At 71.3% G+C, this 53,282-nt stretch carries 42 protein-coding genes and 1 tRNA gene; 14 read left to right on the top strand and 29 right to left on the bottom strand.

All coding sequences use genetic code 11. The annotated features are described in order from the left end of the window. Positions 1-53: 53 nt before the first annotated feature. The 11 genes from ACWDSL_RS20930 to bldG form a co-directional block, all read right to left on the bottom strand. Positions 54-127 (bottom strand) — tRNA-Thr (locus tag ACWDSL_RS20930). A gap of 107 nt (positions 128-234) precedes the next feature. Beyond that, a complete protein-coding gene (locus tag ACWDSL_RS20925) occupies positions 235-1,776 on the bottom strand; it encodes an alpha/beta hydrolase (RefSeq protein ID WP_450487453.1) in 1,542 nt (513 codons plus the stop codon). A gap of 145 nt (positions 1,777-1,921) precedes the next feature. Beyond that, positions 1,922-3,184: a DNA polymerase III subunit delta' gene (locus ACWDSL_RS20920; protein WP_450487451.1), complete on the bottom strand. Its 1,263-nt coding sequence runs from the start codon at positions 3,182-3,184 to the stop codon at positions 1,922-1,924. Positions 3,185-3,279: 95 nt separating this feature from the next. Then, on the bottom strand, positions 3,280-6,552 hold the full coding sequence (gene tmk, locus ACWDSL_RS20915) for a dTMP kinase (protein WP_450487449.1): 3,273 nt from the start codon (positions 6,550-6,552) through the stop codon (positions 3,280-3,282). Between the two features lie 243 nt (positions 6,553-6,795). Further along, complete coding sequence (gene topA, locus ACWDSL_RS20910; protein WP_450487447.1) at positions 6,796-9,678, bottom strand: type I DNA topoisomerase; 2,883 nt, start codon at positions 9,676-9,678, stop codon at positions 6,796-6,798. 210 nt (positions 9,679-9,888) lie between these two features. Then, a complete protein-coding gene (locus ACWDSL_RS20905; protein WP_089512874.1) occupies positions 9,889-10,086 on the bottom strand; it encodes a hypothetical protein in 198 nt (65 codons plus the stop codon). Between the two features lie 234 nt (positions 10,087-10,320). Next, entirely contained in the window at positions 10,321-11,886 is a 1,566-nt protein-coding gene (locus ACWDSL_RS20900; protein WP_450487445.1) for a DUF7059 domain-containing protein, read from the bottom strand. Positions 11,887-12,055: 169 nt separating this feature from the next. Then, entirely contained in the window at positions 12,056-12,649 is a 594-nt protein-coding gene (locus ACWDSL_RS20895; protein WP_450487443.1) for a small secreted protein, read from the bottom strand. A gap of 329 nt (positions 12,650-12,978) precedes the next feature. Continuing rightward, positions 12,979-15,435, bottom strand: coding sequence for a sodium-translocating pyrophosphatase (locus ACWDSL_RS20890; protein WP_450487441.1), 2,457 nt, complete (start codon positions 15,433-15,435; stop codon positions 12,979-12,981). A 346-nt stretch (positions 15,436-15,781) separates the two neighbouring features. Beyond that, positions 15,782-16,216: an ATP-binding protein gene (locus ACWDSL_RS20885; RefSeq protein WP_089512875.1), complete on the bottom strand. Its 435-nt coding sequence runs from the start codon at positions 16,214-16,216 to the stop codon at positions 15,782-15,784. Between the two features lie 86 nt (positions 16,217-16,302). Beyond that, on the bottom strand, positions 16,303-16,644 hold the full coding sequence (bldG, locus tag ACWDSL_RS20880; RefSeq protein WP_014178436.1) for an anti-sigma factor antagonist BldG: 342 nt from the start codon (positions 16,642-16,644) through the stop codon (positions 16,303-16,305). A 54-nt stretch (positions 16,645-16,698) separates the two neighbouring features. On the opposite strand from bldG, the gene ACWDSL_RS20875 reads away from it, so the two are divergent. Continuing rightward, entirely contained in the window at positions 16,699-19,152 is a 2,454-nt protein-coding gene (locus tag ACWDSL_RS20875) for a DEAD/DEAH box helicase (protein ID WP_450487438.1), read from the top strand. 321 nt (positions 19,153-19,473) lie between these two features. Here ACWDSL_RS20875 and ACWDSL_RS20870 read toward each other — a convergent pair whose 3' ends face one another. The 7 genes from ACWDSL_RS20870 to ssd form a co-directional block, all read right to left on the bottom strand. Continuing rightward, positions 19,474-19,848 (bottom strand): Rv3654c family TadE-like protein, encoded by a 375-nt coding sequence (locus tag ACWDSL_RS20870; protein WP_450487436.1) that lies wholly within the window; start codon positions 19,846-19,848, stop codon positions 19,474-19,476. After that, positions 19,845-20,297, bottom strand: coding sequence for a TadE family type IV pilus minor pilin (locus ACWDSL_RS20865; RefSeq protein WP_450487434.1), 453 nt, complete (start codon positions 20,295-20,297; stop codon positions 19,845-19,847). Before ACWDSL_RS20865 ends, ACWDSL_RS20870 begins: the two co-directional genes overlap by 4 nt. Beyond that, positions 20,284-20,481: a DUF4244 domain-containing protein gene (locus tag ACWDSL_RS20860; protein ID WP_089512767.1), complete on the bottom strand. Its 198-nt coding sequence runs from the start codon at positions 20,479-20,481 to the stop codon at positions 20,284-20,286. Before ACWDSL_RS20860 ends, ACWDSL_RS20865 begins: the two co-directional genes overlap by 14 nt. A gap of 160 nt (positions 20,482-20,641) precedes the next feature. After that, entirely contained in the window at positions 20,642-21,445 is an 804-nt protein-coding gene (locus ACWDSL_RS20855; protein WP_450487432.1) for a type II secretion system F family protein, read from the bottom strand. Further along, the gene (locus ACWDSL_RS20850; RefSeq protein ID WP_450487430.1) at positions 21,435-22,367 is read right to left on the bottom strand and encodes a type II secretion system F family protein; all 933 of its coding nucleotides are present in this window, start codon (positions 22,365-22,367) and stop codon (positions 21,435-21,437) included. Before ACWDSL_RS20850 ends, ACWDSL_RS20855 begins: the two co-directional genes overlap by 11 nt. Then, positions 22,364-23,509: a TadA family conjugal transfer-associated ATPase gene (locus ACWDSL_RS20845; protein WP_450487457.1), complete on the bottom strand. Its 1,146-nt coding sequence runs from the start codon at positions 23,507-23,509 to the stop codon at positions 22,364-22,366. The genes ACWDSL_RS20850 and ACWDSL_RS20845 overlap by 4 nt, the downstream gene beginning before the upstream one ends. Positions 23,510-23,568: 59 nt before the next feature. Then, entirely contained in the window at positions 23,569-24,681 is a 1,113-nt protein-coding gene (ssd, locus tag ACWDSL_RS20840) for a septum site-determining protein Ssd (RefSeq protein WP_450487428.1), read from the bottom strand. Between the two features lie 469 nt (positions 24,682-25,150). On the opposite strand from ssd, the gene ACWDSL_RS20835 reads away from it, so the two are divergent. Further along, entirely contained in the window at positions 25,151-25,987 is an 837-nt protein-coding gene (locus ACWDSL_RS20835) for an HAD family hydrolase (protein ID WP_089512770.1), read from the top strand. A 327-nt stretch (positions 25,988-26,314) separates the two neighbouring features. On the opposite strand, the gene ACWDSL_RS20830 is transcribed toward ACWDSL_RS20835, so the two are convergent. Beyond that, positions 26,315-27,136, bottom strand: a complete 822-nt coding sequence (locus tag ACWDSL_RS20830) for an oxidoreductase (RefSeq protein WP_450487426.1) — start codon at positions 27,134-27,136, stop codon at positions 26,315-26,317. 110 nt (positions 27,137-27,246) lie between these two features. Here ACWDSL_RS20830 and ACWDSL_RS20825 point away from each other — a divergent pair, with 110 nt between their 5' ends. Then, on the top strand, positions 27,247-28,251 hold the full coding sequence (locus tag ACWDSL_RS20825; RefSeq protein WP_450487424.1) for an ATP-binding protein: 1,005 nt from the start codon (positions 27,247-27,249) through the stop codon (positions 28,249-28,251). On the opposite strand, the gene ACWDSL_RS20820 is transcribed toward ACWDSL_RS20825, so the two are convergent. Beyond that, complete coding sequence (locus tag ACWDSL_RS20820) at positions 28,232-29,536, bottom strand: hypothetical protein (protein ID WP_450487422.1); 1,305 nt, start codon at positions 29,534-29,536, stop codon at positions 28,232-28,234. The genes ACWDSL_RS20825 and ACWDSL_RS20820 overlap by 20 nt on opposite strands. Before the next feature lie 294 nt (positions 29,537-29,830). Here ACWDSL_RS20820 and ACWDSL_RS20815 point away from each other — a divergent pair, with 294 nt between their 5' ends. The 6 genes from ACWDSL_RS20815 (at position 29,831) to ACWDSL_RS20790 (ending at position 37,944) form a co-directional block, all read left to right on the top strand. Continuing rightward, entirely contained in the window at positions 29,831-32,332 is a 2,502-nt protein-coding gene (locus tag ACWDSL_RS20815; RefSeq protein WP_450487420.1) for a bifunctional SulP family inorganic anion transporter/carbonic anhydrase, read from the top strand. 105 nt (positions 32,333-32,437) lie between these two features. Further along, entirely contained in the window at positions 32,438-34,399 is a 1,962-nt protein-coding gene (gene acs / locus ACWDSL_RS20810) for an acetate--CoA ligase (protein WP_450487418.1), read from the top strand. A gap of 249 nt (positions 34,400-34,648) precedes the next feature. Further along, positions 34,649-36,040: a Na+/H+ antiporter NhaA gene (gene nhaA, locus ACWDSL_RS20805; RefSeq protein WP_450487416.1), complete on the top strand. Its 1,392-nt coding sequence runs from the start codon at positions 34,649-34,651 to the stop codon at positions 36,038-36,040. 136 nt (positions 36,041-36,176) lie between these two features. After that, entirely contained in the window at positions 36,177-36,638 is a 462-nt protein-coding gene (locus tag ACWDSL_RS20800; RefSeq protein ID WP_450487414.1) for a phage holin family protein, read from the top strand. Next, positions 36,635-37,561 carry an alpha/beta fold hydrolase gene (locus ACWDSL_RS20795; RefSeq protein ID WP_450487412.1) on the top strand — a complete coding sequence of 309 codons (927 nt, stop codon included), beginning with the start codon at positions 36,635-36,637 and terminating at the stop codon, positions 37,559-37,561. The genes ACWDSL_RS20800 and ACWDSL_RS20795 overlap by 4 nt, the downstream gene beginning before the upstream one ends. A 173-nt stretch (positions 37,562-37,734) precedes the next feature. Continuing rightward, positions 37,735-37,944 (top strand): hypothetical protein, encoded by a 210-nt coding sequence (locus ACWDSL_RS20790; RefSeq protein ID WP_450487410.1) that lies wholly within the window; start codon positions 37,735-37,737, stop codon positions 37,942-37,944. A gap of 84 nt (positions 37,945-38,028) precedes the next feature. Here ACWDSL_RS20790 and ACWDSL_RS20785 read toward each other — a convergent pair whose 3' ends face one another. From ACWDSL_RS20785 to nth, 3 genes are read right to left on the bottom strand one after another with little or no spacing between them, the layout of a single operon-like run. Next, on the bottom strand, positions 38,029-39,228 hold the full coding sequence (locus tag ACWDSL_RS20785) for a MarP family serine protease (protein WP_450487408.1): 1,200 nt from the start codon (positions 39,226-39,228) through the stop codon (positions 38,029-38,031). A gap of 12 nt (positions 39,229-39,240) precedes the next feature. After that, on the bottom strand, positions 39,241-39,906 hold the full coding sequence (locus ACWDSL_RS20780) for an NUDIX hydrolase (protein ID WP_450487455.1): 666 nt from the start codon (positions 39,904-39,906) through the stop codon (positions 39,241-39,243). Positions 39,907-39,923: 17 nt separating this feature from the next. Next, entirely contained in the window at positions 39,924-40,928 is a 1,005-nt protein-coding gene (nth, locus tag ACWDSL_RS20775; protein ID WP_450487406.1) for an endonuclease III, read from the bottom strand. A 248-nt stretch (positions 40,929-41,176) separates the two neighbouring features. Between nth and ACWDSL_RS20770 the strand changes: the two genes are divergently transcribed. Next, positions 41,177-41,851, top strand: coding sequence for a Crp/Fnr family transcriptional regulator (locus ACWDSL_RS20770; RefSeq protein ID WP_003981529.1), 675 nt, complete (start codon positions 41,177-41,179; stop codon positions 41,849-41,851). Positions 41,852-41,990: 139 nt separating this feature from the next. Here the strand turns inward: ACWDSL_RS20770 and ACWDSL_RS20765 are convergent, their stop codons facing one another. The 3 genes from ACWDSL_RS20765 to ACWDSL_RS20755 all read right to left on the bottom strand — a co-directional run bounded on the left by ACWDSL_RS20765 (position 41,991) and on the right by ACWDSL_RS20755 (position 45,213). Then, the gene (locus ACWDSL_RS20765; RefSeq protein ID WP_450487404.1) at positions 41,991-42,821 is read right to left on the bottom strand and encodes an MBL fold metallo-hydrolase; all 831 of its coding nucleotides are present in this window, start codon (positions 42,819-42,821) and stop codon (positions 41,991-41,993) included. Continuing rightward, positions 42,821-43,714 (bottom strand): NUDIX hydrolase, encoded by an 894-nt coding sequence (locus ACWDSL_RS20760; protein ID WP_450487402.1) that lies wholly within the window; start codon positions 43,712-43,714, stop codon positions 42,821-42,823. Before ACWDSL_RS20760 ends, ACWDSL_RS20765 begins: the two co-directional genes overlap by 1 nt. 122 nt (positions 43,715-43,836) lie before the next feature. After that, positions 43,837-45,213 (bottom strand): hypothetical protein, encoded by a 1,377-nt coding sequence (locus tag ACWDSL_RS20755; RefSeq protein ID WP_450487400.1) that lies wholly within the window; start codon positions 45,211-45,213, stop codon positions 43,837-43,839. Between the two features lie 458 nt (positions 45,214-45,671). Here ACWDSL_RS20755 and ACWDSL_RS20750 point away from each other — a divergent pair, with 458 nt between their 5' ends. Further along, positions 45,672-46,466 (top strand): VOC family protein, encoded by a 795-nt coding sequence (locus ACWDSL_RS20750; protein ID WP_450487398.1) that lies wholly within the window; start codon positions 45,672-45,674, stop codon positions 46,464-46,466. Positions 46,467-46,644: 178 nt separating this feature from the next. Here the strand turns inward: ACWDSL_RS20750 and ACWDSL_RS20745 are convergent, their stop codons facing one another. Further along, entirely contained in the window at positions 46,645-47,109 is a 465-nt protein-coding gene (locus ACWDSL_RS20745) for a RidA family protein (protein ID WP_385626767.1), read from the bottom strand. Continuing rightward, complete coding sequence (locus ACWDSL_RS20740; RefSeq protein ID WP_014178397.1) at positions 47,106-47,267, bottom strand: DUF4177 domain-containing protein; 162 nt, start codon at positions 47,265-47,267, stop codon at positions 47,106-47,108. The genes ACWDSL_RS20745 and ACWDSL_RS20740 overlap by 4 nt, the downstream gene beginning before the upstream one ends. A gap of 72 nt (positions 47,268-47,339) precedes the next feature. Between ACWDSL_RS20740 and ACWDSL_RS20735 the strand changes: the two genes are divergently transcribed. Both ACWDSL_RS20735 and ACWDSL_RS20730 read left to right on the top strand, forming a co-directional pair. Then, positions 47,340-48,317, top strand: a complete 978-nt coding sequence (locus tag ACWDSL_RS20735; protein ID WP_450487396.1) for an ArsA family ATPase — start codon at positions 47,340-47,342, stop codon at positions 48,315-48,317. A 133-nt stretch (positions 48,318-48,450) separates the two neighbouring features. Continuing rightward, positions 48,451-49,905: an ArsA family ATPase gene (locus ACWDSL_RS20730; protein ID WP_450487394.1), complete on the top strand. Its 1,455-nt coding sequence runs from the start codon at positions 48,451-48,453 to the stop codon at positions 49,903-49,905. 272 nt (positions 49,906-50,177) lie between these two features. Here ACWDSL_RS20730 and ACWDSL_RS20725 read toward each other — a convergent pair whose 3' ends face one another. Then, complete coding sequence (locus tag ACWDSL_RS20725) at positions 50,178-50,513, bottom strand: WhiB family transcriptional regulator (protein ID WP_089512787.1); 336 nt, start codon at positions 50,511-50,513, stop codon at positions 50,178-50,180. Between the two features lie 385 nt (positions 50,514-50,898). On the opposite strand from ACWDSL_RS20725, the gene ACWDSL_RS20720 reads away from it, so the two are divergent. Beyond that, on the top strand, positions 50,899-53,169 hold the full coding sequence (locus tag ACWDSL_RS20720) for a transglycosylase domain-containing protein (protein ID WP_450487392.1): 2,271 nt from the start codon (positions 50,899-50,901) through the stop codon (positions 53,167-53,169). Positions 53,170-53,282: the final 113 nt, after the last annotated feature.

Below are 53,282 nucleotides of genomic sequence, written 5' to 3'. Positions count from 1 at the left end.
GCAGGAGACCCACCGGGCAGTGACGCGAACGGCCTGTGACCAGGCATTTTCTGAGCCGCCTAAGGGAATCGAACCCTTGACCTACGCATTACGAGTGCGTCGCTCTGGCCAACTGAGCTAAGGCGGCATACTGCCTGGCCAGACTGGCATCAGCAGCGCAGACAAGTCTACACAGTTTCGAGGGGTGCTCCGTACGAGGTTGATCACGGCCCGGGTGCATAGCGTTGGCGCAGGTCAGGTGCAGCGTTTACCAGAAGGGGGCGGGGTGCCGGTCAGGAGGTAGGTGTCGATGGCGGTGTCGATGCAGGCGCTGCCGCGCCCGTAGGCGGTGTGGCCGTCGCCGTTGTAGGTGAGGAGGGTGGCGGAGGTGAGCTGGGAGGCCAGGGAGCGGGCCCAGGTGTAGGGGGTGGCGGGGTCGCGGGTGGTGCCGACGACGACGATGGGGGCGGCGCCCTTGGCGTGCAGGGGGTGGGGGGTGCCGGTGGGGTGCACGGGCCAGTAGGCGCAGTTCAGGGCGGACCAGGCGAGGGCCTTGCCGAAGACGGGGGATGCCTTCTGGAAGGCGGGGAGGGACTTGCGGACATCGGCGGGGGTGCGGAAGGCGGGTGGGAGGTCGAGGCAGTTGACGGCGGGGTTGGCGTACATGAGGTTGGCGTACGAGCCGTCGCCGTCGCGCTCGTAGTAGAGGTCGGCGAGGGTGAGCAGGCCGCTGCCGTCGCCGCGCATCGCCGAGCGGAGGGCGGTGCGCAGCTGGGGCCAGGCGCCCTCGTCGTAGAGGGCGGCGAGGACGCCGGTGGTGGCCAGGGACTCGCCGAGGCGGCGGGACTCGTTGGTGGGCACGGGGTGGGTGTCCAGGCGGGTGAAGAAGGCCGCGAGCCGTTCGCGGGCCTGGGGGACGTCCCGGGTGCCCAGGGGGCAGCTCGCCCGGCGCACGCAGTCCTTGGCGAAGGCGGTGAAGGCGGTCTCGAAGCCGGCGGTCTGGTCGCGGTTGATCTGTTCGGAGGTCAGCGCCGGGTCGAGTGCGCCGTCGAGGACGAGGCGGCCGACGCGGCGCGGGAAGAGGTCGGCGTAGGTCGCGCCGAGGAAGGTGCCGTACGAGGCGCCGACGTAGGTGAGCTTCCGGTCGCCCAGGACCTCCCGCAGCAGATCCATGTCGCGCGCCGCCTCCACGGTCGAGACATGGCCGAGGATTTCGCCCGAGCGGGCCGCGCAGCCGCGCGCGAACTTCTGGTACGAGGCGACGAGGCTGCGGGTCTCGGCGGGGGCGTCGGGGGTCTGGTCGGTCTGGGTGAAGGCGTCCATCTGCTTGTCGCCCAGACAGGTGATGGGCTCGCTGGCGGCCACCCCGCGCGGGTCCATGGCCACCAGGTCGTAGCGGGCGCGGACCCGGGCCGGATAGCCGATGCCCACGTAGCTCTGCAGATAGTCGATGGCGGAGCCGCCCGGGCCGCCGGGGTTGACCATGAGGGAGCCGAGCCGCTTGCCGGGGCCGCTGGCCTTCTTGCGGGACACCGCGAGCTTCAGGTCGTGGCCGTCGTCCGGCCGGGCGTAGTCCAGCGGGGCCTTCAGCGTGGCGCACTCGAAGCCCGCGCCCCCGCGGCATGCGTGCCAGCTCAGCTTCTGCTCGTAGTACGCCGCGAGGGCGGCCCGGGTCGCCGCTTTGGTCGACGATGGGGTACGCGGCGAGGCTGCGCCGGAGGTGCAGCCGGCGAGCAGCAGGGCGACGGCCACGAAGGCGGCACTGATGGCGCGGAGCGCGCTGCGGCTGATGTCCATCGGCAGTCCTCGGTTCGGTCGGATATCCGGAGCGTAGCCGCATCGACGCGTTCCGTGCTCATTTGCAGACACGCCTGTGGATGACGCCTGTGGACAAAGGCACATTCGTAGGACAGTCGTACGGGTGAGCGCGGGTGCCGCGGGCTCAGCCCGCGCGCAGCGCCATGGTCATCGCCTCGACCGCCAGCAGCGGCGCCACATTGCGGTCCAGCGCCTCACGGCAGGCCCTGACCGCCTCTATCCGGCGCAGTGTCCGCTCCGGCTTGGAGCCGGCCGCGATCCGCTCCAGCGCGTCCTGAACGTCGGTGTTGGCGAGGGCCGTACGCGAGCCGAACTGGAGCGCGAGCACATCCCGGTAGAAGCCCGCGAGGTCGGTGAGGGCGAGGTCGAGGCTGTCGCGCTGGGTGCGGGTCGCGCGGCGCTTCTGGCGGTCCTGGAGGTCCTTCATGGCTCCGGCGGTGCCGCGCGGCAGCCGTCCGCCCGTCCCGGCGGCGGCCCCCAGGGCGGCGCGCAGTTCCTCGGTCTCCTTGGCGTCGGTCTCCTCCGCGACCTGCTTGGCGTCCTCGGTCGCCGCGTCGATCAGCTCCTGGGCGGCCTTCAGACAGCCGCCCACGTCGTCGACCCGCAGGGGCAGCTTGAGCACCGAGGCACGGCGGGCCCGCGCCCGCTCGTCGGTGGCCAGCCGGTGGGCCCGGTCGATATGGCCCTGGGTGGCCCGGGCGACGGAGGCGGCGAGCCCGGGCTCGATGCCGTCCCGGCGGACGAGGAGGTCCGCGACGGCGTCCACCGGCGGCGTACGGAGGGTCAGCAGCCGGCAGCGGGAGCGGATCGTGGGCAGCACGTCCTCCAGGGACGGCGCGCACAGCAGCCACACCGTACGGGGCGCGGGCTCCTCGACGGCCTTCAGCAGAACGTTTCCCGCGCCCTCGGTCAGGCGGTCGGCGTCCTCCAGCACGATCACCTGCCACCGGCCGCCGGCCGGTGAGAGCTGGGCACGGCGGACGAGGGAGCGGGTCTCCTTCACACCGATGCTCAGCTGGTCCGTACGCACCACCTCGACGTCGGCGTGCGTGCCGACCAGCGCGGTGTGGCAGCCGTCACAGAAGCCGCAGCCGGGGGCGCCGCCGAGCGCCCGGTCGGGGCTGACGCACTGCAGCGCGGCGGCGAAGGCGCGGGCGGCGGCGGCACGGCCGGAGCCGGGCGGGCCGGTGAACAGCCAGGCGTGGGTCATCTTCGACGCGGCGGGGGGCGCCTCGGGCGAGGCGGGCGGCTCGCTCCCGGCGCCGGGCGACCTGCCTTCGGAGGCGGCGGACGCGGCGGACGTGACCAGCGCGTCCGCGTCACGCGCGGCAGCGGTCAGCTGGCTCGCCACCCGGTCCTGTCCGACCAGGTCGTCCCACACCGCCATGCCCGCCTCCGCCGCTCGTCCCTACGGCATCCCATTGTGGGCCACTCCACCGACAGGCACTGACAAGGACTGACAGCGCGGGTGGCCCCACCAGGTCAGCGGCGGCGCCCGTCCTCGTCGTCACGCGGGCCCAGCAGTTCGTCGGCCAGCGTCGGCAGGTCGTCCAGCGGGGTCTCCTCCGCCCACTCCGGGCGGCGGCGCTGCCGGGGGCGGCTCGACGACTCGGCCTGGCGGGGCGGCTGCCCCTCGCCGAACTGCGGGAGCTCGCGGGTGCGCTCGTTCCCCTGCTCACCGCCCTGTCCGCCCTGGCCGCCCTGCCGCTCCTCCGACCGGAACAGCCACGGCGGCACCCGGTCGGCCGGATCGCCGGACCGGGACTCGGTGGTTCGGGACTCGGCCGTTCCGGAATCCGCCGGCCGGTCGTCCCGTACGGGCGGCAGCACGGCCGTCTCATCCGCCGCGCCCGTCGGCGGAGCGGGCGGCGCGGACGGGGAGGGCGGCATCGGCAGTACGGCCGTCTCCTCCGCGTCCGAGCCGCCCTGCGGCCGTACGGGCGGCAGCACGGCGGTCGCGTCGGCGTCCGCGGCCCCTTCGCCGGGGCGGGCGCTCCGGGGGTCGACGCGCGGCGTCTGAACGGTGTCCGTCGTATCCGCGTCGTCGGCCGGGGCGGGGGCCGGCGGCGGGACCGCGGCCGGGGTCTCGACGGTCGGCGCGTCAGCCCTGGCCGTCGGGGAAGCACCCGCGGAAGCGCCCTCTGATGGGGAAGCGGACGGCGTGCTCGCGGACCGGGACCGGTCCGCCTCCGCCGCCAGCCGCGCCTGCTCGGCCCGCAGCAGCGCCTCCTCCGCCTTGCGCTGCTCCTCCAGGCGGCGCTCCTCCGCCTCGGCCCGCACCCTGGCCTCCTCCTCGGCCTCGATGCGGCGCCGCTCCTCCTCGGCGGCGCGGGCCCGGTCCTCGGCCTCGATGCGCTTGCGCTCCTCCTCGGCGCGCCGACGGGCGTCCTCGGCCCGCTTACGGGCCTCCTCCGCCTGCCGCTCGGCCTCGCGCTGCCGGGCCTCCTCCAGCTCGCGGCGCTTGCGCTCCTCTTCCTCGGCGCGTGCCTTGGCGAGGGCTTCCTGCCGCTCGCGCTCCAGCCGCTCCTCCTCCGCCTTGCGGCGGGCCTCCTCCTCGGCCTTGCGGCGCGCTTCTTCCTCGGCCTTGCGCCGGGCTTCCTCCTGGGCCTTCACCTCCGCCTCGGACAGCGGCAGCACCAGGTCCAGGCGGTGGCGTACGACCGCGGTGACGACCTCGGGCAGCTGGCCGGCGTCGACGACGAGGTAGCGGGCCGGGTCGGCGGCCGCGAGGGTCAGGAATCCGTTCCGTACCCGCTGGTGGAACTCGGCGGGCTCGGACTCGAGCCGGTCCGGGGCCTCGGTGAAACGCTCCCGCGCGGTCTCCGGCGCGACGTCGAGCAGCACGGTCAGATGCGGTACGAGGCCGTTGGTCGCCCAGCGCGAGATGCGGGCGATCTCGGTCGGGGCGAGGTCGCGGCCCGCGCCCTGGTAGGCGACGGACGAGTCGATGTAGCGGTCCGAGATGACGACCGCGCCGCGCTCCAGCGCCGGGCGGACCACGGAGTCGACGTGCTCGGCGCGGTCGGCCGCGTACAGCAGCGCCTCCGCCCGGTGCGAGATCCCGGCCGAGGAGACGTCGAGCAGGATCGAGCGCAGTCGCTTGCCGATGGCGGTCGCGCCCGGCTCGCGGGTCACCACGACCTCGTGGCCCTTGCCCCTTATCCACTCCGCGAGCGCTTCGACCTGGGTGGTCTTGCCCGCTCCGTCGCCGCCCTCGACGACGATGAAGAAGCCGGTCCCGGTCGGTGCCTCCACGGGGTCGGCGCCGCGCAGCGCCTCGCGCAGATCGTGCCGCAGCGGTACGCCCTGGCGGTCGTCGGTCTTGCCGAGGACGAGGGCGGCGACGGGCAGCAGCAGCGCGCCGACGAGCATGAGGGTGAAGGCCGCGCCGCCGTGGGCGAAGACGAAGTCGCCGCTGCCCAGCCGGTGCGGTCCGATCGCGGCGGCCAGCAGCGGGGCGGCGACTGCACCGAGCCCGACGAAGACGCGGACGACGGCATGCAGGTGCTCGGTCGTACGGGCCCGGCGGGACTCCTCGGACTCCTGGTCGAGCAGGGTGTGGCCGATGTTGGCGGCGATTCCCGCCGAGACCCCGGCGACCACGACGATCAGCACCACGGTCGTGGTGTCGTGGACCAGGCCCGCGACCAGCAGCGACAGCCCGGTCAGCGCGATCGCCAGCGCGAGCAGGCGGCGCCGGGACAGGCCGGGCAGAACCTTGGGGGCCCAGCGGATGCCGACGGCCGGGCCGCCGCTGAGAGCCAGGACGAGCAGCGAGAAGCCGGCCGGCCCGCCGCCGAGGTCGACCGCCTGCAGCGCGGCCACGCCCACGGCGGCCGCCACCGCGGCCGCGACGGCGGCGCAGGCGAGGACCAGCAGCGGGATGGCGCCGGTGCGGCCCTTGTCGGGGCCGGAGCCGGACGCGGCGCGCGGACGGCGCAGCCCCTCCAGGGGGGAGCGCGCGCGGGGGGTCTGCACGCCGGGCAGCTCGACGAAGTACAGGATCGACACGGAGGCGGAGAACAGCCCGGCGCCGACATACGAGCCCAGGGCCGCCTGGTGGCCGTCGAACCACACGACGCCGGTGGCCAGCAGCCTGGCGACGAGCGTGGCGACGAGCAGCGCGGCGGCGGCGATGGGCAGCGTGACGAAGTTCGTACGGAGCCACAGCCGGCGCAGCGCGTCGAGGTGGTCCGGCAGCGGGCGGACGGCCGCGCCCTCGGCGGGCGGGGCCGGGAGCAGCCCGGGCGCCGCGCCGTCCTTGGCCACGGTCCACAGCCGCTCGGCGACGCCGATGACGAAGGTGGTGATGAGCAGCCAGGCGACGGCGTCGTCAGGGGTCCAGTCGATCCACAGCGGGGCGACGACGAGCAGCGCCATCCGCACCGCGTCCGCGCCGATCATGGTCCAGCGGCGGTCCAGCGGGCCCGACGGCCCGACCAGCGCGGACAGCGGACCGAGCAGCACCGCCCCGAACAGCACCGTCGCCAGCAGCCGCACGCCCAGGACCGCCGCGACGGCAAAGGCCGCGCCGCGGTAGCCGTCGCCGAAGGCGCCCGTGGCGACGGATGCCTGCAGCGAAAGCAGGACGAGCACCAGTACGGCCAGCCCGTCCGCCGTGCCACCGACGAGCTGGGCGCTCCACAGGCGGCGCAGCGGCGGATGGCGCAGCAGGGCTCGTACGGCACGCTCGCGGGAATCCGCCGCAAGGGCGCCGGATGTGGTGGTCACGTCCGTTGGCTGCTCTCGCGTCATCCCGCAAGCCTATCCGGATCACGTGAATAGACGGCCACCCGCCCGAACAGACGGGCGGGCGTCCGCGTGATCCGCCGGTTTCGGCCGCCTTCGGCCACCGGGTCCGGCGGGCCTCGGCCGCCGAATCCCGCGAGCCTCGGCCGCCAGGTCCGGTGAGCCTCGGCCACCTGGTCCAGCCGGCCTCAGCAGACCCGAACAGCCGACCTCAGCCGACCCGGACCAGCCGGCCTCGGCCGACCCTGGTCAGTCGGCCTTGGCCGCCGGCTTCGTGGCCGCCTTGGCCGCCGTCGCCGTCTTCTTCGCCGCGGTCTTCTTGGCCGCGGTCGTCTTCTTGGCGGCGGTCTTCTTGGCGGTGGTCGTCTTCTTCGCCGCCGTCTTCTTGGCTGGCGTCGTCTTCTTGGCCGCCGCCTTCTTGGCGGTCTTCTTGGCCGGACCCTTGGCGCGCTTCTCGGCCAGCAGCTCGTAGCCGCGCTCCGGGGTGATCGTCTCGACGTCGTCGTCGCGGCGCAGCGTCGCGTTGGTCTCACCGTCGGTGACGTACGGGCCGAAGCGGCCGTCCTTGACGACGACCGGCCGCTCGCTGACCGGGTCGGTGCCCAGCTCCTTCAGCGGCGGCTTGGCCGCGGCCCGGCCGCGCTGCTTGGGCTGCGCGTAGATCGCGAGCGCCTGGTCGAGGGTGATCGTGAAGAGCTGCTCCTCGCCTTCGAGCGAACGCGAGTCGGTGCCCTTCTTCAGATACGGGCCGTAGCGGCCGTTCTGCGCGGTGATCTCGACGCCCTCGGCGTCGGTGCCCACCACGCGCGGCAGCGACATGAGCCGCAGCGCGTCCTCGAGGGTCACCGTGTCCAGGGACATCGACTTGAAGAGCGAGGCGGTGCGCGGCTTGACCGCGTTCTTGCCGGTCTTCGGGGTGTCCTCGGGCAGCACCTCGGTGACGTACGGGCCGTAGCGGCCGTCCCTGGCGACGATCTTGCGGCCGCTCTGCGGGTCGGTGCCGAGCTCGAAGTCGCCGCTCGGCTTGGCGAGCAGCTCCTCCGCGTACTGAACGGTCAGCTCGTCCGGCGGCAAGTCGTCGGGGACGTCGGCGCGCTGCCCGGTCGCGCCCTCGGTCTCGGTCGGCCGCTCGACGTACGGGCCGTAGCGGCCGACCCGCAGCACGATGCCGTCGCCCACGGGGAAGGAGGAGATCTCGCGGGCGTCGATCGCACCGAGGTCGGTGACCAGGTCCTTCAGGCCGCCGAGGTGGTCGCCGTCGCCGTTTCCGGCATCGGCAGCGCCGCCCACGGCCCCCGGTGCGGCGCCGCTCTCGGCCCCGGGCGCGGTGGCGCTCTCGCCGAAGTAGAAGCGCTTGAGCCACGGCACGGCTTGGGCCTCGCCCCGCGCGATGCGGTCGAGATCGTCCTCCATCCTGGCGGTGAAGTCGTAGTCGACCAGTCGGCCGAAGTGCTTCTCCAGCAGGTTGACCACGGCGAAGCTCAGGAAGGACGGGACCAGTGCGGTGCCCTTCTTGAAGACATAGCCACGGTCCAGGATGGTCCCGATGATCGAGGCGTAGGTCGAGGGGCGGCCGATCTCGCGCTCTTCGAGCTCCTTGACCAGCGAGGCCTCGGTGTAGCGGGCCGGGGGCTTGGTGGCGTGGCCGTCGGCGGTGATCTCCTGGGCGGCCAGCCGGTCGCCCTCGGCGACCTGCGGCAGGCGCCGCTCGCGGTCGTCGAGCTCGGCGTTCGGGTCGTCCGCGCCCTCCACATAGGCCTTCATAAAGCCATGGAAGGTGATCGTCTTACCGGAGGCGGAGAACTCGGCGTCACGGCCGTCGCTCGCCCGGCCGCCGATCTTGACGGTGACGGAGTTGCCGACCGCGTCCTTCATCTGGGAGGCGACGGTCCGCTTCCAGATCAGCTCGTACAGCCGGAACTGGTCGCCCCTGAGGCCGGTCTCCGCCGGGGTGCGGAAGCGGTCGCCCGAGGGGCGGATGGCCTCGTGGGCCTCCTGGGCGTTCTTGACCTTGCCCGCGTAGGTGCGCGGCTTGTCCGGCAGGAAATTGGCGCCGTACAGCTGGGTGACCTGCGCCCGGGCCGCCGCCACCGCCGTCTCGGACAGGGTGGTGGAGTCCGTACGCATATAGGTGATGAAGCCGTTCTCGTACAGCTTCTGCGCCACCTGCATGGTCGCCTTGGCGCCGAAGCCCAGCTTGCGGCTGGCCTCCTGCTGCAGGGTGGTGGTACGGAACGGGGCGTACGGCGAGCGGCGGTACGGCTTGGACTCGACGGAACGCACCGTGAAGGCGGTGTCCGCGAGGGCCGTGACCAGCCCGCGGGCCCCCGCCTCGTCCAGATGCAGGACCTGGGCGCCGCCCTTGAGCTGCCCGGTCGAGGTGAAGTCGCGGCCCTGGGCGACACGGCGGCCGTCAACGGCGGTCAGCCGGGCGCCGAAGGTGCCGGGGTCGCTGGTGTCACCGGTCCGGCCGGTCGCGAAAACGCCGGTCAGATCCCAGTACTCGGCGGAGCGGAAGGCGATGCGGTCGCGCTCGCGCTCGACGACCAGGCGGGTGGCGACCGACTGGACGCGGCCCGCGGACAGGCCGCGCATGACCTTCTTCCACAGGACCGGCGAGACCTCGTAGCCGTAGAGGCGGTCGAGGATACGGCGGGTCTCCTGGGCGTCGACCAGCCGCTGGTTCAGCTCGCGCGGATTGGCGACGGCGGCGCGGATCGCGTCCTTGGTGATCTCGTGGAAGACCATCCGGCGGACCGGCACCTTGGGCTTGAGCACCTGCTGGAGGTGCCAGGCGATGGCCTCGCCCTCGCGGTCCTCATCGGTGGCCAGGAAGAGCTCGTCCGAGTCGGCGAGCAGTTCTTTGAGCTTCCTGACCTGGCTTTTCTTGTCAGCGTTGACGACATATACGGGCTGGAAGTCGTGTTCGACGTCCACACCGAGGCGGCGGACCTCCCCGGTGTACTGGTCGGGCACCTCGGCCGCACCGTTCGGCAGGTCCCTGATGTGCCCGACGCTGGCTTCGACGACGTAGCCCGGGCCGAGATAGCCCTTGATCGTCTTCGCCTTGGCAGGCGACTCGACGATGACGAGTCGGCGGCCGCCCTGTGCGGTCTCGCTGGTCGGGGACAACTTCGCTCTTCTCTCCGGTCGACGCTCGGTGAACGGGCACTACTCACGGGTTACGCGTACTCGTACACCACTACGGTGACGCTGCGGAGTGTGACGGTACCTCCCGGCCCCGTGTCAAACGGAAAAAGCCCGCAACGCCACTCGAACGGTAACCCGACAAGCGTCCTGTCTGCCGCCCGGACCGGCACTCGGCGCCCCGCAAGGGCCCTGTCAGGCGTAAACCAGGCACCAGATCCCGCCGCCCAGCGCGGCGGTGCCGAAGAGAACGGAGAGGACCGCGGAAGCGACAGGGCTCACACCGTGCGCGACCGGCGCACGCAGCCGCGTGCGCGCCGCTGTCCACAGCAGCAGCGCGGCGCCGAACACGACAAATGCCGTACCGGCGAAGATCGCGGGTCCCCTCTCCATGGGCAGAGGGTGGCACCCACGGAAGGCGTACGCGCGAACCACGGGTGAACAGCGCACGACCCGCCTTTCCGGCCCTTCCGGCCATGATCACGCCTCCGAGTGGCAACTTCTTGCCATCCGGGCGGCTCCCGGAGCGTCGTACGCGCTCCGGCGCACTACCCCCCGCTCCCCCGTCCGTCCACTGGCTCGTCCATCGGCTGCTCCCCTCCGTCCGTCGCGTCGGCTCGTCCGCGACTAATCCGCTGCCCCGTCCACCGGCTCGTCCACCGGATGCAGGAACCCCTGCTCGACCAGAAGGCGGATCGAGTCGGGCGTACGGTCGCGCAGCACCACCGGGTCCTCCCCGAGCAGTTGGGCGATCGCGTCCAGGATCCGGCCCGCGCTGAGCGTGCCGTCGCACACCCCCGCGAACCCCGCGCCGACCGTGTCCACCTTCGTCGCCCGCCGCATGCCACGGTTCTGACGGAGCACCACATGCTCGGGGTCCTCCGCCCCGGGCAGCCCCACCTGCTCCTGGACGACCTCGTCGGCCAGCCGGAAGCGGGCGGCCAGCAGCGCCGCGTCGTCGTGCGTACGAAGGAAGTCCTGCCGCGCGAAGTGGCCCACGACCGCGTCCCCCAGCGGCTGCTCCACGGGGTGCGGCCACTCCTCCGCGGTCACGGCGGGGCGCTCGGCCCCGGACTTGTGCAGGGTGATCCAACCGAACCCGACGGCCCTGGTCCTACGGGCCTCGAACTCCTCCAGCCAGGCGTCGTACCGCGCGGCGTACTCGGCGGGGCCGGCGAGATGCGCGCCGGCGTCCCGCAGCCACAACTCGGCGTACTGCGTGATGTCCTGCACCTCGCGCTGCACGATCCACGCATCGCATCCGCTGGGCACCCAGGAGGCGATCCGCTCGCGCCAGTCCTCCCCCTCCACGTGCTGCCAGTTGGCCAGCAGCTGGCACCAACCGCCGTCGGTGAGGTGGTCGGCGGACCGCTGGACCAGGGTGCGGCACAGATCGTCGCCGGACATCCCGCCGTCCCGGTAGACCAGCCGGTCCCGCCCGGAGGAAGGCGGCGAGATCACAAAGGGCGGATTGGAGACGATCAGGTCGTACGTCTCGTCGGCGACCGGCTCGAAGAGCGAGCCCTCCCGCAGATCGGGCTCCGCCGCGCCGGACAGGGCGAGGGTCAGCCGCGCGATGCGCAGGGCGCGCGGATTGGTGTCCGTGGCGGTCACGGAGGCGGCGTGGCGGGAGGCGTGCAGCGCCTGGATGCCCGAGCCGGTGCCCAGGTCGAGGGCCCGGGCCACCGGGGCGCGGACGGTGAGACCGGCGAGGGTCGTGGACGCCCCGCCGACCCCGAGGACGAGCCCGGAGCGGTCCACGCCGCCCGGCGCGCCGCCGGGCCCGCCGATGCCTCCCGCGCCGCCCACCGCGCAGCCCAGGTCGGAGACGATCCACCAGTCCTCGCCCTGCGGGCCGCCGTACGGGCGCACGTCCACCGTCGCCCGCACCTCGTCGCCGTCGCGCACCAGCCAGCCGTCGGCGAGGCAGTCCTCGGCGGGCAGGGCGGCGGCCGCCCGCCCGTACGCCACCGGGCGCTGCAGCAGAAAGAGCCGCACCAGCGTCTCCAGCGGGCTGTCGCCCCGCGTGGCGCGCAGGGCGGGGACTGTCTCGCTGCGCGCCAGGGCGGCGTAGGCGGGCGCGCCGAGCAGGTCCAGCAGGCCGTCGGCGGTGAAGGCGGCGGCCAGCAGCGCGCCGCGCAGGCGGGGGATGCGCTGGGGGTCGGCGGGGCTGGGGAGACGGTGCGTACTCACGCCCCCATTGTCGGGGGCACCACTGACAGCGGGCGACGCCGGGCCGGGGCAGTTGGGCGGTGGCGCCTGCTGGTTGGCGGGCGGCGGCGGGCGGCGCGATGGTGAGGGCGCGCCGCCCGTGCGGTGACGTCGGTTACGACGACTGCGTCGATTACGTCGGCTGCGTCGGTCAGGACGGCGACGCGGTGCTGGTGCCCTTGGGCTTCTGGCAGCCGGGCTGCTTGGCCATCGCCTTGCCGACCTCACCCTCCTGCAGCTTCTGCAGGGCCTTGTCACCCGAATTGCTGAGCGTCTTGAGGTCGTCGGCGATGCTGTTGAGGCCCGCGGCGAACTTCGCCTTGTCCGAGGTGTCGAGCTTGTCGACGGCCGTCTGGAGGTCCTTGTACGCCTTGGAGGTGCTGTTCAGCTCCTTGACCGCCTGCTTCTGGGTCTGCTCACCGCCCTCGACGGGCGGAGGGCCCGCGTTCTGCACCGCCTTGCCGAGCGCCGCGTACGCCTCGGAGATATCGCCGAATGCCTGGGAGTCGGTCTGTTGAAGCTTCTTGGAGTCCGGTTCATCGGACGCGCCTTGGATCGCGGCGTTGGCGCTCTGGATCTTCTTCAGCTGCGGCTGCACCTCGTCGCAGACCGTCTTGGCCCAGTCGTTGGCCTTCTTGTTGCTCTCGCCCCCGCCGCCTCCGCAGCCGGTCAGCGCCACGACGAGTGCCGCACCGCCGGACAGTGCCGCCACAAGCTTCTTGTTCACCGGATTGGTCCCTTCCATGGCTCTTCTCGGCCCCGGAACATACACGGCCGAGCGGCCGGGGCCCTGGGATGAGCGTCCCTTATGAGACCTTCTGAAGCCATTTGAACCAAGCCAGGTGTGCTTTCCGCCTCACCTTGGGGCCAAACCCTGGGACCGGATCCTGAGCCCAGATCCTGTGCCCGGAAGCCTGTTTACGCCCCGAGCCTGAGCCCGGACGCTCTCGCCCGGGGCCGGACCCGCTCGCCCCGGGGCCGGACGCGGAAACGGGCGGACAGCGTGCCGACGCACGCTGTCCGCCCGCCTGTCGCAGGGCTCTCCCCCGCCGGCCCACGGCCCGCTCCCCCGGGTCAGGACACCACCGCGGCGTCGGCTGACTTCCCCACCCGCTCGGAGTTGCCCTCGTCACCCACCGCGATACCGCGCCGCTTCGACATGTACACGGCTGCGATGATGATCAACAAGGCCAGCGTCGCGATCCCGGCCCGGAGGCCCGGGCTGGCGTTGTCGCCGTAGGAGAATTTCACGACCGCCGGGGCGATCAGCAGCGCCACCAGGTTCATGACCTTCAGCAGCGGGTTGATCGCGGGGCCGGCCGTGTCCTTGAACGGGTCGCCGACCGTGTCGCCGATCACCGTCGCCGCATGCGCCTCGCTGCCCTTGCCGCCGTGGTGGCCGTCCTCCACCAGCTTCTTCGCGTTGTCCCACGCGCCGCCGGAGTTCGCCAGGAACACCGCCATCAGCGTCCCGGTGCCGATCGCGCCCGCCAGGAACGAGCCGAGCGCGCCGACCCCGAAGGTGAAGCCGACCGCGATCGGCGCCAGCACGGCCAGCAGGCCGGGCGTGGTGAGCTCGCGCAGCGCGTCCTTGGTGCAGATGTCCACGACCCGCCCGTACTCGGGCGTCTCGCTGTAGTCCATGATCCCGGGCTTCTCGCGGAACTGCCGCCGCACCTCGAAGACCACGGCACCGGCGGACCGCGACACCGCGTTGATCGCCAGCCCCGAGAAGAGGAAGACGACGGCGGCGCCGAGGACGAGCCCGACGAGGTTGTTCGGCTGCGAGATGTCCAGGCTCAGGTTCATCTTCCCGGCCACGGTCGTATGCGTCTCGGCGATCGCCTCCGCGATGGCGTCGCGGTACGAGCCGAAGAGCGCGGCGGCGGCGAGCACCGCCGTGGCGATGGCGATGCCCTTGGTGATCGCCTTGGTGGTGTTGCCGACCGCGTCGAGGTCGGTGAGCACCTGCGCGCCCGCGCCCTCGACATCGCCGGACATCTCGGCGATGCCCTGGGCGTTGTCGGAGACCGGGCCGAAGGTGTCCATGGCGACGATGACGCCCACGGTGGTGAGCAGGCCCGTGCCGGCCAGCGCGACCGCGAACAGCGCCAGCATGATCGAGGTGCCGCCGAGCAGGAACGCGCCGTAGACGCTGAGGCCGATCAGCACCGCCGAGTACACCGCGGACTCCAGCCCGAGCGAGATCCCGGAGAGCACGACCGTGGCGGGACCGGTCAGGGACGTCTTGCCGATGTCCCGTACCGGCCGCCGGGTGGTCTCGGTGAAGTAGCCGGTGAGCTGCTGGATGAGCGCGGCGAGCACGATGCCGATGGCGACGGCGACGAGCGCGAGCACCCGCGGGTCCCCGCCGTGGCCGAGGATCGCGCGGTCGGTGACGCCGTCCAGGTCCGCGTAGCTGGACGGCAGATAGGCGAAGACCGCGACCGCCACCAGCGCCAGCGAGATCACCGCGGAGATGAAGAAGCCGCGGTTGATGGCGCTCATGCCGCTGCGGTCGGAGCGCCGCGGGGCCACGGCGAAGATGCCGATCATGGCGGTGACCACGCCGATGGCCGGGACCAGCAGCGGGAACGCCAGGCCCGAGTCGCCGAAGGCGGCCTTGCCGAGGATCAGCGCGGCGACCAGGGTCACTGCGTACGACTCGAACAGGTCAGCCGCCATGCCCGCGCAGTCCCCGACGTTGTCGCCGACGTTGTCCGCGATGGTCGCGGCATTGCGCGGGTCGTCCTCCGGGATGCCCTTTTCGACCTTGCCGACGAGGTCGGCACCGACGTCGGCGGCCTTGGTGAAGATGCCGCCGCCGACACGCATGAACATCGCGATCAGGGCCGCGCCCAGGCCGAAGCCTTCGAGCACCTTGGGTGCGTCGGCCGCGTAGACCAGCACCACGCAGGAGGCGCCGAGCAGGCCGAGACCGACGGTGAACATGCCGACCACGCCGCCCGTGCGGAATGCGATCTTCATCGCCTTGTGCGAGACGGCCGTCAGATCGACACCCGATTCGCCCGCGGAAGGGGGCGTGGAAGAGGGAGAACTCCCATTGACGGGAGGAGCCGCCCCGGACGGCTTCTCCGGTGTCGCCTCACGGGCGGCGGCCGCGACCCGCACATTGCTGCGCACCGCGAGCCACATCCCGATATAGCCAGTGGCCGCCGAGAATCCGGCGCCGATCAGAAAGAACACCGATCGCCCGATGCGCTGCTTCCAGTCGTCCGCCGGCAACAGCATGAGCAGGAAGAACACCACGACGGCGAATACGCCGAGAGTGCGCAGCTGCCGGGCCAGATAGGCATTCGCGCCTTCCTGGACCGCCGCGGCGATCTTCTTCATGGTCTCGGTGCCCTCGCCGGCCGCGAGCACTTGTCGTACCAGCGTCACCGCGACCGCGAGTGCCGCCACCGCGACCGCGGCGATCACCAGCACGATCACTCTGTTGTCATCGGTCAGTTCTGCGGCGGCCAGGGTTGGGGGAAGGTCCAGCGGATGAGGGGTGAGTTGCCCCGCCATTCGTCCTCCTTGACGTTTGGCACATGGGCGCGCAGCAGTTCTGCGACCGCAGAAGAGCCGCCACGCTCAGGCGTCCTGAGCTCAAGATGTGGACGGATTGTAGGGAGCGGCACCAGATCAAAACAGGGCGCCGGAATAGGAATTCGCCTGCACCAGCGAAGATCAATAGGTTTCGGCCTCAGTAATTCCCTCGGATGAAGGAAGGCACCTAATTCGCTGACGCATAGATAATGATCTCTATAAACGATCTCAGTGTCATATAAAAAGCCCTGCTCAGCGCATGGCCAGAGCAGGGCGGAGCACCCTGCGCCGACGTCCGCTATGGACCCCGGCGCGAGCTGTGGAGCTACGGCAGAAGGGACTGGGGAGCGGTGGGCCAGCTCATCCGAATACGGCCGCCGGTCTCGCTCGTCGTCACCTCGACGTCGTCGACCAGCCCGCTGATGACCGCGAGCCCCATCTCGTCCTCTCCCTCGGCCGCCGGCTCCTCGTCCACGTCGGGATGGGAGCCGGGCGTCAGCCCGGCGGATGTCGGCGACTCGTCGCCGACCTCGATGGAGAACTTCTTCTCCTCGTCGGTCAGGACCACCCGCACCGGGGCCTCCACCCCATTGCTCAGGTGGAGCCCGACCGCGCGCGTGCATGCCTCGCCGACCGCAAGCCGCACCTCGTCGAGCACGGCCTCGTCCACCCCGGCCCGACGCGCCACGGCCGCCGCCACCAGGCGTGCGGTTCTGACGTGCTCGGGCAGGGCACTGAAGCGGAGTTCGACGGTGGCCATGCCATCCCCCTCGGGCGTATGGGCGTGCATCTCAGGGGGCCGGGCGGAGCCGCCCGGTACCCCCTCGTTCTTCCGGTGGTGGCTGATCAGTCGGTCGCCGCGACGGCGTCATCGACCGAGGTGTGAATCGGGAACACCTTGGTCAGACCGGTGATACGGAAGATCTTGAGAATGCGCTCCTGGTTGCAGACGAGGCGTAGCGAGCCCTCATGGGCCCGCACTCGCTTGAGCCCGCCGACGAGCACGCCGAGTCCGGTGGAGTCGAGGAAGTCGACGCCCTCCATGTCGACGACCAAGTGGTAATTGCCGTCGTTGACAAGCTCGACCAGCTGCTCGCGCAGCTTGGGCGCGGTGTATACATCAATCTCGCCACCGACCTCGACGACCGTGCGGTCGCCAACGGTCCGGGTCGACAGGGACAGGTCCACGGATCCTCCAGCACCTTGCATCGAGCGGTCGCCCCCCATGGATCGGCAGCCGCGATGGCATTCAATCACTTACCAGCAGGCGCGCACGACGCCTTGAGCCCATTGTCCGTCAGACCAGTGACAGACTCGGTGTCGATGGCCCACAACCAACTCCCGCGGCAGGCGGGCATACGCACCTCACCCCGGACCGTCCTCGGTCGGCTCACCACCGGGGCGAGCCGGGCTGCGCGCATCACTCATACGGAGCACTTGCCCCCGCGTATCGGGACCCATGCCGATTGGCCTCGCCAGATCCGGCCGGAAGTCGTCGATGCCGTCCAGGCCGCCGGAATCGAGCGCCCGTGGGCCCACCAGGCGCGTACGGCCGAGCACGCGCTGCGAGGCGAATCCGTGGTCGTCGCCACGGGCACCGCGTCGGGGAAGTCCCTGGCCTATCTGGCCCCCGTGCTCAGCGCCCTCCTGGACGGCTCGGAGGCGCCCAGCGGACGCGGCACCACCGCCCTGTACCTGGCGCCCACCAAGGCCCTGGCCGCCGACCAGCGGCGCGCCGTGGCCGATCTCGCCGCCCCGCTGGGCACCGGCATCCGCGCCGCGGTGTACGACGGGGACACCCCGGTCGAGGAGCGCGAGTGGGTCCGCCAGTACGCGAACTACGTGCTCACCAACCCCGACATGCTGCACCGCGGCATCCTGCCCGGGCACCCCAGATGGTCCTCCTTCCTGCGCGCACTGCGCTATGTCGTCATCGACGAGTGCCACACCTACCGGGGCGTCTTCGGCTCCCACGTGGCCCAGGTGCTGCGCCGACTGCGCCGCGTCTGCGCCCGCTACGGCTCCTCTCCCGTCTTCCTGCTCGCCTCCGCGACCGCCGCCGACCCGGCCGTCGCGGCGACCCGGCTGACCGGCCTTCCTGTGGTGGAGATCACCGACGACTCCTCACCCCGAGGCGAGGTGGTCTTCGCCCTGTGGGAGCCGCCGCTGACCGAGCTGCACGGCGAACAGGGCGCCCCGATCCGCCGCACAGCCACGGCGGAATCCGCGGACCTGCTCACCGACCTGGCCGTCCAGGGCGTCCGTACGGTCGCCTTCGTACGCTCCCGGCGCGGCGCCGAGCTCATCGCCCTGATCGCCCAGGAACGGCTCGCCGAGGTCGACCGGTCCCTGGCGGACCGGGTCGCCGCCTACCGCGGCGGCTATCTCCCCGAGGAGCGCCGCGCCCTGGAGCGCGCCCTGCACTCCGGGGACCTCCTCGGACTCGCCGCCACCACCGCCCTGGAGCTGGGCATGGACGTGGCCGGGCTGGACGCCGTCGTCCTCGCCGGATACCCGGGCACCCGCGCCTCCCTGTGGCAGCAGGCGGGGCGCGCCGGGCGCGCCGGCCAGGGCGCGCTGGCGATCCTCGTGGCCCGGGACGACCCGCTGGACACCTATCTCGTCCACCACCCGGAAGCCCTCTTCCGGCAGCCGGTCGAATCCACCGTGCTGGACCCGGACAACCCGTACGTCCTCGCGCCCCACCTCTGCGCGGCCGCCGCCGAGCTGCCGCTCACCGAGGCGGACCTCGAACTCTTCGGTCCTGCCACCGAGGAGCTGATGCCACAGCTGGAGCAGCGCCGGCTGCTCCGCCGCCGGGCGACCGCCTGGCACTGGACCCGCCGCGAGCGCGCCGCCGACCTCACCGACATCCGCGGCGAAGGCGGCCGGCCGGTGCAGATCGTGGAGGCCACGACGGGGCGGCTGCTGGGCACCGTGGACGCCTCAGCCGCCCACGCCACCGTCCACGAAGGCGCCGTCCACCTCCACCAGGGCCGGAGCTACCTCGTCAAACAGCTCGACCTCGAAGACTCGGTCGCGCTCGTGGAGGAGGCCTCCCCGCCGTATTCGACCACCGCCCGCGACACCACGGCGATCTCCATCCTGGAGACCACCACCGAGGTCCCGTGGGGCGACGCACGGCTGTGCTTCGGCTCGGTCGAGGTCACCAACCAGGTCGTCTCCTTTCTGCGTCGCAAGCTGATCAGCGGCGAGGTCCTCGGCGAGTCCAGGCTCGACCTCCCGCCCCGTACGCTGCGCACCCGGGCCGTGTGGTGGACGGTCACCGACGACCAGCTCGAGGATGCCCGGGTCGCCCCCGAAGCCCTCGGCGGCGCCCTGCACGCCGCCGAGCACGCCTCCATCGGCATGCTGCCGCTGTTCGCGACCTGCGATCGCTGGGACATCGGCGGGGTCTCCATCCCGCTCCACCCCGACACCCTCCTGCCGACCGTGTTCGTCTACGACGGGCACCCCGGCGGCGCGGGCTTCGCCGAACGCGCCTTCCACACCGCCGCCCGCTGGCTCACGGCCACCCGCGAGGCGATCGCGGCCTGCGAGTGCGAATCCGGCTGTCCGTCCTGCATCCAGTCCCCCAAGTGCGGCAACGGCAACGACCCGCTCGACAAGAAGGCCGCCATCCGCCTCCTGACCACCCTCCTCACCAAGGCCCCACCCCAGCCGACCGACACCTGACACCTGGCACCTGACGCCGGACAGCCGGCGACGGCGTCCGACAGCTCGGGCCGAGCCTCTGGCGCCTGACGCGGGGCGCCGGGCAGCCGGTAGCCGGTAGCCGGTAGCCGGTAGCCGGTAGCCGGTAGCCGGTAGCCGGTAGCCGGTAGCCGACGGTGGGGTGTCCGGCACCCGATGCCGGGCGGCTCGCACTCTGACGTGCCGGTGTCGGGGTCCGCGCCCGGTTCGCGGACGTACGACCCGAGCCCATGCCGACCCCGGCGCCCGGCCGCCGGTCGGGTCCCGCCACCATCCCGCCCCCGCGGCCTCCCGGTCGGCGCCTCACCAGGGCGCGTGTCGCTCGGCCTGGGGCTCGGGCCGCTCCGCGGGGCCGGCGCGGGACCGGACTTGGGGGGCGAACGGACCGGCGCGTGCCTCCACCCGGAGATCGGCGATCGCACCGTGCAGGGCGCACTTCACCACGCGGGCGCCCTGTGCGGCGGCTACCCGCCGGGCGAGTCCGCAGGCGACTTCGGGTCCCTCCAGCCCGAGGTCCGCCGCCGCGAGCGCCGCCAGGTCCGCGGCGGCGCCGGCCCGGTGGCGGGCCACCATGACCTGTCCGGCCGCCAGCACGACCGCGAAGACCGCGCACAGCGCCGTGGCGGTCAGGGCGGCCCACACCGTCGCCGACCCACGGTCTCCCCAATCCCTCCTCACGGCCCCGCCTCGCCCGCCGGTGCCGCGGCCGATCCCGGCGCCTCCTCGGCCCGCCCCACCGACTCCTCGGCGAAGGCGACCGCCTCACCGCGCAGGCGCACCGCCAGTGGGCCGGGGCCGGGCGCGCGGGCCTCGACCCGCACCCGTACCAGGTCGCCCTCCCGCCGCAGCTCGACCCGGGCCCCGCGAGGCGCGGCGGACCGGGCGGCGGCCAACGCGGCCGCGCGCGGCTCCGATCGCGCGGCGGCGCGCGCACCGGCCCGCGCCGCGTCCACACACCGCATCTGCCCGGACGCGGCCATCAGGCCCCAGATCAGCATCAGTGCGAACAGCCCCAGCACCGGCAGCGCGACGGCCGCCTCCGCCGTGACAAACCCCCGATCGCCCGGTCCGGCCACGCCGCGCCGACTGCCTGGATTGGATCGGCCGGTCGCATCAGAACTGTCCATCGAGCGCCTTCCCGATCACCGACCGCAGCGCTTCGTCGACCGCTCCGCCGGTCACAATCTTGTACAAAACCGCGGCAAAGGCGCATGCCGCGAGTGTCCCCATCGCATACTCGGCGGTCGCCATCCCCGCGTCGGCTCGTGCCTTCGCTGCCGCATACCGCCGCAGACACCACCGCATCACCATGTCGGCCTCCCCGTTCTGTACTGAATCCCGTACGTCTGATTCGCGTAGTTCTGACTCGTGTCCTGTGACCGCCGGACTTCCGGCCGCCGCGCTTCCGTTTCCGTGCGTGTTCCGTGCGTGCCTGCGACGTCCGCGCTCGTTCTGCCGGACGACCCCCTCCTCAGCCACCGCCCACCAGGGCGCCCGCGAGCCCGAGCATCACCGGCGCCACCCCGATCAGCAGGAACGCGGGCAGGTAGCACGCCCCCAGCGGCGCGGTGGCCAGCACGGTTGCGCGCTCCACCCGTTTGTCCGCCTGTCTTCCCTGCTCGGCCCGGCAGTCGGCGGCCAGCCGGGACATCGGCTCCACGGCCGGCGCGCCCGTCGTACCGGCGCGCTCCAGAGCGCGCGCCAGCCCGTGCGCACCAGACAGAGCCCCCATGCGCCCCCAGGCGGCGGACGGTTCACCTCCGAGCCTCAGCTCCGCCGCGGCCTGGGCGAGCCGTTCACCGATCGGGCCGCCGAGCGACCGCCCCACCGCCTCTGCCGCCTTTTGCGGACCGGCTCCGGCCTCCAGGCAGGCGGTGAGCAGATCGGCGGCCAGCGGAAGCTGACGCACCGCGCCGTCCTTGGCGCGCTTGCCGGACCTCCCGCCGGTGGCCTGGCGCTGGCGCCGCCACCTTCTCGCTCCGTATCCGGCGGCGAGGCCCAGCACACAGCCCAGCGGGCCGCCGACCAGGACGAGGCAGCCGAGCAGGGCACCGGCGGCCCAAGCCCAGTCCCGTATCGCATCGGCCGCTCCGTCGGTACGCCATCTCTCCCGCAGCCCCGGTCGCCGCTCCGGGTGGGCCTCCGGCAGCAGCACCGCGAGCCGACGCCGGGCGGTCCGCACTCGGCGGGCCTCGGTCACCGCTCCCACGACGGACACGGTGGCGGCGGCGAAGGCCGTCGTGATCCACAGGCTGTGGATGACGTCAGCTCTCATCGCTCTGGGGTCCTTCCTGGCCGGCCGCCGTCCGGATCACCCGCGAGGTCCAGGCGAACCCGGCCCACTCCAGCAGCCCGCCCACCAGCAGGCAGGCAAGACCGGCCGGGGTGTGGAGCAGCACATGCAGGGGGTCCACTCCCAGTGCGGTGCCCAACAGCAGCCCGAGGACGGGCAGCAGCGCCAGCACGACGGCCGTGGCCCGGGCGCCCGCCAGCCGGGAGCGCAGGCTCTGCCGCTGGTCCCGCTCGGCCCGCAGCGCCGCCGCGACCCGGTCGAGACCGGCCGCGAGGCCCGCCCCCTCGTCGACCGCGACCTGCCAGCAGGCCGCGACCCCGATGAGCCCTTCCGCACCCGGCGAACGGGCCGCCCTGCGCAGGGCCTCCGCCACATCACCGCCGAACCGCGCCGCCGCAGAAACCAGGGCCCACCGCTCCCCGATGTGTCCTGGGGGCGTGGCCAACAGCGCCTCGACCGGTTGCCGTCCGGCACGCAGCTCGCCCGCCACGGCCCCGCACAGCTCGATCACCGCCGCGGCGCGCCGATCCCGCCATCTGTCGCGCTTACGCGCCCGGCGCCACCGGCCGACGAGCGGCACGGCTGCCGCCCCGGCCAGCAGCGGCAACACCGACGCACTGACCAGCGCGAGCACACATCCCGTCGGCAGACACAGCAGCTCGCGCCCCAGCCGCCCGCCGTATGCGGTCCGCCACCGCTCCCGCAGCCAGGCGACCGTCTCGGTCAGCCGGCGCTGTGGATCCGCCCCGGCGGGCCCGACGGCTCCGCCGCCCGCGAACAGCAGCCTGGCCCGCCGCAGATCCCTGTCCCGCCCGGAGAGCAGCCACGCCGCCGCGCCCGCGCACAGCACGGCCGCACACAGCGGCAGCGCCTCTGGGGCCACTCCACCGCCCACGCCCGTCATGCCGCACCCCCGCCGCGTACACACAGCCGCTGGAGCCGGTCCCAGCCCGCCGCCCTCCCGAAACCCTCGGGGGTCCACACCGCGGCCGGGACGGTCGTGACATAGCCCGCCCGGTCCCGGTCCAGGACATGGAGCTCGGCGATCTTGCGCTGCCCGCCGCGGTCCCGCACCAGATGGATCACCACCGACAGGGCGGCCGCCAACTGGCTGTGCAGCGCCGCCCGGTCGAGACCGGCCGTCGATCCCAGCGCCTCCAGCCGGGCCGGGACATCCGCCGCGGTGTTGGCGTGCACCGTGCCGCAACCGCCTTCGTGCCCGGTGTTGAGAGCGCCCAGCAGATCGGTGACCTCGGGACCGCGCACCTCTCCGACCACCAGCCGGTCCGGACGCATCCGCAGCGCCTGGCGCACCAGGTCCCGGAGGGTGACCTGGCCCCGGCCCTCCTGGTTGGCGGGCCGGGTCTCCAGCCGGACCACATGCGGATGGTCCGGCCTGAGCTCGGCCGAGTCCTCGGCAAGGACGATCCGCTCGTCCGGTCCGACCAGCCCCAGCAGCGTGCTGAGCAAAGTCGTCTTGCCGGAGCCTGTGCCACCGCTGATCAGGTACGACAGCCGGGCGTCCAGCATCGCCCGCAGCAGTTCCTGACCGCCGGGCGGCACGGTGCCCGCCGCCACCAGCTCCTCCAGGGAGAACGCCCGCGGCCGCACCACGCGCAGCGACAGGCAAGTCGACCCGACGGCCACCGGAGGGAGCACCGCATGCAGCCGTGTGCCGTCCGGCAGCCGGGCGTCCACCCACGGCCTGGCGTCGTCCAGCCGACGGCCGGCCACGGCGGCGAGACGCTGGGCGAGTCTCCGCACCGCGGCCGCGTCGGTGAATGCCACGTCCGTCCGCTCCAATCCGGCTCCCCGGTCCACCCACACCTCGTCGGGGGCGGTCACCAGGACATCCGTGACATCGGGGGCGGCGAGCAGCGGCTCCAGCGGCCCGGTGCCGACCAGCTCCGAGCGCAGGGCCGCGACGACACCCAGGACTTCTGTGTCGCCGAGCAGCCTCCCCTCCTCGCGCAGGGCCGCCGCCACCCGCGCGGGCGTCGGCTCCGCCCCGCTTTGCGCCAGCCGCAGCCGCACCGCGTCCAGCAGCTCCGGCGACTCCACACCCGCACCACCGCGCTCGCGCCAGGTGACGCTCGTCCTGACGCTCATGCCCCGCCCCCTTGCTGCTCCGCGTCTGCCAGGACCCGCCCCCAGAACTCCGAGCAGAACCGGGCGAGCGGCCCGCGGGCGCTGCCGCCCGGCGGCTCACCGCCGTCCCACGCATCCGACAACCCGGGCTCCGGCGGCAGCTCACCGGCCAGCGGCAGGTCCAGAAGCCGGGCGATCTCCTCGTCGTCGAGCCCTGGTCCGCATGGCCCGCGCACCACCGCGCGCAAATCCCGCAACACCATGCCGACCGTCGATGCCACGCGGTGGGCGGCGGCGACCGCGCGCAGCTCGGCGGGCACGACCAGCAGACCCAGATCCAGCTGGTCGAGGGCTTCGGCCACCGTGTCGTCCACCCGCCGAGGCAGGTCCACCACCACGACCCCGCCGCGCCGACGCGCGGCCGCGAGCACCGCCCTCATCGCGGACGGCGCGATGGCCACCGATTGGCCGCGGTCCCAGCTGAGCACGCGCAAGGAGTGCAGTTCGGGGAGCGATTCCTCCAGCGCGCTCCCGGCGACCCGGCCGCGAGATTCGGCGAAGGCGGGCCACCTCAGCCCCTCCGCGCCCTCGCCGCCGAGCAGCACATCCAGACCGCCGCCCAGCGGGTCTCCGTCGATGAGCATGGTGCGCCGCCCCGCGCGGGCGGCGGTGACCGCCAGGGCGCAGGCGAGGGTGCTGGCCCCCGCACCGCCGCGCCCGCCGACGACTCCGATGGTGAAGGCCTGGCGGCCGACGCCCTCGGCCACGTCGGCGATGCGGTCCACCAGCCAGGTCTCGGCATCGGGCAGAAATGCCACATTGTCCGCGCCGAGGGCGACAGCTCTCTGCCAGATGCCGTGGTCGTCGAGGTCCCGTCCGATGAGCAGCACCCCCTCCCTGCGGGTGCCACCGCGCAGCCGGGCCGCGGCGTCGTCACCGACCAGAATGAGCGGGGCGCCCTCCCAACTCCCGCGGCGCGAGGGCAAGCCATGCACTACTTCGGGCTCGGCCCCCGCCGCCGCGCACAGCCGTAACAAGTCGTCGAGAAGCTCCTCGTCCTCCGTGACGATCAGCGGTCTGCGCTGTCGTCCATCCGCCGCCGGTCGATTTGGTGTGATGGATCCAGCCACGATCCCCTCCCCTTCTCCTTACGCGCCCATCTCGTTACGCGCTCTCACTTCCGCGAACGATGAGCGCGAACGCCGCGGAGAATCAGCGTCCGGCGATCCAGGAAATCTTGGGGATCTTGGTCCAAAACTGTGGACAACTCATCAGTTGTGAATATCCCAGTCACCTAAACAAGTGACTTCCGGAGAGCAGCCTTGCGATTACGCACAGTCACGGATCAGGCTGGTGGGGCGGCAGTGGCCGGCCGAGGCCCGGAAGGGGGAAATGATCAGGTGAGAAGACCGCAAATGCGTCCGGACATGCGACGACCCCCGCCGGGGGGGAGAGCGGGGGTCGTCCCCACGGCCGACTCGGGGGGGGAGGAGTCGGACCGGGTTAGCACGGTCGCGAACGATCCGTGACTTCCATGGTGTACCCGAGAGCCTTCTCAGGCAAACCCACGCGCCCAGCTTACGCCGAATGGTGGGCCCTATGCTCGGCGTCGTGGAAAACCACTCGTTGCCTCGGACAGCCGCCTTCTTTGACCTGGACAAGACGGTCATTGCGAAGTCGAGCACGCTCACCTTCAGCAAGTCCTTCTACCAAGGTGGGCTGATCAACCGCCGCGCCGTACTGCGTACCGCATATGCGCAGTTCGTCTTCCTCGCAGGCGGGGCGGATCACGAGCAGATGGAACGGATGCGGGAGTATCTCTCGGCGCTGTGTCGTGGATGGAATGTCGAGCAGGTGCGGGAGATCGTCGCCGAGACCCTGCATGACCTCATCGACCCGATCATCTATGACGAGGCCGCCTCCCTCATTGAGGAACACCACACCGCCGGCCGCGATGTGGTCATCGTCAGCACCTCGGGCGCCGAGGTCGTCGAGCCGATCGGCGAGCTGCTGGGCGCGGACCGCGTGGTGGCCACCCGTATGGTCGTGGAGAACGGGGTGTTCACCGGCGAGGTGGAGTACTACGCCTATGGGCCGACCAAAGCGGAAGCCATCGCCGAGCTGGCCGAGTCCGAGGGCTATGACCTCTCCCGCTGCTACGCATACAGCGACTCGGCCACCGACCTGCCGATGCTGGAGTCCGTCGGCCATCCCCACGCGGTGAACCCGAGCCGCGCGCTGCGCCGCGAGGCCGCCGCCCGCGGCTGGCCGGTCCTCTCCTTCAACAAGCCGGTGCGGCTGAAGCAGCGCGTGCCCTCGCTGTCCATGCCGCCGCGTCCGGTACTTGCCGTGGCGGCGGCGGTGGGCGCGGCCGCAGCCACTGCCGGGCTGATGTGGTACGCCAGTCGGCGCCGCGCACCGTATGCCCGCATTTGAAGCCAATCACAAAGATCTGCGATGAGAGCTTCCGCTTGGGCTGACACAGGAGTAGAAAGGAATCGAAGGCCCGCGAGACCAGGGGCATCCGGAGGATTCCCCCAGACGCACCAAGGCCCACGGACCTAGCATGAATACTGGGCACCCACGCGACGCCGACCCGTCGATTACGGGCCAGCCGCACCAGGTGACGGGCGAAGATCCCGACCTGATGGGCAAATTCTCGTGCACGCATGGTAACCCGGTGGCCGTGCCAGCGGCGGTACCGAACTCGGTGCCGCCGCAACCATGTCCGAGCCCACCGCAGCGCCGCCGTCCTGCGGTGACTCAGGCGGCGCCGCGCTGCAGGGCCTCGCAGACCGCCGTGCTCTCACGAGCCCCCAACTCCACCGCACGCCCGCACTGTGCGATCCACGCCGCCATGCCCTCAGGCGTCCCCGAGACATAGCCCTTCAACGCCTCGATGTATGCCGCAGCGCCCAATTCCGCGTGTCCGACCTCGGCCGCACAAATGGACTTCGGGTCAAGACCGCTGCCCACCAGCACGATCCGCTCCGCCGCGCGGGCCACCAGGCCGTTGTACGACCCAAAGGGCCGCAGGGCCAGCAGTTCGCCGTGCACCACCGCGGCCGTCACCAGCGCCGGGGCCTGGCTCCCCGCGAGCAGCAGCCGCGCCAGCCCATCCAACCGCCCGGCCACCTCGTCGGCGTCCGGCAGCGTCAGTTCGATCAGTGGCTCCTCGACCGGCTCACCCGCCAGCCGCGGCCGCCCCACCGTGTCGGCAACCTCCGTGCCCCCCGCCGCGACGAGATGCAGCCGGGCCAGCACCCGCAGCGGCGACTGCCGCCATACGCTCAACAGTTGTCCGGCCTCGGCGGTCAGCCGCAGCGCCGCGCCCACCGTGCGCGGTTCGCCCTCCGGTCCGAAGTCGCTGCGGCGGCGCACCTCCTCCAGCGCCCAGTCGGCCCCGGCCAGGGCGGCGGAGCCGCGCGCCCCGCGCAGGGCCGCCTCGGATGTGACCTCATTGCTGCGGCGGCGCATCACCCGGTGGCCATAGACCCGGTCCACCGCCTCGCGCACGGCGTCCACGGAGTCGGCGACGCCGGGAAGCGCGGCCAGGGCGGCGAGCGGATCTGCTGTCGTACTCATGAGTACGACCCTACGCACCTACCGGCGCCCACCGCCGCCACCCCTCATTGGAGTGGTCTTCTTCGCCGTATCCGCCTCCCGGGACGATCACTCACCTACGCTAGGTGAACATGAAGATCGCTTTCGTGGGCAAGGGCGGCAGCGGCAAGACGACGCTGTCCTCGCTGTTCATCCGCCACCTCGCCGCCACCGGCGCCCCCGTCATGGCCGTAGACGCGGACATCAACCAGCACCTCGGTGTGGCCCTCGGTCTGGACGAGCCGGAAGCCGCCGCACTGCCCGCCATGGGCGCCCACCTCCCCTTGATCAAGGACTACTTGCGCGGCACCAACCCCCGTATCTCCGGCGCCGACACGATGATCAAGACGACTCCGCCGGGCGAAGGCTCACGGCTCCTGCGGATCGACGAGGACAACCCGGTGTACGAGGCATGCGCCCGTACGGTCGGTCTCGACAGCGGGCAGGTCCGCCTGATGGTGACCGGCCCGTTCACCGAGTCCGATCTCGGCGTCGCCTGCTACCACTCCAAGGTCGGCGCGATCGAGCTGTGCCTGAACCATCTGGTGGACAGCCGCGACGAGTTCGTCGTCGTCGACATGACCGCCGGCAGCGACTCCTTCGCCTCCGGCCTCTTCACCCGCTTCGACATGACGTTCCTGGTCGCCGAGCCCACACGCAAGGGCGTGGCGGTCTATCGCCAGTACAAGGAGTACGCCGCCGACTTCGACGTGGCGCTGCGCGTGGTCGGCAACAAGGTGCAGGGTCCGGAGGACCTGGCCTTTCTGCGCGCGGAGGTGGGCGAGGACCTGCTGGTCACGGTCGGCCACTCGGACTGGGTGCGGGCCATGGAAAGGGGCCGCCCGCCGCGCTTCGAGGAGCTCGAGGAGGTCAACCGCCGCGCCCTGCGGACGCTGTACGAGGCGGCGGACGCGTCGTACGAGCGGCGGGACTGGCGGCGTTACACCCGCCAGATGGTGCACTTCCATCTGAGGAACGCGGAGAGCTGGGGCAACGAGAAGACGGGCGCCGACCTGGCCGCCCAGATCGACCCCGCCTTCATGCTGGGCGAATCCGTCCTGGCCGGGCGGCCGGCGGCTACTTCCGCTTCCGTTTGACCGGCAGCGCGGAGTGCGTGGAGGCCGGCTCGGCGGCGAAGAAGCCCGCCCAGCCGCCCTTCGGCCGCTTCCCGACGTCCAGTTTGCGCAGTCGGCGCAGGACTCCGGGGTCCTGCGCGTCCAGCCAGTCGGCCAGCTGCTTGAAGGAGAGGCAACGCACGCCCTTCTTCGGGCAGACCTTCTTGATGGTGTCCTCGACGGCGTTCATATACGTTCCGCCGTTCCAGGATTCGAAGTGGTTGCCGATGAACAGCGGTGCCCGATTGCCCTTGTAGGCCCGGCGGAAGGCGGCACCCAGTCCTTCGCGCATCTGCTTGCCCCAGGCGGCGCGCTTGGCGGGATCGCCCTTGGTGGTGCCGGACTGGTTGGCGAGGAAGTTGTAGTCCATCGACAGGGTTTCGAAGGAATGGCCGGGCACGGGGATCTCCTGCAGCGGAAAGTCCCAGATTCCGTGGATCTTCTTCGGCCAGACCTGGCGGCCGCCCACGGAGCTGGCGTCGTAGCGGAATCCCATCTTCTTGCCCGCCTTGATCAGGTTCTTCTGCCCCTCCAGGCAGGGGGCGCGGCCGCCCACGAGCTCCTTGCCGTAGTCGAAGGGCAGTGGTTCGCCGTCCCGCAGGCCGGTGTTGGTCTTCCAGTGTTTGACGAACGACACGGCCTGCCGGGTCTCGTCGATCCACTCTTTGGGGCTCCAGGTGCCCACCCCGTCGTCCGGGCCGCAGAAGTGGCCGTTGAAGTGGGTGCCGATCTCGTTGCCTTCGAGCCAGGCGGCGCCGAGTTGCTCGACGGTGTCCTTCACGCCCTTGATATCGTTGAAGCCGATGGCCGAGGAGCCGCGCGAATGTCGCGGCGGATCGTAGAGGTCCTGCTTCTTGGTAGGCAGCATGTAGACGCCGCTGAGGAAGTACGTCATCGTCGCGTCGTACTTCTTGGCGACGGCGCGGAAGCGGGAGAAGAGCTTCTGGCCGTCCTGGCCCGCGCCGTCCCACGAGAAGACGACGAACTGCGGTGGCTTGTCGCCCGGTTTGAGGCGCCGGGGGCTGAGCTGCCCCGGCTGCGGTCCGGTGTAGGAGGTCGATCCGTCACCGATGAGCCGGCCCTGTTTCCCGCCCCGCTTGGGGTGCTTGGGCGCCGCCGGCCCGTTCCGCTGCGCGTCGCGGTCCGTCCGCGGCTGGCCTGGGTTTCCCGAGCGCTGCGAGTCGTGCGAGCTCCCCGTGCAGTTGGCCAACGCGGCCAGCACGGCCATGACGGCCAACCCTGCAGTGACGTTTCTTCTGGCCCTCATGCCGCCACCTCGCCTCTCTCGTCGTTCCGCGTCGTGGGAGCGCGGAACGAGAGCCAAGCTCGCACGGAACGGAGAAAAGACAGAGCATGACAAGCCATTTCAAATGATTATTCACCCGTAAGGTGGAATATAGACCTGTTCTACCCGAAAAGACTTCCTGCCGACTTTACTCAGCATTACGATTCATTTACCAATGCTTGGGGGTCGATGCCGGGCTTGGGAATCAGACCGCAGTACGCCGTGACCCACGGCCGCGCTCTCATGCGCGGCCGCGAAGCCCCGGAGGAGACGGGAATGTCGCAGCTCTTGAACCGGATCGGCGGGGTCTCCTGCCGACGGGACCTTTCCGCCTCGATCGTCATCTTTCTGATCGCGATCCCGCTCTCCCTCGGGCTCGCGCTGGCCACAGGCGCCCCACTGCAGGCCGGTTTGGTCTCCGCCGTCGTGGGCGGAATCGTGGCCGGGCTGCTCGGGGGCGCCCCTCTCCAGGTGAGCGGCGCCGCGACCGGCCTGGTCGTGGTCACCGCCGATCTCGTGCAGCGCTACGGCTGGCGCACCACCTGCGCGATCACTGTGCTCGCCGGCGCGGCGCAACTGGTCTTCGGCGCCCTGCGGGTGGCGCGGGCCGCGCTCGCGATCAGCCCAGCCATCGTCCATGGGATGCTCGCGGGCATCGGTGTCGTCATCGCGGTCGGCCAGCTGCATGTGGTGCTCGGCGACAGCCCCGACAGCTCAGTGATCGACAACATCACCGCGCTGCCCACGGAGTTGAGACATCCGCACCCGGCCGCCCTTCTGGTGGGTGCGATCACCGCCGCGGTGCTCGTGCTGTGGCCCTGGCTGCCGGGGAAGGCCGGGCGGGTCGCACGTACCGTGCCGGCGGCACTCGTCGCCGTCGTCGCGGCCACCGCGGTGAGCGCGGGCATGACGGTGCCGCGCGTCGATCTGCCGTCCTGGGAGGTCCCGGCGCTACCCGGGCTTCCGGAGGGGCCAGTGCTCGGGCTGGTCGCCGCCGTGCTGACGGTCACTTTGGTCGCGAGCATGGAATCGCTGCTGTCCGCCGTCGCCGTCGACCGGCTGCAGACCGCGGGACCCGGCCCGCGGACGGAGGCGCCGGGCGTGGCTCCGCACCCGGCGCCGGAAAAGCAGCCGACCCGGCTGGACCGTGAGCTGGTCGGGCAGGGCACGGCCAACATGGTCTCCGGGCTCCTGGGCGGGCTGCCGATCGCGGGAGGCGCGATCCGCGGCTCGGCGAACGTCCGGGCCGGTGCCGTGACCCGCCGGTCCACGGTGCTCCATGGCGTATGGGTGGCGCTGTGCGCGGGGCTGCTCGCCGGGGTGCTCGAGCTGATTCCGCTCGCGGCGCTCGCCGCGCTGGTCATGGTCGTCGGCGTGAAGATGGTCAGCTTCGCGCACATCAAGAACGTGCAGCGGAACCGGGAGTTCCCGGTGTACGCGGCGACGCTGGGCGCGGTCGTCCTGCTGGGCGTATTGCAGGGGGTGGTGGTCGGGATCGTGGTCGCGGTCGTGACGGCGCTGCGCCGGCTGGCCCACACCCGGATCACCCTGGCCGAGGAGGCCGGGCTGCACCGGGTGCGGGTGAGCGGGCAGCTGACGTTTCTGGCGGTGCCCCGGCTCAGCCGGGCCCTGGCGCAGCTGCCGGCCGGGGCGAGCGTGGTGGTGGAGCTGGGCGGCTGGTTCATGGACCACGCCGCGTATGACGCGCTGCAGTCCTGGGCCGAGGGGCATCGGGCGCGCGGCGGCTGGGTCAGGCTCGGCGGCCGGTCGGGGCGGCCGATCGCCGAGCCGGCCAGCGCTCATGCCTGCCGGCCGTGGACACCCTGGCGCAACCATCACTGCACCCGTCCTGCCCCGACGGCCGTGCAGAACGGCGGAGGGCAGCTGCTCGGCGGGGTGAGCGCCTTCCAGCGGCACACCGCGCCGCTGGTGCGGGAGGAGTTGGCGCGGCTCGCGCGGGAGGGGCAGCGGCCCACTCAGCTCTTCTTGACCTGCGCCGACTCCCGGCTGGTGACCAGCATGATCACCTCGAGTGGGCCCGGCGATCTGTTCACCGTGCGCAATGTGGGCAATCTGGTGCCACCGCCCGGCTCCGGGGATGCCTGTGACTCGGTGGGCGCGGCCCTCGAATACGCGGTGGAGGTGCTGAAGGTCGGCAGCATCACGGTGTGCGGACACTCTGGATGCGGGGCGATGCAGGCGCTGCTCGGCCCGGCGGTGCCCGCACCGTCCGGCAAGCAGACGCCGCACGGCAGGCAGTCGCCGTCCGGGACGCAGACACCACCTGGGGCGCAGACACCATCGGGCAGGCAGATGCCGCCCGTGGCACAGACACCATCCAGCAGGCAGACGCCGCATGGGACGCACGTGCCGGCCGTCGCACAGACGCCGCTTGCGCGATGGCTGCGCCATGGGCGCCCGAGCCTGGCCCGTATGGAGCGGATCGGGCGGCTGGGGCGCGGGGAGGTGGCGCTCGGGGACAGGCCCGTGGCCGATGAGCTGGAGCGGCTGGCGTTGGTCAATGTGGTGCAGCAGCTCGACCATCTGATGGCGCACGGTTGTGTGGCCCGCCGGGTGGCGGAGGGCGGGCTGGTGCTTCAGGGGATGTACTTCCACGTGGGGGAGGCTCAGGCGTATGTGCTGGAGGCCGGGGGAGCGGGCAGATTCTCGGCTGTGCGGCCGGATCATGGCGCCGCAGCGGGTGCCTGTGCGAGCGGCGGGGCCGCGGCGGCAGGCTTGGGCGGCGGTTCCCTGGCCGGGGGCGTGGGACTCATGTGATTACAGGTCTAAACCAATTTTTGCCGACGACCCTTGTCAGGGTGCACCGCGGGCTGATGAGCTATGGCCTGGGACACAACGGTCACCCTGGGAAAGGGAGATGTCGTGAGCAACGAAAGCCTGGCCAACCTTCTTCGGGAGGAGCGTCGCTTCGCTCCACCCGCCGACCTGGCCGCCAACGCCAATGTCACGGCGGAGGCGTATGAGCGGGCGAAGGCTGACCGCCTGGGCTTCTGGGCCGAGCAGGCCCGTCGGCTGACCTGGGCCGTCGAGCCGACCGAGACGCTGGACTGGTCGAACCCGCCGTTCGCGAAGTGGTTCGCCGACGGCAAGCTCAATGTGGCGTACAACTGCGTCGACCGCCATGTGGAGAACGGGCTGGGCGACCGGGTGGCCATCCACTTCGAGGGCGAGCCCGGTGACACCCGCTCCGTCACGTACGCCGAGTTGCAGCGCGAGGTCTCCAAGGCGGCGCATGCCCTGACCGAGCTCGGGGTCCGGACCGGTGACCGGGTCGCGATCTATCTGCCGATGATCCCGGAGACCGTCGTCGCGATGCTGGCCTGTGCTCGCATCGGCGCCCCCCACTCCGTGGTCTTCGGCGGCTTCTCGGCCGACGCTCTCGCCACCCGCATCGAGGACGCCGACGCCCGGGTCGTGATCACAGCGGACGGCGGCTACCGCCGCGGCAAGCCCTCCGCGCTCAAGCCCGCCGTCGACGAGGCCCTGACCCGTCCGGGCACCGAGAACGTGCGCAATGTGCTGGTGGTCCGCCGCACCGGCCAGGAGGTGGCCTGGGCCGAGGGCCGCGATGTGTGGTGGCATGAGCTCGTCGACCGCCAGCCGGAGCAGCACACCCCCGAGGCGTTCGAGGCCGAGCACCCGCTCTTCATCCTCTACACCTCGGGCACCACCGGTAAGCCCAAGGGCATCCTGCACACCACCGGCGGCTACCTCACCCAGGTCTCCTACACCCACCACTCCGTCTTCGACCTCAAGCCGGAGTCGGATGTGTACTGGTGCACGGCCGACGTCGGCTGGGTCACCGGCCACTCGTACATCGTCTACGGACCGCTGTCCAACGGTGCGACCGAGGTGCTCTACGAGGGCACCCCGGACACCCCGCATCAGGGCCGTTGGTGGGAGATCGTCCAGAAGTACGGCGTCACGGTCTTCTACACCGCCCCGACCGCGATCCGCGCCTGCATGAAGTGGGGCGACGACATCCCGGCCAAGTTCGACCTGTCCTCGCTGCGCATCCTCGGCTCGGTCGGCGAGCCGATCAACCCCGAGGCATGGGTCTGGTACCGCAAGCACATCGGCGCGGACAAGACGCCCGTGGTCGACACCTGGTGGCAGACCGAGACCGGCGGGATGATGATCAGCCCGCTGCCGGGCGTCACCGAGACCAAGCCCGGTTCGGCTCAGGTCCCGCTCCCCGGCATCTCCGCCACCGTCGTCGACGACGATGCCAACGAGGTGCCGGACGGCTCCGGCGGCTACCTCGTCCTCACCGAGCCCTGGCCGTCCATGCTCCGCACCATCTGGGGCGACGACCAGCGCTATCTGGACACCTACTGGTCGCGCTTCGCCAACCGCTACTTCGCGGGCGACGGCGCCAAGAAGGACGACGACGGCGATATCTGGCTGCTCGGCCGGGTCGACGACGTCATGCTGGTCTCCGGCCACAACATCTCCACGACCGAGGTGGAGTCGGCGCTCGTCTCACACCCCAAGGTCGCCGAGGCCGCGGTCGTCGGGGCCACCGACCCCCAGACCACCCAGGCCATCTGCGCCTTCGTCATTCTGCGCGGCGGCGCCGCGGAGGGGGACGGTCTGGTCGAGGAGTTGCGGGCCCACGTCTCCAAGCACCTCGGCCCGATCGCCAAGCCCAAGCGGATTCTGCCGGTGGCCGAGCTGCCCAAGACCCGCTCCGGCAAGATCATGCGCCGGCTGCTGCGCGATGTCGCCGAGAACCGCACCCTCGGGGATGTCACCACCCTCACCGACTCATCCGTCATGGAGCTCATCCAGAGCAAGCTGCCGTCCGCCGCCAGCGAGGACTGACCCGGTCCCCCGCGCGGTCCAGCACAGCGGCCGCGCGGCAGAGCCGTATATCGGCACATACGTATACAGGAAACGGAGGGCGCCCGGCCTGGCGGGGCGCCCTCCGGGCATTCCGGCTAGGGTGGAAAGCCATCGCGTCAAGAACGCGATAAGAACAAGTTTTCGAGGGCGCGCCGGGAAGTCTGGTCGGCACACACCACACGTGTATCCACACGCGTGCATATGTCCGTCCGCCCCAGGAGGCTCCCCGTGGCCGCGCCCATCCGCCGCAAGTTCCTCGGACGTCTGTCGCTGCCCGAGCGGACCTTCGTCACCGACGCCCTGCGCACGGAAACCGTCGGCGGCATCATCCTGCTGGTCGCCGCCATCGCCGCGCTGTTCCTCGCCAACACCCCGCTCAGCGGCCTCTACCAGGACGTCAGAGACTTCTCCTTCGGCCCCGACGCGCTGCATCTGCGGCTGTCGATCGGCTCCTGGGCCGCGGACGGCCTGCTCACCATCTTCTTCTTCGTGGCCGGCATCGAGCTCAAGCGTGAGCTGATCGCGGGCGAACTGCGCGACGCCAAGGCGGCCGCGCTCCCCGTCGTGGCAGCGATATGCGGCATGGCCATGCCCGCCCTCGTCTATGTGGTCGTGGGCGCGGCCGGGGGCGGAAACCTCAGGGGATGGGCGGTGCCCACCGCCACCGATATCGCCTTCGCCCTCGCCGTGCTCGCCGTCATCGGCACCGCCCTGCCCGCCGCCCTGCGCGCGTTTCTGCTCACCCTCGCGGTCGTGGACGACCTCGGCGCGATCCTGATCATCGCGATCTTCTATACGACGCATATCGACTTCGTCGCCCTCGGCCTGGCCTTCGCCGGTCTCGTCGTGTTCTGGACGCTGCACCGCAAGGGCATACGCGGCGCATACATCTATGTCCCGCTGGCCTTCGTCATCTGGGCGCTGATGCATGCGAGCGGGGTGCACGCCACGATCGCCGGCGTCGCCATGGGCCTGATGCTGCGCTGCACCGTGCGCGAGGGCGAGGAACGCTCCCCCGCCGAGCGCATCGAGCATCGGGTGCGCCCGCTGTCGGCCGGACTCGCCGTCCCGCTGTTCGCCCTCTTCGCCGCCGGGGTCCCGGTCTCCGGCGAAGCCATCGGGCAGGTCTTCTCCCGTCCCGAGACGCTCGGCGTCGTCCTCGGCCTCGTCGTGGGCAAGACCATCGGCGTCTTCGGCGGCTCCTGGCTCGCCGCCCGCTTCACCAAGGCGGAGCTGAACGAGGACCTGGCCTGGGCGGATGTGTTCGCGATCGCCTCGCTCGCCGGAATCGGCTTCACCGTCTCCCTGCTCATCGGCGAGCTGGCCTTCCCCGCCGACCCCACACTCGCCGCCGAGGTGAAGGCAGCAGTGCTCATCGGCTCGCTGCTCGCCGCGGTCGTCTCGGGCGTCCTGCTGAAGATGCGTAACAACACCTACCGGAAGCTGTGCGAGGAAGAGGAGCGGGACGAGGACCAGGACGGCATCCCCGATATCTACGAACTCGACAGCCCGGCGTACCACCTTCGGATGGCCGCGATCCACGAGGCCAAGGCCGCCGAGCACCGTCGACTTGCCGAAGTGGCTGCCGCATCCGACTCCGGTGACGATGGTCCGGCATGATCTGAGAGGCTTGACGACCGCGGAGCGGCGCAGAAGACGTGGCAGACGCGCAAGACGAGAGCAAGACGACGAGTAAGACGAACAAGACGACGCGTACGACGGCGCGTAAGACGTGCGAGAGCAGAGGGAGATGGCGATGAGCGCAGCCGACGACGGCGGCAACCGCAGCCTCGGCCAGCTGGTGGCCACGGCGACCACCGAACTGTCCGCGCTGGTGCACGACGAGATCGCGCTGGCCAAGGCCGAATTCCGGGACAGCGCCCGGCGCACCCTGTTCGGCAGCGGCGCGGCCATCGTGGCGGGGGTGCTGCTGCTGTTCTCGCTGCCGGTGCTGAGCTTCGCCCTCGCCTACGGCCTGCGCGCCTGGACCGGCCTCGGCCTCGCCTGGTGCTTCCTGATCGTGGGTGGCATCTATTGGCTGATCGCCGGGATCCTCGGCGGCTTCGCGCTCGCCAAGTTCAAGCGGGTCAAGGCGCCGAAGAAGTCCATGGCCTCGGCCAAGGAGACGGCGTCCGTGCTGGGCAGCGTCAAGCCACACCCGCGCGCCGCGGCCAATGGCGGCCGCCCGGCACGGGATGTGACACGCTCGACCGCATGACGGCCCCTGACACCTCCGCCTCGGTCGTACGGCTCGACGGACCCTGGACCCATCGGGACGTCGCGGCCAACGGCGCGCGCTTCCATATCGCCGAGCTGGGTGACGGCCCGCTGGTCCTGCTGCTGCACGGCTTTCCGCAGTTCTGGTGGGCCTGGCGGCACCAGCTGACCGCCCTGGCCGAGGCCGGCTTCCGGGCGGTGGCGATGGATCTGCGCGGGGTGGGCGGCAGCGACCGTACGCCCCGGGGCTACGACCCGGCCAACCTCGCCCTCGACATCACCGGGGTGGTCCGCTCGCTCGGCGAGCCCGACGCCGCACTCGTCGGCCATGACCTGGGCGGATATCTCGCCTGGACGGCCGCGGTGATGCGGCCGAAGCTGGTCAGGCGGCTCGCGGTGGCCTCCATGCCGCATCCGCGGCGCTGGCGCTCGGCCATGCTGCGGGACGTCAAGCAGAGCGCGGCCAGCTCTTACGTATGGGGCTTCCAGCGGCCCTGGCTGCCCGAGCGGCAGCTGACCGCGGACGACGGGGCGCTGGTGGGGCGGTTGATCCGGGACTGGTCGGGGCCGCGGCTGCCCGAGGACCAGGCCGTGGAGATCTACCGGCGGGCGATGACCATCCCGTCGACGGCACACTGCTCGATCGAGCCGTACCGCTGGATGGTGCGGTCGCTGGCGCGGCCGGACGGTTTCCAGTTCAACCGGCGGATGCGGCGGCCGGTGCAGGTGCCCACGCTGCATCTGCACGGGTCACTCGACCCGGTGATGCGCACCCGCAGCGCGGCGGGTTCCGGGGAGTACGTGGAGGCGCCCTACCGCTGGCGGCTCTTCGACGGCCTCGGGCACTTCCCGCACGAGGAGGATCCGGTCGCCTTCTCCACCGAGCTGATCAACTGGCTCAAGGATCCCGAGCCCGACCGCTGAGGCCACGGATCGCCCGTTCCGCGTACAAGCCGCCGACTCGGTGTCCGCATGCTGTCCGCTGTCGGCACATTGAGCGAACACCTGTTTTTCGAACAGCCACTTGCCTGGAGCATAGGCCAATTGCCGCAGCCAGCGGCGATTACGGACCTTGGGCCCCGGGCAGAGACCCAGGTATGGGCTGGACGCACGACTACCGTGACGCACCAAGCGACCGCGGCTCTGACGCCGCCGCTGCTGCTGCCAATACCGCGCTGAGCGTTTCCGAGCGGGGCGGTCCCGGGCCTTCCGGAGGCCATGACCCCGATATGGGGATCCCGCGCATCATCCGCCGCAGGGCCCGCTGGGTCTCGGCTCGGCTGCGCCATCCACGCGGCCGTCAGTAGCGGCCGTTCACACAGCGCGACATAACACGCACTGTGGCCGCGAGGCTTCTCCCGGCCACAGGGGAACGATCAGCGGGGTCGGCGTTACAGCGCGCAGCCCTTGGTGTCCACCGGGGCCTGTGCCGTACGGCCCTGCTCGGCGTCCTGGCGCACCTCGTCCGCGGTCAGCGCGTACCCGGTGTCCGCGTTGTCGAGGGACTTGGCGAAGACCACGCCGTACACCCGGCCCTGCGGGGTGAGCAGCGGGCCGCCGGAGTTGCCCTGCCGCACGGTCGCGAACAGTGAGTAGACGTCGCGCTGCACATTGCCGTCGTGGTAAATATCCGGGCCCTTGGCCTCGATACGGTCGCGGACGCGGGCCGCGCGCACGTCAAACGCGCCGTTCTCGGGGAATCCGGCGACGATCGCGCCGTCGCCGCTGCGCGCGTCGCCCTCGGCGAACTTCAGCGCGGGCGCGTTCAACGAGGGCACGTCCAGGACGGCGATATCGCGCTTCCAGTCGTAGAGCACGACCCTCGCCTCGTAGAGCCGGCCCTCGCCGCCTATCTGCACGGTCGGGTGGTCGACCCCGCCGACGACATGGGCGTTGGTCATCACCCGATGCCGCGCGAAGACGAAACCGGAGCCCTCCAGGACCTTGCCGCAGCTGGGGGCGGTGCCGACGACCTTGACGATGCTCTGCTTGGCGTCGGTGGCCACCGGGCTCGAGGCGAGCGCCGGGTCCGGCGCCGGTACGGAGGTGATGGGCTCGTTCGAGAAGGGCGAGAAGACCTGCGGGAAGCCGTTCTGCGCGAGCACCGAGCGGAAGTCGGAGAACCAGGTGGTCGCCTCGTCCGGGACCACCCGGGAGACCCCGAACAGCACCTTGGAGTTATTGACCTCCTTGCTCACGGTGGGCAGCGAGGAGCCGGCCAGGTAGTAGCCGATCAGCCAGGCGACCAGAAGCATCGCCATCACGTTGACCAGCGCGCCGCCGGTCGCGTCCAGGGCGCGCGCCGGTGACCAGGTGATGTGACGGCGCAGCTTGTTGCCCAGGTGGGTGGTGGCGGCCTGGCCGACCGAGGCGAACACGATCACCAGCACGACCGCCATGACCGCGCCGAAGGTGCCCGGGGACGCCTGATCGGTGGTGCCGTCCCAGATCACCGGCAGCAGGTAGACCGCGGCGAGGCCACCACCGATGAAGCCGATCACCGACAGAACGCCGACGACGAAGCCCTGGCGGTAACCGACGACCGCGAACCACACGGCGGCGAGCAGCAGCAGGATGTCCAGCACATTCACCGGGACACCGTCTCATGCACGCCAGTCGAGCGGGACGCGGTTGTCACGGTTCCAAGGTCTTTCCCAGCCCGCGTAGTGCAAGATCCGGTCAATCACTCCGGCCGTGAATCCCCAGACCAAAGCCCCTTCGACGAGGAAGCAGGGGCCGGTGTGACCGCTCGGGTGGACGGTGGTCGCCCGATGCGCCGGATCCGTGAGATCCGCCACGGGCACGGTGAAGACCCGGGCCGTCTCGGCGGGGTCGACGGGCCGGATCGGGCTGGGCTTGCGCCACCAGCCGAGCACCGGGGTCACCACGAAGCCGCTCACCGGGATGTAGAGCCGCGGCAGCACCGCGAAGAGCTGCACTCCGGCCGGGTCCAGGCCCGTCTCCTCCTCGGCCTCGCGCAGCGCCGCGCGCACCGGACCGACCCCTTCCGGATCGCCGTCCTCCGGGTCTAGCGCGCCCCCAGGGAAGGACGGCTGGCCCGCATGCGAGCGCAGCGAGCTCGCACGCTCCAGAAGCAGCAGCTCGGGCCCGCGCTCGCCCTCCCCGAACAGCACCAGGACGGCGGAGGGGCGGCCGCCGCCCCGCGCGGGCGGCAGAAACCGGCTCAGCTGCCGGGCCTCCACCGTCTCCGCGGCGCGGGCCACGGGCATCAGCCATTCGGGCAGCCCATCACTGGTCACACCGGCCATACCGCCGTACGTGCTCGTCACTCGGCGGCCTCCACGGGAGCGGCCGATCCGGCCGACCCCAGGGAAGCGGCCGTCTCCAGAGGAGCGGCGGCTTCCAGTGAGGCGGTGGCCCCCAGAGGGGCGGCGGCCCGGCCCGGATAGTCGGTCGGCGGCCGCAGGCGCTGCCCCGGCTGGCCGCCCAGCTCGTACTTCAGCAGCTTCTTCGCCTTGTCCGGATCCGTCTCCCCCTCCCCGTACGACGGGCACAGCGGGGCGATCGGGCAGGCGCCGCAGGCGGGCTTGCGGGCATGGCAGACACGGCGGCCGTGGAAGATGATCCGGTGCGAGAGCATCGTCCACTCGCTCTTCGGGAAGAGCGCGGCGATCTCCGCCTCGACCTTCTCCGGGTCCTCCTGACCGGTCCATTTCCAGCGCCGCACCAGCCGCCCGAAGTGAGTGTCCACGGTCAGTCCCGGCACCCCGAAGGCGTTTCCGAGGACCACATTGGCCGTCTTGCGCCCGACGCCCGGCAGCGTCACCAGGTCCTCCAGGCGGCCGGGCACCTCGCCGTCGAAGCGGTCCCGCAGCGCGGCGGACAGCCCCAGCAGGGACTTCGCCTTGGCCCGAAAGAAGCCCGTCGGCCGGATCAGCTGCTCCAGGCCCTCGGGGTCGGCGGCGGCCATGTCCTCGGGCGTCGGATAGGCGGCGAACAGGGCGGGGGTGGTCTGGTTGACCCGCAGGTCGGTGGTCTGGGCGGACAGGACCGTGGCGACCAGCAGCTGGAAGGGGTTCTCGAAGTCCAGCTCGGGGTGCGCGTACGGATACAGGTCGGCGAGCTCGCGATTGATCCGGCGGGCCCGGCGGACGAGTGCGAGCCGGGATTCGGGGCGGGCGACGGCGGTCTTCCGCGCTCCGGTCACGCCAGCGCCCTTATCGCCTTTGGCACCTTTGTTGTCTTTGGTGGCTTCAGTGGCTTTTGTTCGCTTGATTGTTTTGTGTGGATTTGCCGTTTCCGCCGGCTCGGCCGACTCTTGTTCGCCCACAGCGGAATTACGAGGTGCGCTCACCCGTCCGGCCCCCTTGCCCCGTGCTTTCACCGGCCTATTGGACACCCAGCCAGCCTAAGCCCCGGCACTGACATACGCTCCGACCACAGGAAAGAGCCGCTCAATCGGACCCCTGCCGTACAGTGCCGCAGGCAGGTGCGTCAAACTTGTGATTGATCGCACTGTTTTACCGTCCGGCATCATGGGGACGACGGTCCCCTGTGCATGTCGACAAGGAGAGTCTCGTGGACGACGTTCTGCGGCGCGCCCCGCTTTTCGCGGCGCTCGATGACGAGCAGGCCGCTGAGCTGCGCGCCTCCATGGGAGAGGTGACCCTCGCACGAGGTGACGCCCTCTTCCACGAAGGGGACCCGGGCGACCGCCTGTACGTGGTCACCGAAGGCAAAGTGAAGCTCCACCGCACCTCTCCCGACGGCCGCGAGAACATGCTGGCCGTACTCGGGCCCGGCGAGCTGATCGGCGAGCTGTCGCTCTTCGACCCCGGTCCGCGCACCGCCACCGCCACCGCCCTCACCGAGGTCAAGCTGCTCGGCCTCGGCCACGGCGACCTGCAGCCGTGGCTGAACGCCCGGCCCGAGGTCGCCACGGCGCTGCTGCGCGCGGTCGCCCGGCGCCTGCGCAAGACCAATGACCAGATGTCCGACCTGGTCTTCTCGGATGTCCCCGGGCGTGTCGCCCGCGCGCTCCTCGACCTCTCGCGCCGCTTCGGCGTGCAGTCGGAGGAGGGCATCCACGTCGTCCACGACCTCACACAGGAAGAGCTGGCCCAGCTGGTCGGCGCCTCGCGTGAGACGGTCAACAAGGCGCTCGCCGACTTCGCGGGCCGCGGCTGGCTGCGGCTGGAGGCGCGCGCGGTGATCCTGCTGGACGTCGAGCGGCTCGCCAAGCGGTCCCGCTGACGCGTTACGAGGAGGGCCCTCGCCGGCTGCGATAGCCACGCGGCGGTAGCCGCATATCGATTGCAGTCGGCGAGGGCCCTCCTCGTATTTCCGCGCGTGGCGCGCCAAAAGCCCGGCACCAGGCACCAGGCACCCAGCTTCAGATCAGGCCGTGCTCGCCCAGATACTCCAGCTGGGCGCGGACCGACAGCTCCGCCGCCGGCCACAGCGACCGGTCCACATCCGCGTACACATGCGCCACGACCTCCGAGGGCGTGCGGTAGCCGCTCTCCACGGCCGTCTCCACCTGCGCCAGCCGGTTGGCCCGGTGCGCGAGGTAGTACTCCACCGCGCCGCGTGCGTCGTTCAGCACCGGCCCGTGCCCCGGCAGCACGGTGCTCACCCCGTCGTCCACCGTCAGCGAGCGCAGCCGCCGCAGCGAGTCCAGATAGTCGCCGAGCCGCCCGTCCGGATGCGCCACCACCGTCGTACCGCGCCCCAGCACCGTGTCACCGGTCAGGACCGCGGCGTCCGCCGGAAGGTGGAAGGAGAGCGAGTCGGCGGTGTGGCCGGGCGTGGGCACCACCCGCAGCTCCAGCCCGCCGGTGGTTATGACGTCGCCTGCCCCCAGCCCCTCCTCCCCCAGCCGCAGCGCCGGGTCCAGGGCCCGTACGCGTGTACGCGTCAGCTCGGCGAAGCGCGCCGCGCCCTCCGCGTGGTCCGGGTGGCCGTGGGTGAGCAACGTCAGCGCGACCCGCTTGCCCGCCTGCTCCGCCGTGGCCAGGACGTCCTTGAGGTGGGCGTCGTCGAGCGGGCCCGGGTCGATGACGACGGCCAGGCCGGAGTCCGGCTCGGAGACGATCCAGGTGTTGGTGCCGTCGAGCGTCATCAGGGAGGGGTTCGGCGCCAGGACGCACACCGCCCGGTCGGTGGCCGGGCCGCCGATGGCACCGCCTCTCGGCTGGCCGGGCAAGGATGCCGCGTACGTCATCAGGTCGCTCCCCCCATGGGTCCGGGTCCCGTGGGAATGTGCTTGGTGAACTCGTCATGCCCCGGCCAGCTCAGTACGACCTGGCCCTCCTCCAGCCGCGCCCGCGCCAGTACGGGCGTGAGGTCCCGGTCCGGGGCCGCCGCCAGGACGTCCGCGACCGCGCCGTACGGCTCCAGATCGCGCAGGGTCGCGATGGTCGGCGGCATCATCAGCAACTCGCCCCGGTCATACCCCGCGGCCGCCTCGGCGGGCCGGATCCAGACGGTGTGGTCCGCCTCGGTCGAGGCGTTACGGGTGCGCTGCCCGTGCGGCATGGCGGCCACGAAGAACCAGGTGTCGTAGCGGCGCGGCTCGAACTCCGGGGTGATCCAGCGGGCCCAGCACCCGAGCAGGTCCGAACGGAGCACGAGCCCGCGGCGGTCCAGGAAATCGGCGAACGACAGCTCCCGGGCGACCAGCGCCGCGCGGTCCGCGTCCCACTCCTCGCCCGTCGTATCCGCGACGACCGTATGCGGCGTCGGGCCCGCGAGCAGCACGCCCGCCTCCTCGAAGGTCTCCCGGACCGCCGCGCACACGATGGCCTGGGCCGCCGTCCCGTCGTCGGCCGAGAGGCCCAGCCGCCGCGCCCACTCCCGGCGCGAGGGCCCGGCCCAGGCCACCCCGCGCTCGTCACGCGGGTCCACCGAGCCGCCCGGATACGCGTACGCCCCGGCGGCGAAGGCCATGGAGGTCCGTCTGCGCAGCATGTGCACGGCGGGGCCCTCGGCCCCGTCGCGCAGCAGCAGCACGGTGGCCGCACGGCGCGGGGCCACCGGGGTGAGCTCGCCGGCCGCCAGCCGCCGGATGCGCTCCGGCCAGTCGGGCGGATACCACTGACCATTCGTAGTGGACATGGCCGGATGCTATGCGCTGGCGCGCGGATGTTCGAGGGGCCCGGGGGCGGCGCGCCGCCTCACGGCTCGACGAAGCCGCCTCAGGGCACGACGAAGCCGCTTCAGGGCGCCGTGAAGCCGCCTCAGGACGCGGTGAAACGGAACGCCTGGTTCGCCTCGCCGGTGCAGGTGTTCTGAATCGCCTCGGCGCCCTCCGTACGGGGCGGCAGGATCCCGATGCACAGCCCGCTGTGGACCGGGCGCAGCCGGAAGCCGCCATGGGAGGGCTCCAGCCGGAACTTCATGTTGTCCGCGTTTGTGCAGTCGCGCGGGGCGAGCAGGGCGCCCGACCCCATCGCGTTATTGTCGACGGCCAGGCAGCCGAGGCCCTTGCCCTCACCGGGGTGGTACCACTGGATGCGGTAGACGCCGTCGCCGACCGCGTCCAGGGACACGCGGGGCAGCGGGACGTCGGCGCACGGCATCTGAGCCGCGATCTCCTTCCTCCCGGTCTTGCGTTCCCGGCCCTCGGTGAGGCAGAGGCCGGGGGCCGAGAGGGGATGGATCCGCGTCGGGCCCGCGGCGGGCAGCCGGGGCTTGGAGGCGGCGCCCGTGGCCGTCGGCTCGGGCTTCGACGAGGAAGCGTCGCGGGTCGGCGACGTGGTCGGGGTGTCGTCGGCGACGGGCTTCTTGGTGTCCGGCGTCTCCGAGTTGTCCGAGGTATCCGGGGTCTTCGATGTGTCCGAGATATCCGAAGGCGCGTCGGCGTCCTTGGACGACCCGCCGCCTGACGAACTGGAGCCGGCTCCTGACCGGGCGTCGGGGTCGCCGCCGTCGGAGCCGGAGAACGGCCCGTAAGCCAGCAGCAGCACCCCGATGGCGGCGGCAAGACCGACCGCGAGCGTGGGCAGATACCGCCTTCTCCACGCCGAGCCGGACTCGGGCTTCTCGGGTCCCGGGCCGGGCCCCTCGCCGGAGGCAAGCACCTCGGTCACCTCGGCCGGAGGGCCGATCTCGTGGCTCCGCTCGTTCGGGTCGGGCGGCGTAGGGCCGCCGGGCCGGGTCTCGGCGGTGTGGGCGGGTACGGGTCCGGGTGCGGGCGTTGGCGCGTGCCCGGCTGTGGCGTCGGTGGCGTCGGCTGCGTCGGGTTCCGGCGCGGCCTCAGAGAGGGCTACGGAGGCACCGTCGGAGGCGGGCGCGGAGGAGGCGGCGGGCTCGTCCGGGGCCGAGGCGGCCCCGGGACCGGCTATGGACAGCCGCCGACGGGCCGCCAGCCATACGGCCACCGTCTCCTCGTCCCCGCCACACGCCCGTACGAACGCGCCGAGAAGCTGCTCCCGGGGCAGGTCGTCCCGGCTGAGCGCGCCCGAGATGGTGGCGCGCGGCAGCACGTCCCCGGCGGCCTCCGCGTTCCGCTCCAGCTGGCGGTAGCTCAGATCGGCCCAGCTGCGCAACTGCCGCATCGCGACAACGAACTCGGCCGCAGTACGTGCCGCCTTCGGGTCAGGCCCCGTCTCCATGACCGCTCCTATGCGTTCAGGCTGTCCAAGCAGCCTAATGCGCATACGAGTTGGCCAGGGCATGTCTACGGACGACGTGTTCACGGTGAGGCGCTTCCCCTCGTCTCAGGATCCGGTATGGCGGTAGGCGACGACCTGCGAGGACGGGGCCCGACCGACCGCGGCCGCTCTGTCATCACGACCTCCTTCATGGGCCTCGCGATGGGCCCATGAAGGAGCGTTTTCTGTGCCGTGCCGTCCGGCAAGGTCTCCTGGCGTCCCGGACAGTCCGGGACTGTCCCACCTGGTCAGAGGCGCGCCCTGGACCGCTCAGCCCGCCCGGCGGCCTCCGGTGCAGGCGTCGGAGGGCGGATGTCAGTGGCGGGTGTCACCCTGACTGCATATGGACCTACGCGGGTCGGAAATCCGACGGAGAAGGAAAGCGGCCGCCAAGGGGACCGGTCGGGAAGGGAAGCGCCATGATCACCACTGACTATGTGCCCGGCTCCCCGTGCTGGGTCGACCTCGGGGCGCCCGATGTCGCCGCCGCGGCCCGCTTCTACGGCTCGGTCTTCGGCTGGCAGCTCGACCCGCCGGAGCTGGCGGCCGACGGATACGGCGTCTTCCGACTGGACGGAAAGAGCGTCGGCGGTCTGGGCCGGCTCACCCAGGAGGGGGCCCGTTCGGCCTGGATGATCTACTTCCAGACGCCCGATGCCGAGGCCACGACCGCGGCGGTCGAGCGGACCGGCGGCTCCATACGGGTCGCTCCGTTCGCCCAGGACGGCGAAGGCCGGATGGCGCAGCTGACCGATCCGCAGGGCGGCCAGTTCGCCGTCTGGCAGCCGGGGACGATGCGGGGCCTGGAGGCGGTGGACGTGCCGGGCTCCCTCTGCTGGATCGAGCTGTACACGACGGACGCGGCCGCCGCGAAGGAGTTCTACGGCTCCCTCTTCGGCTGGCAGACCCAGGACATGCCGCTGCCGGGCGACGGCGGGGCGTACACGCTGATCGCCCCGGCCGACCTGGGCCCCGAGCGCGCGCAGGGCGGCATCATGGGGCTCCCGGCGGACCATCTGGCGCTCACCGGCGGTCGGCCGTACTGGCACCCGGTGTTCGCGGTCGCGGACTGCGACGCCACCGTCGCCAAGGTCACCGCGGGCGGCGGCAGCGTGCAGATGGGCCCGGTGGACATGCCGGACGTGGGGCGGCTGGCCGTCTGCCTCGATCCGTCCAGCGCGGACTTCGTGGTGCTCGCCCCGGCGCCCGGCTGAGCCCGCGAAAACCGCACGCGAGGCCGCGTACGAAGCCGCGTACGAGAGCGGCCCACGAACGAGCCCATACCGACCGCCCACGACGACCGCACGGGCCTACCGCCCACGACGACTGCACGGGCCTACCGAGCATGCCCACTGTCCGGGCGGGCGGACCCGCTTCGGGCCCTGTCCGGACCTAGTCCGCGACCTCGACCTGGATCTCGACCTCGACCGGCGCGTCCAGCGGCAGCACCGCCACGCCCACGGCGCTGCGGGCGTGCACCCCCGCCTCGCCCAGCGCCTCGCCGAGCAGCTCGCTCGCGCCGTTGACGACGCCCGGCTGCCCGGTGAAGTCCGGGGCCGAGGCGACGAAGCCCACGACCTTCACGACCCGTACGACCTTGTCCAGGTCGCCGATGGCCGACTTGACCGCGGCCAGGGCGTTCAGCGCGCAGATCCGCGCCAGCTCCTTGGCCTCTTCCGGCGTCACCTCGGCGCCGACCTTGCCGGTCACGCCGAGCTTGCCGTCGACCATGGGCAGCTGGCCCGAGGTGTACACATACGCCCCGGAGCGGAGCGAGGGCACGTACGAGGCGAGCGGAGCCGCGACCTCCGGCAGGGTCAGGCCCAGCTCGGCGAGCTTGTCCTCGACCGCGCTCATGCGGCCTTCTCCCGCTTGAGATAGGCCACCAGCTGCTCGGGGTTGTTCGGCCCCGGCACGACCTGGACGAGCTCCCAGCCGTCCTCGCCCCAGGTGTCCAGGATCTGCTTTGTGGCGTGTACGAGCAGCGGCACGGTCGCGTATTCCCACTTGGTCATAGAGGCGACTGTAATGCCTGTCTGCCGGGGCCTGGTGCGTAGCCCGGACGACGACTGGTTAGGCTCCCCAGTGTGAGCAGGCTCCATGTCGTCAGTGGCAAGGGCGGAACCGGCAAGACCACGGTCGCCGCGGCACTCGCGCTGGCCCTCGCGGCCGACGGCAGGCGAACCCTGCTGGTCGAGGTCGAAGGCCGCCAGGGCATCGCACAACTCTTCGAGACCGAGGCGCTGCCCTACGAGGAGCGGAAGATCGCGAGCGCGCCGGGCGGCGGTGAGGTGCACGCGCTCGCCATCGACCCCGAGTTCGCGCTCCTCGACTACCTCCACATGTTCTACAAGCTGGGTTCGGCCGGACGGGCGCTGAAGAAGCTCGGCGCGATCGACTTCGCGACCACCATCGCCCCCGGGCTGCGGGACGTCCTGCTGACCGGCAAGGCGTGCGAGGCGGTGCGCCGTAAGGGCAAGGACGGCCGCTTCGTCTACGACTACGTCGTGATGGACGCGCCGCCGACCGGCCGGATCACCCGCTTTCTGAACGTCAACCACGAGGTGGCGGGGCTGGCCAGGACCGGCCCGATACACAATCAGGCGCAGGCCGTGATGCGCGTGCTGAAGTCCCCCGAAACGGCGGTCCATATGGTCACGCTGCTGGAGGAGATGCCGGTCCAGGAGACCGCGGACGGCATCGGGGAGCTGCGCGCCGACGGCCTGCCGACCGGTGCGGTCATCATCAACATGGTGCGGCCCGCGATCCTCGACCACGTGTCCGTCGACGCCGCCGCCAACGGCCGGCGCGCCGCCGTCGCCAAGGCTCTGTCCCAGGCGGGTCTTGGCGGTGCGCGCCGCGGTGGGCTCGCCGAGCGGCTGGTGGACCCGCTGCTGGAGCAGGCCCGCGAGCACGCGGAGCGGGTCGCCCTGGAACGGGCGCAGCGGGCGGAGCTGACGGGCCTGGAGCTGCCCCTGTACGAGCTGGAGCTGCTCACCGACGGCGTCGACCTGGCCGGCCTGTACCGGCTCGCTACGGATCTGCGTAAGCAGTGGCCGATGTGAGCCGCACGGGCGACCGCTGCGACACGAGCGGCGCGACACGAGCGACGCAATCCACACCATCAGCGCAATCGGCATGAACGGTACGAACGGGCGGTACGCGCCGTATGCGCCGTACGCAGGAGGCGGCAGAAGCATGGACATGGCACCGCGGCTGGACACCGACGCACTGCTGGCCGACCCCGAGACCCGCATCGTCGTGTGCTGCGGCTCCGGCGGCGTCGGCAAGACCACGACGGCCGCGGCCCTGGGCGTACGGGCCGCGGAGCAGGGCCGTAAGGCCGTCGTCCTCACCATCGACCCGGCCCGCAGGCTCGCGCAGTCGATGGGCATCGACGCGCTGGACAACGTGCCGCGCCGGGTCGAGGGCATCGACGGCGCGGCGGGCGGCGAGCTGCACGCCATGATGCTGGACATGAAGCGGACCTTCGACGAGTTCGTCGAGGCGCACGCCGACCCCGAGCGCGCCCGCGCGATCCTGGCTAACCCGTTCTACCAGTCACTTTCGGCCGGTTTCGCGGGCACGCAGGAGTACATGGCCATGGAGAAGCTGGGCCAGCTGCGGGCCCGCGACGAATGGGACCTGATCATCGTCGACACGCCGCCCAGCCGGTCGGCGCTGGACTTCCTGGACGCGCCCAAGCGCCTCGGCTCCTTCCTGGACGGGAAGTTCATCAAAATCCTGATGGCACCGGCGAAGGTCGGTGGCAGGGCGGGGATGAAGTTCCTGAACGTGGGCGTGTCGATGATGACCGGCACGGTCAGCAAGGTCCTGGGTGGGCAGCTGATGCGCGACGTACAGACCTTCGCGGCCGCCATGGACACGATGTTCGGCGGCTTCCGCACCCGCGCCGAGGCCACCTACCGGCTGCTGCAGGCGCCGGGTACGGCCTTCCTGGTGGTGGCGGCCCCGGAGCGGGACGCACTGCGCGAGGCGGCGTACTTCGTGGAGCGGCTGGCCGCGGACCGGATGCCGCTGGCGGGGCTGGTGCTGAACCGGGTGCACGGGAGCGGTGCCGTGCAACTCTCGGCGGAGCGGGCGCTGGCGGCCGCGGAGACGCTGTCCCTGGGCCTGGCGGAGCCATCGGGCGCTACGAACCCTGCGGGCGCGTCGAACCCAGTACGGTCAGCCGACACAACGGGCTCAGCCGACCCAGCGGGCTCGACAGACCTGGCAGACCCGGCCGACCCGGCGGGCGGGGCAGATGAGGTGAGCGAAGCCGAAGGCACGACCCTCACCGTCAACAGCCCAGAAAATCTTGCCGAAGACGGCATTGTCGACCCCGGTTCAGGGCATGCTCAAGAGCAGAACGCCTCAGCGGCGGACGACTCCTCGGCATCTGATCCCGACGGCTCCCCCACGTCGGCAGAGCGGCTGACCGTGGGGCTGCTCCGGCTGCACGCGGAGCGTATGCAGGTGCTCGCCCGAGAGCAGCGCACACACCATCGCTTCACGACACTGCACCCCGAGGTTCCCGTGGCGGAAGTGGCCGCGCTCCCCGGCGACGTACATGACCTCGCGGGGTTGCGAGCGATCGGCGAGCGCCTGGCGGAGCAGCCGGAGCGGCAGCCCGAGAGCGCGGCGGGCTAGCCGCGCGAGGGCATCACGGCACCCCGAACTCACGCGTGTGCACGTGACCGGCGACCGCCTGGGTCGTGACGTGGTGATGAGAGAAACGAAACGTCACACCGCCAGGTTGGATTGCCCTGACGGCCCAAGCGGTCCGAAAACGCAAGGACACAAGCGTCCCAACGCCCGCACGCTCTGAGGCCCTTGACCGACCGCTGACCGCCGACCGCCGGAACGTCAGCCGTCGAACCCGTCGAACATCGGCCGTCGGCCGCCCGAACGCCGACCGCCCGCTACCCGACGGCGGCGAAGCGCTCGTATTCCTCGTCGTCGAGCGGCAGGATGCCCGCCCCGCGCTCGTACTCGAGGCGCGCGGTCTCCAGCAGCCGGCGCCAAGAGGTGACCATGGGGCGGCGGCGCAGCAGCGCCCTCCGCTCACGCTCGGTCATGCCACCCCATACGCCGAACTCGACGCGGTTGTCCAACGCGTCGGCAAGGCACTCGGTGCGCACCGGACACCCGGTGCAGACCGCTTTGGCCCTGTTCTGTGCCGCGCCTTGAACAAATAGTTCATCTGGATCAGTCGTGCGACAGGCGGCCTGCGCACTCCAGTCGGTTACCCAGCCCATGCTGGCGCCGTCCTCTCCCGATTCGGAGCTCCCCCACGGCGACAAACGGCATATTCACCGTCGCCAGTTGAGGACGTTACGGAAGGCGGACAGGGTGCAACACCCCCTGCAGGCCCAATCTTGGATGGCCCGAACGGACTATGGGTACGCGGCAGATCACCCAACGGAGTGAGCTGACGACATGCGCGACTTACCGCATAGATAGGGGCAGTTCACCCACTCCAAAAGGGGCGGGATATGGCACAAGCTGACAAATAGGGCAGGTCTCATCACTCACTTGAGTGAGAGGGGTGATGGTGCTCAATCGCACCGAAGTGACTGGCGTGAATCAGCGTATGCGAACAGGTGGTCCCCTGTCCGGCGATTCGGCACGTAGGCTGCCCCCATGGGTAACAAGCGTTCGGGCGGAGGTCTGTCCCCCGCTCAGCAGGCCGCGAAGTTCCTCGGCGTCAGCGTGCTCGCGGGAGCGGTGCTGGCCGGGCTCGCGCTGCCCGCCGTCGGCGCGATCGGGCTCGCGGCCAAGGGAACGGTCGAGCAATTCGACGAAATTCCGGCCAATCTCAAGAGGCCGCCGCTCAGCGAGCGGACCACCATCCTGGACGCCAAGGGCGGCGAGATCGCGAAGGTCTACTCGCGCGACCGCACCATCGTGGACCTCAAGGACATCTCCCCGTACATGCAGCAGGCGATCATCGCGATCGAGGACGCACGCTTCTACGAGCACGGGGCGATCGACCCCAAGGGTGTGCTGCGCGCGCTCAACAACAACGCGCAGGACGGCGGCGTCTCCCAGGGCGCCTCCACGCTCACCCAGCAGTATGTGAAGAACGTCTTCGTGGAGGAGGCGTTCAACGACGAGAAGGCGGTCGCCGAGGCCCAGAAGAAGTCCATAGGCCGCAAGATCAAGGAGCTGAAGTACGCGATCCAGGTCGAGAAGGAGCTGGGCAAGAAGGGGATCCTGCAGAACTACCTCAACATCACCTTCTTCGGCCAGCAGGCCTACGGCGTCGAGGCGGCTTCCCAGCGCTACTTCAGCAAGCACGCCAAGGATCTGAAACTGGAGGAGGCCGCGCTGCTGGCCGGTCTCGTCCAGTCGCCCAGCACCTATGACCCGGTCAGCAACGCGGAGGTGGCCAAGGCCCGCCGCAACACCGTGCTGCAGCGCATGGCGGACGTGAAGGACATCACCCAGGCCCAGGCCGACGCGGCGAAGAAGAAGCCTCTCGGGCTCAAGGTCAGCTCGCCCAAGAACGGCTGCATCACGGCCGTGAGCGGCGCCGGGTTCTTCTGTGACTACGTCCGCGAGGTCTTCCTCAACGACCCGGTCTTCGGCAAGACCCGCGAAGAGCGCTCGCAGCGCTGGACCCGGGGCGGTCTGACGATCCGTACGACCCTGGACCCGAAGGCCCAGGAGTCGGTCCAGAACTCGATCAAGACCCATGTCTACAAGGACGACCCGGTCGCCACCGCCGTCACGCTCGTCCAGCCCGGCACCGGCAAGGTGGTCGCCATGGGCCAGTCCAGGCCGTACGGCTTCGGGGCCAACGACCTGACGATCAACCTGTCCGCGGACAAGGCCATGGGCGGCTCGAACTACGGCTTCCAGGTCGGCTCCACATTCAAGCCGATCACCGCCGCGGCCGCCCTCGAGCAGGGCAAGAAGCCGTACCAGCGCTACTCGTCCCCGTACGAGATGGACTACCCGAGCCCGGTCTCCACCTGCAACGGCTCCTGGTCCAACAACGAGGGCGCGTCCCTCACGAACGAGGACCCCAAGGAGAAGGGCCCGTACGGTCTGAGGGAAGCGCTCGCGAAGTCGATCAACACCTACTTCGTGCAGATGATCAGTGACATCGGCGTCTGCCCGGTCACCGAGTTGGCCGGCAAGATGGGCGTGCACCGCGCCGACGGCAAGAAGCTCAACCAGGTGCCCGCCATCACCCTCGGCACGGACGGCTTCTCGCCGCTGACGATGGCCAACGCGTACGCGACCTTCGCCAACCGCGGCGTCTACTGCACCCCGGTGTTCATCGAGTCGATCACCGGCCCGGGCGGGAAGGCCCTGGAGGTCCCCAAGTCCTCGTGCACCCGCGCCATGTCGGAGAAGACCGCCGACACCATGAACACCCTGCTGCGCGGCGTGGTCGAGGACGGCACCGGCCAGAAGGCGGGTCTGGAGAACCGCCCGAGCGCCGGTAAGACGGGTACGACGGACGAGCGCAAGGCCGCCTGGTTCGTCGGCTACACCCCGAACCTCGCCGGCGCGGTCTGGGTCGGCGGCTCCGGCTCCAAGGGCGTCAAGATGGAGCAGATCCGGATCGGCGGCGTCTTCCACGACAAGGTCTACGGCGCGGACACCCCCGGCCCCATCTGGAAGGACGCCATGACCGGCGCCCTGGAGGGCAAGCCGGCGGAGGACTTCGTCAACGTGCCGATCAAGGACCCGAATGAGAAGCCCCGCGACAACGACAAGGACCACGGCGACAAGCCGGGCCGCGACAACGGCGGGAACAACGGTGGCGACAGCCCGTGGCCGGACATCACCCTCCCGCCGGACGTGATCGGCGGAGACGACGGCTTTCCCGGCGGCAACCGGGGCGGAACCGGCAACGGCGGAAACGGGAACGGGAACAGCAACGGTTGGAACTTCCCGTAGCGCGTGGCTGAGCGCCGAGGAGTGATCGGCGCGGCAGCACAAGGCCGAGACGGCCCCGACAGCTGAAGACAAGGAAGCGGGGCCGCGCACAGGGCGCGGCCGCCGGGGGAGGG

The sequence above is a fragment of the Streptomyces sp. NPDC000941 genome (assembly GCF_053599555.1).
Note: the sequence above shows the minus strand (reverse complement) of the source record. Positions and strands in the feature narration are given on the sequence as shown.

Excerpts from the sequence above, each read along its gene's own strand:
- ACWDSL_RS20850 (WP_450487430.1), bottom strand. The coding sequence starts at position 22,367 with ATGACGGGCGTGGGCGGTGGAGTGGCCCCAGAGGCGCTGCCGCTGTGT.
- ACWDSL_RS20830 (WP_450487426.1), bottom strand. The coding sequence starts at position 27,136 with ATGAGTACGACAGCAGATCCGCTCGCCGCCCTGGCCGCGCTTCCCGGC.
- ACWDSL_RS20740 (WP_014178397.1), bottom strand. The coding sequence starts at position 47,267 with ATGACCAAGTGGGAATACGCGACCGTGCCGCTGCTCGTACACGCCACA.
- ACWDSL_RS20745 (WP_385626767.1), bottom strand. The coding sequence starts at position 47,109 with ATGAGCGCGGTCGAGGACAAGCTCGCCGAGCTGGGCCTGACCCTGCCG.
- ACWDSL_RS20755 (WP_450487400.1), bottom strand. The coding sequence starts at position 45,213 with ATGGAGACGGGGCCTGACCCGAAGGCGGCACGTACTGCGGCCGAGTTC.
- ACWDSL_RS20835 (WP_089512770.1), top strand. The coding sequence starts at position 25,151 with ATGCTCGGCGTCGTGGAAAACCACTCGTTGCCTCGGACAGCCGCCTTC.
- ACWDSL_RS20920 (WP_450487451.1), bottom strand. The coding sequence starts at position 3,184 with ATGGCGGTGTGGGACGACCTGGTCGGACAGGACCGGGTGGCGAGCCAG.
- ACWDSL_RS20855 (WP_450487432.1), bottom strand. The coding sequence starts at position 21,445 with ATGAGAGCTGACGTCATCCACAGCCTGTGGATCACGACGGCCTTCGCC.
- ACWDSL_RS20905 (WP_089512874.1), bottom strand. The coding sequence starts at position 10,086 with ATGGAGAGGGGACCCGCGATCTTCGCCGGTACGGCATTTGTCGTGTTC.
- ACWDSL_RS20825 (WP_450487424.1), top strand. The coding sequence starts at position 27,247 with ATGAAGATCGCTTTCGTGGGCAAGGGCGGCAGCGGCAAGACGACGCTG.
- ACWDSL_RS20725 (WP_089512787.1), bottom strand. The coding sequence starts at position 50,513 with ATGGGCTGGGTAACCGACTGGAGTGCGCAGGCCGCCTGTCGCACGACT.
- ACWDSL_RS20765 (WP_450487404.1), bottom strand. The coding sequence starts at position 42,821 with ATGACGTACGCGGCATCCTTGCCCGGCCAGCCGAGAGGCGGTGCCATC.
- ACWDSL_RS20815 (WP_450487420.1), top strand. The coding sequence starts at position 29,831 with ATGTCGCAGCTCTTGAACCGGATCGGCGGGGTCTCCTGCCGACGGGAC.
- ACWDSL_RS20885 (WP_089512875.1), bottom strand. The coding sequence starts at position 16,216 with ATGGCCACCGTCGAACTCCGCTTCAGTGCCCTGCCCGAGCACGTCAGA.
- ACWDSL_RS20760 (WP_450487402.1), bottom strand. The coding sequence starts at position 43,714 with ATGTCCACTACGAATGGTCAGTGGTATCCGCCCGACTGGCCGGAGCGC.
- ACWDSL_RS20795 (WP_450487412.1), top strand. The coding sequence starts at position 36,635 with ATGACGGCCCCTGACACCTCCGCCTCGGTCGTACGGCTCGACGGACCC.
- ACWDSL_RS20780 (WP_450487455.1), bottom strand. The coding sequence starts at position 39,906 with ATGGCCGGTGTGACCAGTGATGGGCTGCCCGAATGGCTGATGCCCGTG.
- ACWDSL_RS20800 (WP_450487414.1), top strand. The coding sequence starts at position 36,177 with ATGAGCGCAGCCGACGACGGCGGCAACCGCAGCCTCGGCCAGCTGGTG.
- ACWDSL_RS20720 (WP_450487392.1), top strand. The coding sequence starts at position 50,899 with ATGGGTAACAAGCGTTCGGGCGGAGGTCTGTCCCCCGCTCAGCAGGCC.
- tmk (WP_450487449.1), bottom strand. The coding sequence starts at position 6,552 with ATGACGCGAGAGCAGCCAACGGACGTGACCACCACATCCGGCGCCCTT.
- ACWDSL_RS20865 (WP_450487434.1), bottom strand. The coding sequence starts at position 20,297 with ATGGACAGTTCTGATGCGACCGGCCGATCCAATCCAGGCAGTCGGCGC.
- ACWDSL_RS20750 (WP_450487398.1), top strand. The coding sequence starts at position 45,672 with ATGATCACCACTGACTATGTGCCCGGCTCCCCGTGCTGGGTCGACCTC.
- ACWDSL_RS20860 (WP_089512767.1), bottom strand. The coding sequence starts at position 20,481 with ATGGTGATGCGGTGGTGTCTGCGGCGGTATGCGGCAGCGAAGGCACGA.
- ACWDSL_RS20730 (WP_450487394.1), top strand. The coding sequence starts at position 48,451 with ATGGACATGGCACCGCGGCTGGACACCGACGCACTGCTGGCCGACCCC.
- ACWDSL_RS20790 (WP_450487410.1), top strand. The coding sequence starts at position 37,735 with ATGGGCTGGACGCACGACTACCGTGACGCACCAAGCGACCGCGGCTCT.
- ACWDSL_RS20820 (WP_450487422.1), bottom strand. The coding sequence starts at position 29,536 with ATGAGGGCCAGAAGAAACGTCACTGCAGGGTTGGCCGTCATGGCCGTG.
- ACWDSL_RS20890 (WP_450487441.1), bottom strand. The coding sequence starts at position 15,435 with ATGGCGGGGCAACTCACCCCTCATCCGCTGGACCTTCCCCCAACCCTG.
- ACWDSL_RS20925 (WP_450487453.1), bottom strand. The coding sequence starts at position 1,776 with ATGGACATCAGCCGCAGCGCGCTCCGCGCCATCAGTGCCGCCTTCGTG.
- ACWDSL_RS20875 (WP_450487438.1), top strand. The coding sequence starts at position 16,699 with ATGGCATTCAATCACTTACCAGCAGGCGCGCACGACGCCTTGAGCCCA.
- ACWDSL_RS20895 (WP_450487443.1), bottom strand. The coding sequence starts at position 12,649 with ATGGAAGGGACCAATCCGGTGAACAAGAAGCTTGTGGCGGCACTGTCC.